Source organism: Dokdonia sp. Asnod1-B02, from assembly GCF_045063955.1.
In the GTDB taxonomy this organism is placed as follows: Bacteria; Bacteroidota; Bacteroidia; order Flavobacteriales; family Flavobacteriaceae; genus Dokdonia.
Map to the genome: position 1 here is coordinate 2,935,631 of NZ_JBEFNW010000002.1, position 57,671 is coordinate 2,993,301.

Annotated in this window: 48 protein-coding genes (2 of these 48 running past the window's edge); 23 read left to right on the forward strand and 25 right to left on the reverse strand. The window is 34.9% G+C overall.

What is annotated here, in order from left to right:
• The 3 genes from ACJJVU_RS13105 to ACJJVU_RS13115 form a co-directional block, all read left to right on the forward strand.
• On the forward strand, window positions 1–4,584 hold the 3' portion of the coding sequence (locus ACJJVU_RS13105) for a choice-of-anchor D domain-containing protein (protein ID WP_405226276.1). It extends 1,998 nt beyond the left edge of the window; only the last 4,584 of its 6,582 coding nucleotides appear in the window; its start codon lies beyond the left edge, outside the window; it ends in the stop codon at window positions 4,582–4,584.
• 177 nt (window positions 4,585–4,761) lie between these two features.
• Window positions 4,762–5,661 (forward strand): DUF6503 family protein, encoded by a 900-nt coding sequence (locus tag ACJJVU_RS13110; protein ID WP_405226278.1) that lies wholly within the window; start codon window positions 4,762–4,764, stop codon window positions 5,659–5,661.
• 198 nt (window positions 5,662–5,859) lie between these two features.
• Window positions 5,860–7,266: a glycosyltransferase gene (locus ACJJVU_RS13115; RefSeq protein WP_405226281.1), complete on the forward strand. Its 1,407-nt coding sequence runs from the start codon at window positions 5,860–5,862 to the stop codon at window positions 7,264–7,266.
• Between the two features lie 97 nt (window positions 7,267–7,363).
• Here the strand turns inward: ACJJVU_RS13115 and ilvA are convergent, their stop codons facing one another.
• From ilvA to ilvD, 5 genes are all read right to left on the reverse strand, one after another.
• On the reverse strand, window positions 7,364–8,629 hold the full coding sequence (gene ilvA / locus ACJJVU_RS13120; RefSeq protein ID WP_405226284.1) for a threonine ammonia-lyase: 1,266 nt from the start codon (window positions 8,627–8,629) through the stop codon (window positions 7,364–7,366).
• A gap of 80 nt (window positions 8,630–8,709) precedes the next feature.
• Window positions 8,710–10,182, reverse strand: coding sequence for a ketol-acid reductoisomerase (gene ilvC, locus ACJJVU_RS13125; RefSeq protein WP_405226286.1), 1,473 nt, complete (start codon window positions 10,180–10,182; stop codon window positions 8,710–8,712).
• An 86-nt stretch (window positions 10,183–10,268) separates the two neighbouring features.
• Complete coding sequence (gene ilvN / locus ACJJVU_RS13130; protein ID WP_405226289.1) at window positions 10,269–10,826, reverse strand: acetolactate synthase small subunit; 558 nt, start codon at window positions 10,824–10,826, stop codon at window positions 10,269–10,271.
• Window positions 10,827–10,901: 75 nt separating this feature from the next.
• Entirely contained in the window at window positions 10,902–12,626 is a 1,725-nt protein-coding gene (gene ilvB / locus ACJJVU_RS13135) for a biosynthetic-type acetolactate synthase large subunit (RefSeq protein ID WP_405226292.1), read from the reverse strand.
• A gap of 129 nt (window positions 12,627–12,755) precedes the next feature.
• A complete protein-coding gene (gene ilvD, locus ACJJVU_RS13140) occupies window positions 12,756–14,435 on the reverse strand; it encodes a dihydroxy-acid dehydratase (protein ID WP_405226295.1) in 1,680 nt (559 codons plus the stop codon).
• A gap of 337 nt (window positions 14,436–14,772) precedes the next feature.
• Between ilvD and ACJJVU_RS13145 the strand changes: the two genes are divergently transcribed.
• Both ACJJVU_RS13145 and ACJJVU_RS13150 read left to right on the forward strand, forming a co-directional pair.
• Complete coding sequence (locus ACJJVU_RS13145; RefSeq protein WP_405226298.1) at window positions 14,773–16,146, forward strand: aldehyde dehydrogenase; 1,374 nt, start codon at window positions 14,773–14,775, stop codon at window positions 16,144–16,146.
• Window positions 16,147–16,250: 104 nt separating this feature from the next.
• Window positions 16,251–16,556 carry a hypothetical protein gene (locus ACJJVU_RS13150; protein WP_339847104.1) on the forward strand — a complete coding sequence of 102 codons (306 nt, stop codon included), beginning with the start codon at window positions 16,251–16,253 and terminating at the stop codon, window positions 16,554–16,556.
• Here the strand turns inward: ACJJVU_RS13150 and ACJJVU_RS13155 are convergent.
• The 6 genes from ACJJVU_RS13155 to ACJJVU_RS13180 form a co-directional block, all read right to left on the reverse strand.
• Window positions 16,539–17,402 carry a biotin-dependent carboxyltransferase family protein gene (locus ACJJVU_RS13155; RefSeq protein ID WP_405226301.1) on the reverse strand — a complete coding sequence of 288 codons (864 nt, stop codon included), beginning with the start codon at window positions 17,400–17,402 and terminating at the stop codon, window positions 16,539–16,541. The two genes, ACJJVU_RS13150 and ACJJVU_RS13155, sit on opposite strands and share 18 nt — an antisense overlap.
• Entirely contained in the window at window positions 17,399–18,091 is a 693-nt protein-coding gene (gene pxpB / locus ACJJVU_RS13160) for a 5-oxoprolinase subunit PxpB (RefSeq protein ID WP_405226304.1), read from the reverse strand. Before pxpB ends, ACJJVU_RS13155 begins: the two co-directional genes overlap by 4 nt.
• Window positions 18,091–18,822, reverse strand: coding sequence for a 5-oxoprolinase subunit PxpA (gene pxpA / locus ACJJVU_RS13165; RefSeq protein ID WP_405226307.1), 732 nt, complete (start codon window positions 18,820–18,822; stop codon window positions 18,091–18,093). Before pxpA ends, pxpB begins: the two co-directional genes overlap by 1 nt.
• Complete coding sequence (locus tag ACJJVU_RS13170; protein ID WP_405226310.1) at window positions 18,819–20,042, reverse strand: Nramp family divalent metal transporter; 1,224 nt, start codon at window positions 20,040–20,042, stop codon at window positions 18,819–18,821. The genes pxpA and ACJJVU_RS13170 overlap by 4 nt, the downstream gene beginning before the upstream one ends.
• 71 nt (window positions 20,043–20,113) lie before the next feature.
• On the reverse strand, window positions 20,114–21,649 hold the full coding sequence (locus ACJJVU_RS13175; protein WP_405226313.1) for a PAS domain-containing sensor histidine kinase: 1,536 nt from the start codon (window positions 21,647–21,649) through the stop codon (window positions 20,114–20,116).
• 164 nt (window positions 21,650–21,813) lie between these two features.
• Window positions 21,814–23,331 carry a YifB family Mg chelatase-like AAA ATPase gene (locus ACJJVU_RS13180; RefSeq protein WP_405226316.1) on the reverse strand — a complete coding sequence of 506 codons (1,518 nt, stop codon included), beginning with the start codon at window positions 23,329–23,331 and terminating at the stop codon, window positions 21,814–21,816.
• Window positions 23,332–23,369: 38 nt separating this feature from the next.
• On the opposite strand from ACJJVU_RS13180, the gene ACJJVU_RS13185 reads away from it, so the two are divergent.
• Together ACJJVU_RS13185 and ACJJVU_RS13190 are read left to right on the forward strand one after the other, a co-directional pair.
• Window positions 23,370–25,112 (forward strand): recombinase family protein, encoded by a 1,743-nt coding sequence (locus tag ACJJVU_RS13185; RefSeq protein ID WP_405226319.1) that lies wholly within the window; start codon window positions 23,370–23,372, stop codon window positions 25,110–25,112.
• 107 nt (window positions 25,113–25,219) lie between these two features.
• Window positions 25,220–26,122 carry a hypothetical protein gene (locus ACJJVU_RS13190; RefSeq protein ID WP_405226322.1) on the forward strand — a complete coding sequence of 301 codons (903 nt, stop codon included), beginning with the start codon at window positions 25,220–25,222 and terminating at the stop codon, window positions 26,120–26,122.
• A 468-nt stretch (window positions 26,123–26,590) separates the two neighbouring features.
• Here ACJJVU_RS13190 and ACJJVU_RS13195 read toward each other — a convergent pair whose 3' ends face one another.
• The gene (locus ACJJVU_RS13195; protein ID WP_405226325.1) at window positions 26,591–26,833 is read right to left on the reverse strand and encodes a hypothetical protein; all 243 of its coding nucleotides are present in this window, start codon (window positions 26,831–26,833) and stop codon (window positions 26,591–26,593) included.
• 320 nt (window positions 26,834–27,153) lie between these two features.
• Between ACJJVU_RS13195 and ACJJVU_RS13200 the strand changes: the two genes are divergently transcribed.
• The 6 genes from ACJJVU_RS13200 (at window position 27,154) to ACJJVU_RS13225 (ending at window position 30,660) form a co-directional block, all read left to right on the forward strand.
• Window positions 27,154–27,537: a hypothetical protein gene (locus tag ACJJVU_RS13200; RefSeq protein ID WP_405226328.1), complete on the forward strand. Its 384-nt coding sequence runs from the start codon at window positions 27,154–27,156 to the stop codon at window positions 27,535–27,537.
• 61 nt (window positions 27,538–27,598) lie between these two features.
• Window positions 27,599–27,895, forward strand: coding sequence for a hypothetical protein (locus ACJJVU_RS13205; protein ID WP_405226331.1), 297 nt, complete (start codon window positions 27,599–27,601; stop codon window positions 27,893–27,895).
• 240 nt (window positions 27,896–28,135) lie between these two features.
• On the forward strand, window positions 28,136–28,588 hold the full coding sequence (locus ACJJVU_RS13210) for a hypothetical protein (protein ID WP_405226333.1): 453 nt from the start codon (window positions 28,136–28,138) through the stop codon (window positions 28,586–28,588).
• A 408-nt stretch (window positions 28,589–28,996) separates the two neighbouring features.
• Window positions 28,997–29,323 (forward strand): hypothetical protein, encoded by a 327-nt coding sequence (locus ACJJVU_RS13215; RefSeq protein WP_405226336.1) that lies wholly within the window; start codon window positions 28,997–28,999, stop codon window positions 29,321–29,323.
• Window positions 29,324–29,343: 20 nt separating this feature from the next.
• Window positions 29,344–29,916 carry a hypothetical protein gene (locus ACJJVU_RS13220; RefSeq protein WP_405226338.1) on the forward strand — a complete coding sequence of 191 codons (573 nt, stop codon included), beginning with the start codon at window positions 29,344–29,346 and terminating at the stop codon, window positions 29,914–29,916.
• Between the two features lie 498 nt (window positions 29,917–30,414).
• Entirely contained in the window at window positions 30,415–30,660 is a 246-nt protein-coding gene (locus ACJJVU_RS13225; RefSeq protein WP_405226341.1) for a hypothetical protein, read from the forward strand.
• A gap of 555 nt (window positions 30,661–31,215) precedes the next feature.
• On the opposite strand, the gene ACJJVU_RS13230 is transcribed toward ACJJVU_RS13225, so the two are convergent.
• The gene (locus ACJJVU_RS13230; protein ID WP_405226344.1) at window positions 31,216–32,172 is read right to left on the reverse strand and encodes a hypothetical protein; all 957 of its coding nucleotides are present in this window, start codon (window positions 32,170–32,172) and stop codon (window positions 31,216–31,218) included.
• 596 nt (window positions 32,173–32,768) lie between these two features.
• On the reverse strand, window positions 32,769–33,014 hold the full coding sequence (locus ACJJVU_RS13235; protein WP_405226347.1) for a helix-turn-helix domain-containing protein: 246 nt from the start codon (window positions 33,012–33,014) through the stop codon (window positions 32,769–32,771).
• A gap of 192 nt (window positions 33,015–33,206) precedes the next feature.
• Between ACJJVU_RS13235 and ACJJVU_RS13240 the strand changes: the two genes are divergently transcribed.
• Both ACJJVU_RS13240 and ACJJVU_RS13245 read left to right on the forward strand, forming a co-directional pair.
• Window positions 33,207–33,632 carry a hypothetical protein gene (locus tag ACJJVU_RS13240; RefSeq protein ID WP_405226350.1) on the forward strand — a complete coding sequence of 142 codons (426 nt, stop codon included), beginning with the start codon at window positions 33,207–33,209 and terminating at the stop codon, window positions 33,630–33,632.
• A 5-nt stretch (window positions 33,633–33,637) separates the two neighbouring features.
• On the forward strand, window positions 33,638–34,246 hold the full coding sequence (locus ACJJVU_RS13245; RefSeq protein WP_405226353.1) for an SHOCT domain-containing protein: 609 nt from the start codon (window positions 33,638–33,640) through the stop codon (window positions 34,244–34,246).
• Between the two features lie 9 nt (window positions 34,247–34,255).
• Here the strand turns inward: ACJJVU_RS13245 and ACJJVU_RS13250 are convergent, their stop codons facing one another.
• Window positions 34,256–34,819: a tyrosine-type recombinase/integrase gene (locus ACJJVU_RS13250; RefSeq protein WP_405226356.1), complete on the reverse strand. Its 564-nt coding sequence runs from the start codon at window positions 34,817–34,819 to the stop codon at window positions 34,256–34,258.
• Between the two features lie 297 nt (window positions 34,820–35,116).
• Here ACJJVU_RS13250 and ACJJVU_RS13255 point away from each other — a divergent pair, with 297 nt between their 5' ends.
• The 3 genes from ACJJVU_RS13255 (at window position 35,117) to ACJJVU_RS13265 (ending at window position 41,301) form a co-directional block, all read left to right on the forward strand.
• Window positions 35,117–37,012: a hypothetical protein gene (locus ACJJVU_RS13255; RefSeq protein ID WP_405226359.1), complete on the forward strand. Its 1,896-nt coding sequence runs from the start codon at window positions 35,117–35,119 to the stop codon at window positions 37,010–37,012.
• Window positions 37,013–37,025: 13 nt separating this feature from the next.
• Window positions 37,026–41,015, forward strand: coding sequence for a hypothetical protein (locus ACJJVU_RS13260; RefSeq protein ID WP_405226362.1), 3,990 nt, complete (start codon window positions 37,026–37,028; stop codon window positions 41,013–41,015).
• A gap of 85 nt (window positions 41,016–41,100) precedes the next feature.
• Window positions 41,101–41,301 (forward strand): hypothetical protein, encoded by a 201-nt coding sequence (locus ACJJVU_RS13265; RefSeq protein ID WP_405226365.1) that lies wholly within the window; start codon window positions 41,101–41,103, stop codon window positions 41,299–41,301.
• A 194-nt stretch (window positions 41,302–41,495) separates the two neighbouring features.
• On the opposite strand, the gene ACJJVU_RS13270 is transcribed toward ACJJVU_RS13265, so the two are convergent.
• The 3 genes from ACJJVU_RS13270 to ACJJVU_RS13280 form a co-directional block, all read right to left on the reverse strand.
• Window positions 41,496–41,975, reverse strand: coding sequence for a helix-turn-helix domain-containing protein (locus tag ACJJVU_RS13270; RefSeq protein WP_405226367.1), 480 nt, complete (start codon window positions 41,973–41,975; stop codon window positions 41,496–41,498).
• A 192-nt stretch (window positions 41,976–42,167) separates the two neighbouring features.
• A complete protein-coding gene (locus ACJJVU_RS13275; RefSeq protein WP_405226370.1) occupies window positions 42,168–42,464 on the reverse strand; it encodes a DNA-binding protein in 297 nt (98 codons plus the stop codon).
• An 82-nt stretch (window positions 42,465–42,546) separates the two neighbouring features.
• Window positions 42,547–43,536 carry a hypothetical protein gene (locus tag ACJJVU_RS13280; RefSeq protein WP_405226373.1) on the reverse strand — a complete coding sequence of 330 codons (990 nt, stop codon included), beginning with the start codon at window positions 43,534–43,536 and terminating at the stop codon, window positions 42,547–42,549.
• Between the two features lie 340 nt (window positions 43,537–43,876).
• Here ACJJVU_RS13280 and ACJJVU_RS13285 point away from each other — a divergent pair, with 340 nt between their 5' ends.
• The 3 genes from ACJJVU_RS13285 to ACJJVU_RS13295 all read left to right on the forward strand — a co-directional run bounded on the left by ACJJVU_RS13285 (window position 43,877) and on the right by ACJJVU_RS13295 (window position 45,960).
• On the forward strand, window positions 43,877–44,014 hold the full coding sequence (locus tag ACJJVU_RS13285) for a hypothetical protein (protein ID WP_405226376.1): 138 nt from the start codon (window positions 43,877–43,879) through the stop codon (window positions 44,012–44,014).
• A gap of 211 nt (window positions 44,015–44,225) precedes the next feature.
• On the forward strand, window positions 44,226–45,746 hold the full coding sequence (locus ACJJVU_RS13290; protein ID WP_405226379.1) for a DNA/RNA helicase domain-containing protein: 1,521 nt from the start codon (window positions 44,226–44,228) through the stop codon (window positions 45,744–45,746).
• Window positions 45,747–45,777: 31 nt separating this feature from the next.
• Window positions 45,778–45,960: a hypothetical protein gene (locus ACJJVU_RS13295; RefSeq protein WP_405226382.1), complete on the forward strand. Its 183-nt coding sequence runs from the start codon at window positions 45,778–45,780 to the stop codon at window positions 45,958–45,960.
• 635 nt (window positions 45,961–46,595) lie between these two features.
• Here ACJJVU_RS13295 and ACJJVU_RS13300 read toward each other — a convergent pair.
• Genes ACJJVU_RS13300 through ACJJVU_RS13315 form a run of 4 tightly spaced genes read right to left on the reverse strand, consistent with a single transcriptional unit; the run spans window position 46,596 to window position 51,982 of the window.
• Window positions 46,596–48,473: a CocE/NonD family hydrolase gene (locus tag ACJJVU_RS13300; RefSeq protein WP_405226385.1), complete on the reverse strand. Its 1,878-nt coding sequence runs from the start codon at window positions 48,471–48,473 to the stop codon at window positions 46,596–46,598.
• Window positions 48,474–50,486, reverse strand: a complete 2,013-nt coding sequence (locus ACJJVU_RS13305; protein ID WP_405226388.1) for a cytochrome c biogenesis protein CcdA — start codon at window positions 50,484–50,486, stop codon at window positions 48,474–48,476.
• Complete coding sequence (gene tilS / locus ACJJVU_RS13310; protein WP_405226391.1) at window positions 50,483–51,790, reverse strand: tRNA lysidine(34) synthetase TilS; 1,308 nt, start codon at window positions 51,788–51,790, stop codon at window positions 50,483–50,485. The genes ACJJVU_RS13305 and tilS overlap by 4 nt, the downstream gene beginning before the upstream one ends.
• Before the next feature lie 9 nt (window positions 51,791–51,799).
• Window positions 51,800–51,982, reverse strand: coding sequence for a CAL67264 family membrane protein (locus ACJJVU_RS13315; protein ID WP_013749842.1), 183 nt, complete (start codon window positions 51,980–51,982; stop codon window positions 51,800–51,802).
• A gap of 161 nt (window positions 51,983–52,143) precedes the next feature.
• Between ACJJVU_RS13315 and ACJJVU_RS13320 the strand changes: the two genes are divergently transcribed.
• The gene (locus ACJJVU_RS13320; protein ID WP_298326239.1) at window positions 52,144–53,772 is read left to right on the forward strand and encodes an acyl-CoA carboxylase subunit beta; all 1,629 of its coding nucleotides are present in this window, start codon (window positions 52,144–52,146) and stop codon (window positions 53,770–53,772) included.
• 125 nt (window positions 53,773–53,897) lie between these two features.
• Here the strand turns inward: ACJJVU_RS13320 and ACJJVU_RS13325 are convergent, their stop codons facing one another.
• Window positions 53,898–55,289, reverse strand: a complete 1,392-nt coding sequence (locus ACJJVU_RS13325; RefSeq protein WP_405226395.1) for an alanine/glycine:cation symporter family protein — start codon at window positions 55,287–55,289, stop codon at window positions 53,898–53,900.
• Window positions 55,290–55,395: 106 nt separating this feature from the next.
• Here ACJJVU_RS13325 and ACJJVU_RS13330 point away from each other — a divergent pair, with 106 nt between their 5' ends.
• On the forward strand, window positions 55,396–56,475 hold the full coding sequence (locus ACJJVU_RS13330; RefSeq protein ID WP_405226398.1) for a DNA topoisomerase IB: 1,080 nt from the start codon (window positions 55,396–55,398) through the stop codon (window positions 56,473–56,475).
• A gap of 83 nt (window positions 56,476–56,558) precedes the next feature.
• Here the strand turns inward: ACJJVU_RS13330 and ACJJVU_RS13335 are convergent, their stop codons facing one another.
• Window positions 56,559–57,506 carry a phosphoribosylaminoimidazolesuccinocarboxamide synthase gene (locus ACJJVU_RS13335; protein WP_405226401.1) on the reverse strand — a complete coding sequence of 316 codons (948 nt, stop codon included), beginning with the start codon at window positions 57,504–57,506 and terminating at the stop codon, window positions 56,559–56,561.
• Between the two features lie 105 nt (window positions 57,507–57,611).
• On the reverse strand, window positions 57,612–57,671 hold the 3' portion of the coding sequence (locus ACJJVU_RS13340) for a PhoH family protein (protein ID WP_108878186.1). 897 nt of this gene lie beyond the right edge of the window; 60 of the gene's 957 nt are visible here — the last part of the coding sequence; the start codon falls outside the window, past its right edge; it ends in the stop codon at window positions 57,612–57,614.

Here is a 57,671-nt window from a genome sequence, read left to right on the forward strand (position 1 = left end):
TGGAGATACGGATCAAATAACGTAGAAGCAGGGGCTGAAGGCGACTATTGGTATACAGATAATTATAATAATTATGCAAATAATACCAGAACTTACGTAACAAGTCCTCCTATATCGCTGAGTGGTTACTCAAATGTTCGTTTTCTATTAGATATGAGAATTAATACTAATGCAGACCCTGATGACGGTATGCAAGTACAATATCGTCTTAATGGAGCAGGTGCATGGAGTCCATTAGGTGACAATACAGATACATCAAACTGGTATAATGATGCCGAGGTTCGTGCTATAGGAATAAATCAAAATGGCTGGTCAGGTGATAATGCATCAGATCCTGTTGCTGGAAGATCAGATTTCACGCAACAATTTGTTGATCTACCTAGTAACACAATTGGACAATCCATTGAGTTTCGTATCTACTTTGCATCAGACGCTGGAACTACAGATGATGGGGCAAATTTTGACAATGTATTTTTGATTGGCACTCAGAATAATCCTGATCCAGATCCAGTAATTGCACCAGGAGCTGTTACTCCTAATATGAGTTTATGGCTTAAAGCAAACGACATCGACGCAGTGTCAAGTGGTGATTTACTTAATGTATGGCAAGACAGAGCTCGTGATAATGATGCATTTACTGCAGAGCTCGCACCACCAACATATCATAACAGTGCAGCAATAAATGCTAATTACAACCCTCTAGTAGAGTTCGAAACAACCGCTAATCAAGTTTTAAAAGGTAAAGGTGGATTTGACACATCAGATTATTGGGTGGTGTTACGAACACCCCAACTTAATGAATCTGGTGTAATAGAGGGCGTACTATCTGGGCGTGTAGAAAGAGGTGCATTTGCAAATGATGGAACTGGCTTATGGGTTAATCCAGGTTCTGAAAGATTCAACAATCAAGATAACCTCGTAAGTCATATGATAGGAGCAACTCCTCAAAATACATCTGCCGCAGATGGTAGTAATTATGGAAGAGCTTATGTAAGTACTGCAGATGAAATGAATAGCGAACTTATCATACTAAATGTGAAAGCAAGTAGTGACGGACTTACCAGTGAAATTTACAAAAACGGTGTTCGTATTGACAATTATACTGGAACATATTCTGTAAGTGGTAACGACATGCCATACTCAGAAGTAACAAATAGCCAGTTCAATTTAGGAGTAGGAAGAATTACGCTAGTAGGTCATGCTTTCCAATCATTTTTTGAAGGGCAAATCACAGAATTTATTAGTTATAGATTACCAAATTCGCTATTCGACCAAAAGCGAATCCAATCATACTTAGCCATTAAAAATGGTATTACACTTCACTCTGTTACAAGTGACCCTACTAACGATGATGCAAATCCTGGTAATGAAAATTACGTAGATAGCGCTGGAAATATTATTTGGAACACAGTAAATAATAGTGGTTTTACACATGATATTGCAGGTATAGGAAGAGATGATGCAAGTGGTTTAAATCAAAAGCAGTCAATCTCGAGCCATATTGATGGAGCGATTACAATGGGAATCGAAACTATTTACGATACAAATAGCGATCACATTAATTCTGCTTCAGCGACTATAGATGACAAAAACTTTTTAATCTGGGGTAACAACAATGCTTCTCTTTCTGCAGCCTCACCTATCGCCGTTGATATGAGTTTAAACATTCCAGGATTATCCACAAATGTGAATTTTATCTCTATAAATCGTACTTGGAAAGTTGTAGAAACTGGTAATTTAAGTACTGTAAAAGTATCTTTAGAAGAATCCCTATTGTCAGCAACAATTACCCCTCCGGGAAATTTCTTTATGTTTATTTCAGACTCTCCTACGTTTGACCCAACGTCAGACTACCGCATAATGACATCTAACGGTACAAAGCTAGAAACTACATACGACTTTGCAGGTGAAAAATACATCACATTCGGTTACGCTCCAGAATATATCTATGAGCGATCAATCACCTTTGATGGTACAAGAGATTATATGGATGCAGATGATGTTGCAGATCTTACTGGGCCTTTCACTATATCGACTTGGGTAAAACGAGGAGCAAATGCAAATAATAGCGATATTATTTCAAAAAGAAATATTGGTCCATATACAGAAGGATATGCACTTCTACTTAACAATGCTAGGAGACCCCGCATTGTATGGAAAAATGCAGCAGGCACTACTGAAGCTTTAAATTCTTCTATTGTACTTCCTCAAGATGAATGGCACCACATTGCTGTGATATATGATGGAAATAGAGCAACCTTCTATATTGATGGTATAGAAGATACCTCCGCTGTGCGCAATGCTCCGGTAAGTTCTAATCAACACTTTCTAGTAGCTGCTGCAAACTACCAGAGTCCTACAAGGTTCTTTGATGGAACTATTGATGAGGTAAGAGTATGGAATCAAGCGTTATCACAAGAACAACTACAATTCATCATGAATCAGGAAATAGAGAAATTTACCGATGACTCTGTTAATGGTAAAATCATCCCTCAAAATATCTCTAAAAACGAAGTAGCTTCCATTCCTTGGACAGATTTAGAAATGTATTTACCTATGAATAAATACACTTTCACAAACGTTAAAGATGAATCTGATAATAATTATGTAGCAGCTATTAAAAATCTTCAAACGGTAGATTTCCAAACGGCACCCCTACCTTATGTTTCTACTGCCGATGGAGTTTGGGCAAACACAAACACATGGACTAACGGGGCTACACAAGCACTCCCAGGAGCGCCATCACTAGTTGATGGAACGCAAACCATTGATTGGAATATTGTTCAAACAGCTCACAATGTTTCTACGGCCTCAAATAACACGGTTCTAGCACTTGATGTAAATACAGCCGAGTTAACTATAGGAAATGATAGTAAGATAGAAGTATCTCACTATTTAAGATTAGACGGTGTGATGGATCTTGTAGGAGAGTCACAATTAATTCAGACAGAAAATAGTGACTTAGCAGCTACTAGTGCTGGAAGGTTAGAAAGAGATCAGCAAGGTACTTCAGATACGTATTCATATAATATTTGGTCATCACCTGTAGGCCCTATTAATATTACAGATATAAACGAACCACACACTGTTGCTTCTATCATGAATGACGGTACAGATGAAAACAACCCACAGTCATTGAACTTTAGTACTGGCTATAATGGAGCTCCTTCTACACCAAAGACTGTGAGTGCTTATTGGCTATTTACCTATAGAAATAACCCTGCAGACACCTACAGTGCTTATGAACAAATAGGGCCTTATGGATCGTTAGAAACAGGTGACGGCTTCACTATGAAAGGACCAGGTAGTGGCGGAATCACAGATCCTCAAAACTATGTGTTTATAGGTAAGCCTAACAATGGTACAGATGCAGTATCTATTGACAAATTAATAAATGCAGGTAATGACTTCATGATGGGTAACCCTTTCCCTTCTGCTCTTGATGCAAATAAATTTATTAATGATAATCCACACTTAACTGGGACATTATCATTCTGGGAGCACTGGGGTGGAGGTAATCACTTCTTAGCAGACTATGAGGCAGGATATGCACTCTATACTTTAAGTGGAGGCACACCGGCAGTAAGTCACCCTGCTCAAAATACAAGCGGTGTAGGTACTAAAACTCCTACACAATTTATAGCCGTAGGTCAAGGGTTCTTTGTAAGAGCAGCGGCTACTGGAACAACTAATTTTAATAATACACAGCGTGTCTTTGCAAAAGAAGCATCTTCTGGTTCGTTTTTCTTTAATGGTGAAACAACACAATCAGAAAATGCCCTTAACGCAGAGGATGATATTGTACAACATGAGGACCTAAGAGAAAAATTTAGAATAGGTTTTGATTCTCCTAGCGCTTATCACAGACAGCTCTTAATGACTATTGATGAGAATACAACTTTTGGGTATGATAGAGCTTATGACGCCGTTATAGATAACCATCCACAAGAAGATATGATGTGGTTGCTAGATGATGAGAAAGCCATAATTTTAGGAGTGCCTGCTATTGAGAATGACAGAAAGTTTCCTCTACGTATAGGATTACCTATGGATGGTGAAATCTCTATTGGCGTGGATGCTCTTGAAAATATAAATACAGAAAACACTACTGTTTATGTTTTTGACGCTTTACTAGACACCTACACAGATATCACTACAGATGAGAAATTTACCTTAACGCTAGAGGCTGGCACCTATTTAGAAAGATTTTATATCGTTTTTGAAAGAACAGCAGAAGCTGAAGAGGAGACGGAGGATACCACAGAAGACACTAACGAACAAGAAGAAAATAATCAAGATGTCGAAGTGGTAGAAGTAGAAATACTTGATGAAACTGAGGAGTCAGATAACTTAAGTGTTTACTTCAACAGCCAGTCGCATAATATTGTAATTAATAAACGAGTAGATTATGATGTTAAGTCCGTACAGCTGTTCACTATGCTAGGACAACTTATTAAAGAATGGACACCAGATACCGAAACTTCAAGAATAGAGTTACCGGTACAAGATGTAAGCACAGGTGCTTATATTCTAAAAATGCAAAAACCACAAACTACATATACTCAAAAATTAATTATTCACTAACATTGCCCCAAATCGCAACGTTGACAAAACCTCCTTCATTAAGGAGGTTTTTGTTTTTTATACGCTTTCGCGAAAGCGTACTACAACACTTTAAATTTTAAGAAAATACTAACATACTTCGCTGTAAGTTTAGTCAGCTTTGCATGACTTTAGATGATTAATAACCTAACCATAATTATGAAATATACATTTCTTACTATAGCAGCCAGTGCACTGCTTACGATTACATCTTGCAAACAAGAAAACACAACTGCTACGCCTGTACCAGAAGTAGCTACTGTAAATGAGAACCTTGCAAAGGTTGAAACTTCATGGATCACCGAGCGTGTGGCCAAAACTGAAAAAAGACTAAATAGTACTGAGGCTGGAAAGATTGTTTGGCAATCTATGGAGGCTCATGGTGGATTGCAACGATTTTTTGAAAACGGACCACTTTCCTTTCGTTTTGATTATGTTCCATTAGATGGAAGTACTCGTCGCTATACAGATGAGACACTAGACACGTGGAATAATAAAGCAGTACACTGGAATCCAGAAGATACGACGCAGCGTTTTGGATGGGATGGAGAAAAAGCTTGGAAACAAGTAACAGACTCAACAGCATTTCCTTTTGACATGCGCTTCTGGGCACTTACTCCATATTACCTTGCAGGCTCACCTTTTATCTTAGACGGTGAAGGAGTTAACCTTGAAAAACTAGAGGATAAAAAGTTTAAGAATAAAAATTACGACGTCGTTAAAATTACCTTTAGTGAAGGTACTGGAGACGCTCCAGATGATTATTATATTATCTACGTAGGTAAGGAAGACCATAAAGTTGCTGTTGTACGTTACATCGTGTCATACCCTAAATATTTCCCTAATGGCGGCGCTGCTCCAGAAAAACTTATGGAAGTTCAAGGAACAACAATTGTAAACGGTATTGAACTCCCTACAGGTTTCCACACGCACTGGTTAACAAAAGATGAAGAAGCTGGAGAGCATATTACTAATATTACGATAGACAACATCCGCTTTAATCCAGAAGTTGAAAAAAGCTACTTTAACATTCCTGAAGGCGCAACAATTATTGAATAATTACTTACGCTTTCGCGAAAGCGAACTTATAACTAAAGCCAACTCGTTACTGCGAGTTGGCTTTTTTCTTTAACATAAAACCAATTAATAATTGTTAAGAAACCTAACTTCTTGTTAAAGTGACCTCATCAAAAATCCAAATCACTTCCCCGTCCGTAAAACTACCTCAACTTGATATAGAACCTTGATTCAAAAAATATGGACACTAACAACAACCTTCCAGAAGAATTAGCATCAACTGCTAGCAAGAAACATTCAATTGCAAAAAAAATAGCTGTAAATCCATGGGGAACCACGGTTCTCATTACAACTTTCTTACTGCTAGTGATATCTGCATATATCGCATACATGCTGCGATACGATTTTTCACAACTTGATTTTGAACGTAAAAGCACCGTGTTTGGCTATGCATTTATGACAGTTGCATCAGTTTTTCTAGCCTACAAAAGTGCCTTCTTTTTATATACTCTCTATAACTATTTCCGTTACAAACCTGTAGCGTCTGTTACAGATGCAGAGTTGCCTACTGTAACTGTGATTGTACCTGCTTATAATGAAGGAAAACAAGTATATGCAACACTGCAAAGTCTTGCTGCTAGTGATTATCCCGTAGAAAAAATCCAACTATTATCTATAGATGATGGAAGTCAAGATGACACATGGCACTGGATGAAAGTGGCTAAAAAAGAATTAGGAAACCGTGTTTCTATATGCCAACAGCCTAAAAACATGGGCAAACGTCACGCATTATATCGTGGTTTTCACGAAGGATCTGGTGAAGTTTTTATCACCGTAGACAGTGATTCTATTGTTACTCCAGACACGCTTCGTAATTTAGTAAGTCCATTTGTCAATAATGAAGATTGTGGTGCCGTAGCAGGTAACATAAGAGTATTAAATAATGAGAAAGCATTATTACCAAAAATGCTTGACGTAAGTTTTGTATTAAGTTTTGAGTTTGTACGATCTGCAGAGAGTAATCTTAACTCTGTATTATGTACTCCTGGCGCACTAGCTGCCTATAGAAGAGATGCTGTTTTTGCATGTCTAGAAGAATGGATTGATCAAACCTTTATGGGAAAACCATCAGACATAGGTGAGGATCGCGCGATGACTAATATGATTCTTAGCCAAGGTAAACACGTACTTTTCCAGAAAAATGCATTTGCTTATACTAATGTCCCAGAAAACTACAAAGGCCTTTATAAAATGTTCATTAGATGGGGAAGAAGTAACGTACGTGAGAATATTGCAATGGCAAAATATGTGTTTACAGACTTTAGAAAAGAATCAAAAGCAGGTACACGATTACTATTTATTAGTCAGTCACTAGAGATTATCATGACCTATCCTTTCCTCGCTTTTATGTTATTTTTCATAGCGACTCACCCGGTATTATTCTTAACATCTACGCTAGTAAGTATTTTGATATTATCAACGTTCCCTGCCTTATTCTATGGTAAAAAATACAATATTGCCGAGTCATTTTATGCATACTCATACAGTTTACTCTATACCTTTGGCTTGTTCTGGATCACTCCATACGCCATCGCAACAGCGGGTAAAAGTGGGTGGTTAACACGTAGTTTACCACAAGTAGCATAACCGCTAGACATACATAAGAAAAGCTCAAATTCATGATATGAATTTGAGCTTTTTGCTTTATACGGTTTGATATGCTTTCGCGAAAATGTGATTACACTCAAACAAGCAGTTGAAATAACTCTGGTTTATCATTGAGATACTCACCATAAAATTTACGCGCACGCATTCTATCGAGAAGCGGCTGTAAATCTTTTGAAGATTTTATTTCAAGACCTACAATTGCGGGACCTTGTTCCCTACTCGTCTTTTTTGAATATTCAAAATAGGTAATATCATCTGTAGGTCCAAGTATCTCAGCCACAAACTCTTTTAAAGCTCCCGCTCGCTGCGGAAACTTCACAATAAAATAATGCTTTAATCCTTGATGTAACAAAGCACGCTCCTTGATTTCGGCGGTACGGGTGATATCGTTATTACTTCCGCTTACGATACAAGCGATATTTTTACCTTTTATTTCTTCAGCAAATTGATCTAATACGGCAAGCGTCATTGCACCTGCAGGTTCTGCTACTATAGCATCTCTGTTATATAAATCGAGAATGGTTTGGCATATCTTACCTTCAGAAACGGTAACTACCCTATCTACAAACTGCTGAGCAATTGCAAAGTTGCGATCGCCTACTCGTTGTACTGCTGCACCATCAACAAATTTATCAATCTCATCTAGCGTAGTATTTTCCTTTTGAGAGAGCGAAGTGAGCATCGCAGGAGCTCCTGCAGGTTCTACTCCAATAATCTTTGTTTTAGGTGATAGATGATGAAAAACACTAGACAATCCAGCTATCAATCCTCCTCCACCTACTGGAACAAAAACATAATCTAGCGGCTGCTCAGACTGCGTTAAAATCTCTAAGCCTACAGTCGCCTGGCCCTCTATTATTTTTTCGTCATCAAAGGGATGTACAAACGTTTTCCCTTCTATGGTGCACACATCACTCGCTCGTGCAAAGGCATCATCAAAGGTGTCACCTTCTAACACTACAGTAATCCACTCTCCACCAAACATTTCTACTTGCTCCACCTTTTGATTAGGTGTAGTAGAAGGCATAAAAATGGTGCCATGAATACTTAAACGCGAGCATGACAACGCTACGCCCTGAGCATGATTACCAGCACTAGCGCATACGATGCCTACTTCTTTTTGTTTATCTGTAAGCGTGCTTATCTTATTATAAGCGCCTCGTATTTTGTAACTGCGAACTTGCTGTAAGTCTTCACGCTTCAAAAAAACTTCTGCATCAAACTTGGTTGAGTATGTAAAGCTGCGCATAAATGGTGTTTTTATGGCAACCTTCTTTACTCTATTTGCTGCATCAGTAATTGACTTTAACGTGGGAATAAATATTGTTGTTGCTACTGCCATTTACACATAGTATCCATACTTGTTATTTTGAAATTTATTACACCCTAACCTTTTACAGATTAATGATGCGCCTCTTCTGTTTAGGCTGTTTTCACTTTCTTCATTGCAACCATAGCTCTTCGTAGTGTAGCTCCTATTTCCTCAACAGGATGATTGCGTATTGCATCATTTACGGCAATAAGTTCTTGATTATCTACATCATTTTCTTTCGCGAAAGCGGAACCTATAATATTTGTATCCACAGTCTTCATAAAGTCAGTTAACAAAGGCTTACAGGCATGGTCAAATAAATAGCAACCGTACTCTGCCGTATCAGATATAATACGATTCATCTCAAAAAGCTTCTTTCTAGCAATCGTATTTGCGATAAGTGGCGTTTCATGTAGTGACTCATAATACGCACTTTCTTCTATAATTCCTGCAGCGGTCATAGTTTCGAAAGCGAGCTCCACTCCTGCTTTCACCATGGCTACCATGAGTACTCCGTGATCAAAATACTCTTGCTCCGTAATCTCTTCGGTAGTGATTTCTTGTTTTTCAAAAGCAGTTTCTCCAGTGGCAGCTCTCCATTTGTGAAGATTCTTATCATCTGCAGCCCAGTCTTCCATCATAGTTTTTGAAAAATGTCCAGAAATAATATCATCCATATGCTTTTCAAATAGCGGACGCATAATTTCTTTTAATTCCTCGGCTAGTTGGAAAGCTTTAATCTTAGACGGATTATTGAGACGATCCATCATCGTTGTAATTCCGCCATGTTTTAAGGCTTCTGTAATGGTTTCCCAGCCATACTGGATTAGTTTTCCAGCATATGCAGGGTCAATCCCTTTCTCTACCATTTTATCAAAACAGAGTATGGATCCCGTTTGTAACACTCCACAAAGTATGGTTTGCTCACCCATAAGATCAGACTTCACTTCCGCCACAAAAGAAGACTCTAGAACGCCTGCTCTGTGTCCTCCTGTCGCTGCTGCATAGGCTTTTGCTTGCGCTAGCCCCTTACCTTCTGGATCATTATTAGGGTGTACTGCAATTAAGGTAGGTACTCCAAAACCTCTTTTATATTCTTCTCTTACCTCAGACCCTGGACACTTAGGTGCCACCATGATTACCGTTAGATCTTCACGTACTTGCATTCCTTCTTCTACAATATTAAAACCGTGAGAATAAGCGAGCGTAGCTCCCTTTTTCATTAATGGCATTACTGCTTTTACTACAGAGGTATGCTGCTTATCTGGTGTAAGATTCAACACTAAATCTGCAGTAGGAATAAGTTCTTCATACGTACCTACTGTAAATCCATTATCTGTTGCATTCTTAAAAGACTGACGCTTTTCTGTAATTGCACCTTCACGTAATGCGTATGAAATATCACAACCGCTATCACGCATGTTAAGCCCCTGATTAAGACCTTGCGCACCGCAACCTACAATCACAATCTTCTTGCCTTCTATAGCAGCTATTCCATCTTGGAATTCGCTAGCATCCATAAAACGGCATTTCCCTAGTTGTGCCAGTTGATCTCTAAGTGGCAATGTGTTGAAGTAGTTCATTCTAATTAATTTTCGGTAAAGACGGTGGTTAGAAATACGTCTTTACAATGATTAGTTATTGTTTTTTAGACTCTGTATTTGAGGTGTTACGCTTTCGCGAAAGCGGCATCCTGCTCATTCCTTATTTGTTGCAATAATGAAGAGATAGGCATCTCTGTCTTAGTAACTGCAATTCTACCCGAACGAGTAAACTGCATAATACCAAAGGGTTTTAACTCGCGGTGTACCAAATCAATCTCAGACCTGCGCCCTGACTTTTCTAGCACAAAGAAGTCTCTATTTACAGTGACTATGCGCGCATGGCTATCCTTAATAATATTCTGAATTTGAGGCTCTTCAAAAAGCAACTCAGATTTAATTTTAAAAAGTGCACTTTCTGTAAAAATGGTCTCCTCATCGGTATGATAAAAAGCTTTGATAACTTCAACCTGGCGTTCTATCTGACCTTTGATTTTCTCCATTTGATGTTCTGTAATATTTACCACTAGTGTAAATTTAAAAACATCATCTATCTCACTTTCTGAGGCAGAGAGACTCTCAATATTAATCTTACGACGTTGAAATATAGCAGAGATCCTATTGAGTAACCCAATGTTATTCTCACTGTAAATTGTTACCGTATATGTTGTTATTTGCTCACTCATAGATGTTGAGTTTAAGTACTAATTATTTTATTGTAGCAAAACCTTTTAGGCTGTTCTATATAATCAATGATATTCTTATGCTAAGCGTATATCTGATACTGATGCTCCTGTAGGAATCATAGGGAATACATTGTCCTCTTTTTCTACCATTACTTCTAGAAAGAAACTATTCTTTGAAGCAATCATACGAGTAATAGCATCTTCTAGTGTGCTTCTGTCAGTGACTTTCTGAGCTTCAATATCATAAGCCTCTGCTATCTTACAGAAGTTGGGGTTCTTCATCTCTGTGCTGGCATAACGCTTATCAAAAAACAGTTGCTGCCACTGGCGCACCATTCCTAAAAATTCATTATTGAGCACTACAATCTTTACTGCAGCTCCGGTTTGAAAAATAGTGCCAAGCTCTTGTATGGTCATCTGGTAACCACCATCACCTATAATCGCTACTACTTCGCGATCTGGCGCTCCCATCTTAGCTCCTATTGCTGCTGGAAGGGCAAAGCCCATCGTCCCTAGACCTCCAGAAGTGATATTACTTTTAGATTTTTTGAAGTTTGCATAACGACAAGCAATCATCTGGTGTTGTCCCACATCGCTTACAATAATGGCCTCACCATTTGTTTTAGTATTGATAAGCTCTATGACCTCTCCCATAGTTAATCCTTCCTTTGTAGGGTGAATGTCGTTCTTTATTACTTTATCAAATTCTATGTTGTAATGGTCTTTAAATTTTTGATGCCACGCAGTATGTTCTTTCTTTTCTATCAGCGGCAATATTCTTTCTAGGGTCTCTTTAGAGTTGCCTAATACAGGTATATCTGCTTTTACGTTTTTATTAACCTCAGCTGGATCTATTTCAAAATGGATCACTTTAGCTTGCTTTGCATAACTTTCTAGATTGCCCGTCACTCGATCATCAAAACGCATCCCAATTGCTATCAACACATCGCATTGATTAGTAAGTACATTAGGTCCATAGTTACCATGCATCCCCACCATACCCACATTAAGCGGATGATTTGTAGGGATTGCCGAAACTCCAAGGATTGTCCACGCAGCTGGGATACCAGATTTTTCAACAAAGGCTTTAAAGGCCTCTTCTGCTTCACCAAGAATAACACCTTGCCCCCATACAATCATGGGTTGTTTTGCATTATTAATAGCCTCTGCAGCTGCTTGTAATTGTTCTTCCTTTACTTCTGGAACTGGCACATAACTACGTATGTGCTCGCATTTTTCATAAGAAAATTCAAATTCTTCAAACTGGGCATCCTTTGTTATATCAATTAATACGGGCCCTGGTCTTCCAGAACGCGCTATATAAAAAGCTTTTGCCAGTACTTCTGGTATTTCCTTAGCACTTGTAATTTGATGATTCCACTTTGTAACAGGTGTAGAAATCCCTATAATATCTGTCTCTTGAAAAGCATCACTTCCTAGAAGATTTGAACCTACTTGCCCAGTAATACAAACCATAGGTGTGCTATCTATCTGGGCATCTGCAATACCTGTTATTAGGTTTGTGGCTCCTGGTCCTGAAGTCGCAATAGCAACTCCAACTTTTCCAGTTGCTCTCGCAAATCCTTGTGCAGCATGCGTCGCACCTTGCTCATGACGTGTGAGTACGTGATGTATCTTATCTTGATGTATATGCAACTGATCGTAAAATGGCATGATCGCCCCTCCGGGATATCCATAAATTAAATCTGCTCCCTCAGCCAGTAAACAGTGAATTAATGCCTCGCTACCGCTCATCGTGGTAGTTGTCTTTGCTGGATTATGTATGGTTTTTGTCTCCATATACAGGTATTTATGTGGCATTATTTTTAAACGTGCCCTTGTTTATTATCTTCTTAAAGCTGTAAACTCTTTCAGTGTCCTTTGTACAATACAAAAGGAAAAACTCGCAGGTAATTCCTTGTTATTGTCTTAAAACTCATCAGTAACACAGCCCTCACTTGCAGAGGAAACCATTCTTGCATATTTGTAGAGCGATCCTCTTTGTACTTTAAGTGGAGGAGCAATCCAGTTTGCTTTACGGCTTGCAAGTTCTTCCTCACTTATTTCCATATTTATAGTGTTCTTTTCTGCGTCAATAACAATGATGTCTCCATCATTTATAAGCGCAATACCACCACCTGTCTGTGCTTCTGGAGTAATATGTCCCACTACAAAACCATGTGTTCCACCAGAAAAGCGTCCATCGGTAATAAGTGCTACGTCTTTACCAAGTCCTGCGCCCATGATTGCTGCTGTAGGTTTCAGCATTTCTGGCATTCCTGGACCACCTTGCGGCCCTTCATATCGTATTACTACAACATCTCCTTTCTTCACCTTACCTGCACCTATTCCTGCGTTTGCCTCATACTCACCATTAAATACACGTGCGCTTCCGCGAAAATGTAACCCTTCCTTCCCAGTAATCTTTGCAACCGAACCTTCGCTTGCTATATTTCCATACAGTATACGGATGTGCCCTGTAGCCTTGATAGGATTCTCTACGGTATGAATTACATCTTGATGTGCTTTTAGATGATCTACCTCTGCTAGGTTTTCTGCAATAGTTTTACCTGTTACCGTCATGCAGTCTCCATGAAGCATCCCTTGATCGAGCATATATTTTAACACTCCAGGAACACCACCTACGTTGTGAAGGTCTTCCATTAAGTATTTTCCAGAAGGTTTTAAATCTGCTAGAAATGGAGTCGTATCGCTTATTTTTTGAAAATCTTCTAATTTAAAATCGATTTGTGCTGCTTTTGCGATTGCAAGAAAATGCAATACTGCATTTGTAGATCCGCCTAAAACAGTTACTAATTTTACTGCGTTTTCTAATGACTTACGCGTCACAATATCTGAGGGCTTAATATCTTTTTCTATCAAGTTTCTCAAAGCAGCTCCTACTCTAGCGCATTCTGCTGTTTTATTTGGAGAAACTGCTGGGTTTGAACTTGTATATGGCAAGCTCATTCCTAAGGCTTCTATAGCAGAAGCCATTGTATTTGCAGTATACATACCGCCACATGCTCCAGCTCCTGGACACGCTTTTTTTACTACTGTCTTAAATTCTTTCTCGCTTATGGTTCCTGCAACTTTCTCTCCCCAAGCTTCAAAGGCAGATACCACATCTAGCTTCTTATCTTCATGACAGCCCGGTGCGATAGTTCCTCCATAAACAAGTATGGATGGTCTATCTAAGCGTAGCTGTGCCATTAAAGCTCCAGGCATATTTTTATCACATCCCACAACTGTAATAAGCGCGTCATAAGACATTGCTTGTACTACCGTCTCCATGGAGTCGGCTATGATGTCACGAGAAGGTAGAGAGTATCGCATACCAGGAGTTCCCATCGATATACCATCACTTACACCTATTGTATTGTAAATCAAACCTACTAAATCAGATGTCTGTACACCCTTTTTAATATCGACAGCTAGCTTATTTAAATGCATATTACATGGATTACCTTCGTAACCTGTACTAGCAATACCTACAAGTGGTTTTTTAAAATCTTCGTCTGTGAGACCTATTGCGTGAAGCATGGCCTGAGCTGCTGGTTGCGTAGGGTCTTGAGTGACCGCTTTGCTGTATTTATTAAGTTCCTTCAAAAGTATAGTGTGTTTGGAATGGTTAAAATTATTATTCTAATATCAACTAGGGCGTTTATAATAATAAAGCTGCCGATAACCAACTTAGCATATATACACTTAAAGCGCTGAATTACAAATATTTAATTAAATTAAAAACATACTTCTACAAGAATATACCGACTTATTTAATAGAGAAACAGTGTTATATAATTCATACTTAACAAATTAAAAAGAACTCAATACTTCACCTTTTAAGTTAATAGCAATATCCTTAGGCAACACTTTATATTAAATCTTTCAGAAAATCACCAAGGCTCCCTTAATAAGTCCCTATTTTTGGTAAAAACACACTGCCGTGACTATTCCTCAACTACTAGAGACACAAAGAGATTATTTTGCAACTGGACAAACTAAGAGTATTGCTTTTAGAAAAGATTGTTTGGTACGCTTTCGCGAAAGCATAAAAAACCACGAGCAAGAAATTATCAATGCCCTCACTGCCGATTTTAAAAAACCAGCTTTTGAAAGTGTGGCTACAGAAGTGAGTATTGTCATGATGGAACTCAATAAAGCCATTAAAGAAATCTGGAAATGGCAGATGCCAAAAAAAGTTTCTTCATCGCTTTTAAATTTCCCGTCCAGTGATAAAATCATGTATGAACCTTATGGCACTACGCTCATAATTTCCCCGTGGAATTATCCTTTCCAGCTTGCCGTAGGACCAATAGTGGGCGCAATAGCAGCTGGTAATACCGTTGTGTTAAAACCTAGCGAACTCACTCCTAAAACATCAGAACTATTAGCTAAGATCATTGCCGAAGTTTTTGATAATGGCCATGTAGCAGTTATTCAAGGAGCTAAGGAGGTTGCGCAAGAATTACTAGCACAACGATGGGATTATATATTCTTTACAGGAAGCGTTCCCGTGGGTAAAATAGTATACAAAGCAGCTGCAGAGCATCTCACTCCGGTAACTCTTGAGCTGGGAGGAAAAAGCCCTTGCATCGTTGATCAATCTGCGAAAATACAACTAGCAGCAAAGCGAATTGTGTGGGGTAAATTTGTAAATGCTGGACAGACGTGTATCGCTCCAGATTATATCCTCGCGCATACTTCTATAAAAGATAAGTTGCTCACCGCACTAGATGTGGAAATCACAAATGCTTATGGTGCAGATCCTGCAATATCTCCAGATTTTGCAAGAATCATTAGTAAGAAAAACTTTGATAGACTTTCAGGTATGCTGGAAAATGCCACGGTATTTAAAGGCGGAAATACTAATAAGGATGCACTTTATATTGCCCCTACGGTGCTTGATAATGTTACTGTAAAAGACAAAGCAATGCAGGATGAAATTTTTGGCCCAATTCTTCCTGTACTCACTTATGAAAACAAAGAGGACATCTCAAGAATTATAAATTCTATGGAGAAACCACTGAGCGCTTACGTTTTTTCTGAAAAGCGATCTTTTAAAAAATGGTTTAATGATAGCTTTTCTTTTGGTGGAGGTGCTATGAATGATACGCTTGTTCATTTTGTAAATGATAAGTTACCATTTGGCGGAGTAGGCCACTCAGGAATAGGAAGCTATCATGGCAAGAAATCTTTTTACACCTTTAGTCATGCAAAGGCAATTGTAAGTCGTGGTACATGGATAGATGTACCCATGCGTTATGCTCCTTACAAAGGGAAAATAGGTGTACTCAAGAGGTTTATGAACTGGTTGTAGTATTTTACCTATAACAATAAAATAAGGGCATTTACCCCTACTAGAATAATCACTTCCCTAGTACTTTTACGTATGTTCAATTTTCCCCCCACAATAATATTCTTATGGGAAGACCAACTAAAACCGAACGTTTAAAAGAAGCCAGACCAATTATTATGCAATCAACCCTAATTTTTTGCAAACTGAATTTACAAAAAATCTATGCCCGCAGTCGTCGCCTTGAACTTACTCACTGGAATGAAGATCAAGACTATGCAGATTACATCAACAACCTGTGGACAACAATGATGAAGCACGATGCTATTAAAAAAGATGCTTTAAAACTTGACGAAATGTTAGGCACAGGGGACGTTGTGCAATTATTAAGTGATATTGTCATGGAGCATAGAAAATCAAGTAACGTTCAATAAAAACTGACTACCCTGTTGCATTTGCGCCAGTTTATTAAGATCACTGTCTACTACTTGTAACACTCGAGGATAACCTCCTGTAGTCTGACAGTCATTCATTAAAATAATTAATTTTCCAGAAGGTGTGAGCTGCACCGTTCCTGGTATAACGGGACTTGTATATATACTTTTTAGCGCGTTTGGTAATATCTCAACAAGTTGTATTGCCATCCTGTTCCATAGATTTGAAACCGTAAATACATGATTTCTTAATTGTTGTTGCTGGTTATAAGTGAGTTTTGAAAACTCAGGACCCGTATACACATTAATAGTAACTATAGATGAATTAACTACCCCAGATTGTGATTGCATCTTGAGATGTGCATTTTTTGACGCACCATATCTCGAGATACCTAAAGGTAGCTCCATCCCTACGGTGAGCTTTCCTTGTGGTGTGAGCGGGTAATACCAGCTTTTACTACCCAGTATATTTTGAGAATCTAGTCCTCCTGCAAATGCGAGATAGCTTCTAGATCCTCCGCTTATTTTAGACATTTTCAATACTTGTTTGGCTTTCGCCAAAACAGGAACGCCTTCCATTACCTGAGCCCCATCTAGCGTAGCTCCTGCATTGCTACCAGTAATTACAAAGTTGACATCATGATTGAATACTATAGTAGGTCCCAATAAAGTACACTCTAGCATTGCTGCACCAGGTGTATTATTGAGAATAGCATTTGCAATCATAAAAGACTGTTTATCCATAGCACCACTTTGTGGAACTCCTAGATGTGCGTAGCCTGCTCTACCATGATCTTGGACAGTTGTATAAAATCCTGGGTGCAGTATGGAAATAGAAGGTTTCATAAATTATTAGACATTGCTATCTTCTCAAAATTAGCCTCATTAATGGCATAAAATTTAATCACATCACCTGCCTTAAATAGGCCGGGTTTTGCTTTTGTCGCGTCAAATAACGAAATAGGAGTTCTCCCTATTACGTGCCAACCACCAGGACTATCTTGAGGATAAATACCAGTTTGCGTTCCTCCTATAGCTACACTTCCCTTTGCTATTGATTGCGATGGAACAGATTTTCTATCAAGATGTAATCTAGCATCAAGATTTTCTAAATATGGGAAACCCGGAAGAAATCCTAAAAAGTAGATAGGATACTCTCTACTTGTATGAATCTCTATAATCTCAGGTATTGTGCATTTTACTTGGGATGCATATTCCTCTAGATCTGGAGCATACTTGCTACTATAACAAACAGGGATTTGATGTACGACGCTATTATAATCATCGTTAGACACTAGAACATTAAGCGCTGCTGAGACTTGACTAATTAAAGATGCTATGTTCGTACTTGCAGAAATACAATCTTTAACCAGCAACTCATTATAAGTGTGCACTACCTCAGCATTAAGCAGTTTTGACAAATCTGCTTTTTTAATGAGCAACCAATTCAAAAGATCTTTAGACGGAGCACTATCTATTTGAACTAACAATGAATAGTCTCCTAACCTACTAATATGAAAATCATACTGACACATCACTTTATTAAAATATTCTCTTGAGCAAATGCTTGGTGAATTTCTTTTACAATCTGTAATGAATTTTCTGTATCGCCGTGAACGCAAAGTGTATCTACGTCGAAAGGAAGTGTAAGATTGTTGATTGTTTTTAATTGGCGCTGCTTTACCATTCGTAATACGTGAGGTAAGACTGCATTATGAGATGTTAATACCGCATCTGGTGAACTACGAGATACTAGTGAGTAATCATCATTATAATTTCTATCTGCAAAACCTTCTATGCTTATAGCTAGTTTTGAAACAGCTAGCGATGCGATTACAGAATTATTAGGTACGTAGAGCACAAGACGGTCATCTATCTCAAGTATGGTATCTATAATGAGATGAGCTATTTCTTCATTTTTGGCAGCTTCGTTATATAACGCACCATGTGGTTTTACGTGATGTACGTGTTGTCCACTTTTTGCTGCTAGGTTAATAAGAAGTTTAATTTGAGAAGTTATTGACTCTTTTAAAAGTTCATGAGAAATAGTCATTGCCTCACGACCAAAATTCTTGCGATCTGGGTAACTGGGATGAGCACCAATTTTCACATTAGATATTTTCGCGAAAGCGAGAACTTCCAGCATCGTTGCAATATCTCCCGCATGACCACCGCAAGCGATGTTACAAGAGCTCAAATACGGCATTAACTGAGCCTCGTTCCCTACACCTTCACCTACATCGCTATTGAGATCTATATACATCATAATAGTCCAAATACTTTTAAGATAGTGCGCGCACCTAATACAAAAACGATTAACCAAATAACGATTGAAATTCCATTTTGAAGTGATGAGTTTACATAATTACCTAGTACTTCGCGTTTATTTACTATCCAGATTAAATAACCTGCAATTATGGGTAATAACACACCATTTGCTACTTGTGCAAACTGAATAATCTCTACAGGGCTGTACCCTATAGATGAAAAAATGATACCAAGTATAAGTATTGTAAGCCAGACTGCTCTAAACTTCACAGATTTGAGATCTCGTTCCCAACCTAAACAACCTTGCACAACATATGCTGCTGCAAGAGGTGCTGTGATAGCAGAGGTTAAGCCTGCCGCTCCTAATCCTAGACCAATAAAATACCGCGCATAATCTCCAAAAAGTGGTTCTAAACTCTGAGCAAGGTCGGCTGCATTTTTTATCTCGCTTCCTTGTATGGCTGCTGCACAAATGATGATCGCCATGCTAACCAAACCTCCTAAAATTACTGCAACAATAGTGTCACGACGTGCAGCTGGTAAATCTGATTCATTACGCCACTTCTCACTAACTAATGAGGCATGTAAAAATAAATTATAAGGAACTACCGTAGTACCTACCAGTGCAACTATGGTGAGTAAGCTACCATCTGGAAAAGATGGAATAAAACTACCTTTTAAAACAGCTAGTATATCTGGCTTTGTCACAAATGCCGTCGTTACAAAAGCTATACTCATGATAATAACAAGTGTGACCAGTATGCGCTCTAGCACTTTATAATTGCCAATAAATAGGATGATGCTAGCGAGGATTCCTAGCACTAAAGACCAACTATTAATATCCAAAGTACCTAAGCTTAATGAGCTCGAAAAACCGAGTGCTTCTATACCTAGAACGCCTCCGCTTATATTACCTGCCTCATATGCTGCATTGCCTATCGCTATAGCGCTAAGCATTAAGATAACGGCAAAGGTTTGTGTAAATTTATTTGATAATGAATCTCTTATGACGCCAGCTAGTCCTTTACCAGATACAAGACCTATGCGAGCTGCCATTTCTTGTAACACTATGGTAGCTATAATGGATAATACCATAGCCCATAGTAGTGTAAACCCATAGGTAGTCCCAGTAATTGTACATACAGTGACTGTTCCCGGGCCTATAAAGGCGGCAGCTACTAGTACACCAGGACCTGATAATTTGAATTTATTATTCATCTATTGCACTCAATATATTATGATTATCTATATAATAACCACAAAGTACGGAGAACACCTGATATAATAACCTACGGTAATTTATTTTTAAAAAGTACGCTAAAGATAGACCCCTCGCCTTTTACACTAGATACACTTATCTCATCACCCATGTCTTCTATCTGGTTTTTGGTCATAAATAAGCCTAACCCTTTTGCATCTTCATTGCGGTGAAATGTTTTATAGAGCCCAAATAGTTTACCTCCATTGGCATTAAGATCAAGACCTAATCCATTATCCTCTACAGATAATAATAGATCGCTTATAGATATCATCTCTGCATTAATAGTAACGATAGACTGCCTATTATTATCACTATACTTAACCGCATTTGATATTAGGTTAAACAAAATACTTTCTAAATATGCAGCATTATAAGTAATCTGGATATCATTAGGAATATCACAGATTACAATAATATCCTTCTCACTTATTTGAGCTTGAAGTGTATTTATTGTTTTATCTATATATTCTCTCAAGAGAATAAGTTTGGGCTTGTCTGATAAGTTTCTATTTGAAGAAGCTATATCATTAAGATTACTAATGGTACCACTTAAACCATCTGAGATATCATTGAGGTAAGGAGCTAGCTCTTTCTTCTCTTCTGGACTCTCGGCATCATCTATGAGCTGCAGAATACTTTTTAGATTTCCTGCATGTGTTCTCAAATTATGAGATACGATGAGTGCAAAGTTTTTGAGACGTCCATTATGGCTCTCTATAAGTCTATTTTTACTTACAACACCTTCTTCAAACTCCTTCATCGCAGTAATATCAACATGAGTTCCTATCATGCGAGATGGTTTTCCTTTCTCATCCCACTCAACAGCTTTGCCTTTATCTTGAATCCATTTATAAGTACCACTTGAAGAAAATATACGGTGCTGTCCAGAGTAGTATTTTGTACGCCCCTCAAAGTATGCATTCATATCATCAAAGTACATTTGCTTATCATCTGGGTGAACTTTATCTGTCCATGTACTATCACTAAGCAAAAGTCTATCTCTAGGAATCTCTAAAAATTCTAATGACTTATCTGAGTAGTAAACTTCGTCATTTTCAATATCCCAATCCCAAACTCCTATTTCTGATCCTTCGAGAGCAAACTCAAATCGATCTTTAACTCTGAGCAGTTCTAACTGAGTATTTTTCATCTCAGTTATATCTGTTGCATAGCCATGCCAGCTTATTACATTCTCAGAAAGCTTTTCTGGTGTAGCATGTATTTTTACCCATCCGTGAGCCCCTGATGGTAAAAGAAATCTAAATTGCTGAATCCAAGGATTAGAGGTTTGCATAGATTCATAAATAGCGTCTAGAACTAATTTTCTATCATCTACATATATCAAATCAGATATTACATGTGCATTGTCTTGGAGGTATTCTAGGGTAAGTCCGTATAGTGATTCTGCATTTTGTGTGATAAAAGGAAACGAATATGTTTTAGAAATCTTGTCAAACTGAATTCTAAAGAAAAAACCCTCTACTTGATCTAAGAATTTTTTTAAACTATCAAGGCTAACCGCATCTTGAGAGGTATGATCTAGAGATTTTTTTTGTGATATCATAGTAAGGGGGTGCTATCATGTTAAACAAAGATATTATTAAAAAAAAACGGACACTCTTACTGTTATCACAAATTAAAAAAATTCTAAAAAATATCGACAAAATACAGTATTCGTCGATAAAGTGTAAAAATATACAATTTATAAATTAACTTATTATGAAAATATTAACCTAACCAACCATCTCGATCTAAGCTTCTATATTGTATTGCCTCAGATATATGAGTGCCTGTCACAATCTCAGCACCTTCAAGATCTGCTATGGTTCTTGACACTTTCAAAATACGATCATAAGCCCTGGCAGATAGATTTAAACGTTCCATCGCAATTTTTAATAGCTCTTTTGAAGCTTCGTCAAGTGCACAATATTTTCTTATTTGCTTCACATTCATCTGAGCGTTATAGTTGGTTTTTACGCTTTCGCGAAAGCGTTCTACCTGCAATTCTCTCGCTGCTGTAACACGTTTGCGTATATCAACACTTGACTCTGCCTTCGTCTCATCACTAAGCTTTTCAAAAGGAACAGGAGTCACTTCTATATGAATATCAATACGATCTAAAAGTGGCCCTGATATTTTACTTAAATAGCGCTGCATCTCTGCTGGACTGCTCGTAACCGGAGCGTTAGGATCATTAAAATAGCCTCCAGGACTAGGATTCATACTCGCTACGAGCATAAAACTAGAAGGATAAGTAACCGTAAATCGCGCTCTGGATATAGTAACTTCTCTATCTTCGAGTGGCTGTCTCATCACTTCTAATACCGAACGCTTAAATTCTGGCAATTCATCTAGGAATAAAACACCATTATGAGATAAAGATATCTCACCAGGTTGAGGGTAAGCACCACCACCCACAAGAGCCACATCACTTATAGTATGATGCGGACTTCTAAAAGGTCGCTCAGACATAAGACCTTGATGCTCCTTAACTCGCCCTACTACAGAATGAATCTTAGTGGTTTCAAGAGCTTCTCTAAGGGACATAGGAGGTAAAATACTTGGCAGTCTTTTACTAAGCATGGTTTTACCAGATCCTGGTGGCCCTATGAGTATGATATTATGACCTCCTGCAGCTGCAATTTCCATACAGCGCTTAATAGATTCTTGACCTTTTACATCTGCAAAGTCAAACTCTGGATGCTCTAGGTTTTTATAAAACTCTGCTCTAGTATCTATAACTGTAGGCTCGAGAGGTGTTCCTTTATCAAAAAAGGCAATTACTTCACTTATGTTTTCTACACCATATACATCAAGTCCATCTACAATCGCTGCTTCTTTTGCATTTTGGGCTGGTAAAATAAAGCCTTTATACCCTTCTTCGCGTGCTTTTATTGCAATAGGCAAAGCTCCCTTTATAGGCTGTAGACCTCCATCGAGAGAAAGTTCTCCCATAAGGATATACTTCTCCACCTCATCTCCTTTAATTTGTTCGGTGGCGATAAGTATACCTGTAGCAAGAGGTAAATCATATGCAGATCCTTCTTTGCGTAAGTCTGCTGGAGACATATTAAGAATAAGTTTCTTCCCTGGTATTTTATAACCATTGTTTTGTAATGCTGCTGCAATACGATAGCTGCTTTCCTTAATTGCATTATCCGGTAGCCCTACTAAGTGGTAGCCTACTCCCTTATCTACATTTACCTCTATTGTAATTGCATGTAATGTGCTAATAATATAATTCACTTATATTTGAAACTGTCAAACAATTTATAACATTCCAAATGAGTACACTAGCAATTTTCACAAGATTATCAAAGGATGATGAAGATTCAAATTCAATTGACAACCAATTAAGAGAAGGTAAGCAATTTGCAAAAGCAAATGGTTTTGAAAAAACAATACATTATAATGAAGGTGAGGGTGTTTCTGGTTCACTTGATATAGATTTAAGAACAGAATTAAATACACTCATTAAAGATATTATAAGCGGTGATATTACATCTGTTTGGTTTCGTGACCAGAATAGACTTGCAAGAAATAACCACACCTATACTTCATTTGTCAGAATTATTAAGAGATATAATACAGATGTTTATTACGGTGAAAAACTAATTGACCTTACAAACCCATCAGAATCTTTAATGGGTGGTGTCAAATCCTTATTTGATGCTCACAAAAATGAACTTCAATCCTACCAAACCAAAAGAGCATTAGCAGATAATGCAAAAGATGGGAAATTTAATGGTGTAGCAAATTACGGCTACTATAAAAAAGATGGTAGGTATGTTATTGATGATGATGAAGCCGAAGTAGTAAGACGAATATTTAAGATGTCACTTGATGGAAAGGGTACCACTTCAATAGCCAAGACCTTAAATGAGGAAGGGATAAAAACTAGATATAATAAACTAGATTCTAAGGAAACTGTAAAGAGAGGTAGTGAAATTCTTAATAGAAAAGATTTCATCTGGCGACAAGCAACAATTTTAAATATTATAAAGACTACAACCTACAAAGGTCAAAAACTATTTAGGGGTAATTATTATGCTGTACCTGCAATAGTAAATGAGAAACTTTGGGATGACACCAATAAGAACCTAAAGAATAATAGGAACAATAGCGGTAAAAAAGTAGTACACCAATACATCTTAAAAAGTATCATCTTCTGCGCAAAATGTGGCAAACCTTTAAACGGTAAAATGACAAAGGCAAAAGATAAGCCTGTAAAACACCAATATTATAAATGTGCATCAGCAAGAAATAAAGGTGAAAGCTGCGGCAATAGAGCAATACGATTAGAAAACATTGAAACATTTATCATTAAGCATCTAAGAAACAGCAAAGACCTAGAGAATCACTTACTAGAATCAATTGCCGAGAGTGATACTCTTAAATTATTAAACAATCAACTTAATGAGCTTATAGAACAAAGACCACAAGTTGAAAAAGACAATAACTACCTGTATCGACTTATAAGAAACCCAGACCTTGAAAACGATGATAAACTAATCAATGATTATAATAGTAGTAAAAACAGATTAAAAGCTATTGATAATAGAATAAGTGACCTGAAATCAAAAATCGAGGTAGAAGAAAATACCAATAGAATAGAAGAATTAAAGGAATCACTATCAACTATAAAAATTCAAAATAATTTTCAAATAGTTAAGAAAGCTGTACAAGATATTATAGATAGAATTGAAGTAGCATTTATTCAAGTAAGTGAACAAAGAAGAAAAGGCTCTTATTATATAACAATAAACTATAAAGGATTCAAAACAGCTTCAACGTGGTATGCTAATAGAGACTCAAACCATTTCATTCAATCAAGTTATTACAGAACAGAAGCAACTAATAAAGAAGAGTTACAAGAAGATATAAATCTAACAATAGAACTATCTGGTGTTGACCCAACAAGCTTTGAAATGGTTGAAAAGTATGGAGAATTTAAAGGTCTTGAATCATCATCAACAGGACACGAAGCAATAGAAATTAAAGAGGATGATATAATAGAATTCTCTTAACTATATTTACAAAGCAGATTTTAAGACTTCATCGTTTTAAATTGTTTAACAACATGTCTGCATCGGGATAACTTAACAGTTATCCCATTTTTTTTTAAAATTAGATTATGTACAATAAAGAGCAGAGACAAGAAAATGATTTCCAAATTCCTAATAAGACTGCGGAAGAAAGTACAACAAACGAAGATTTACAGAATTCACTTAGTTGGATTAAGGATAACCTTACTTTAATTGCTGTCTCAGTAACCTTAGTTGGAGGTATATGGCAACTACTCGAATTATTATTATTGGGAATACCTTATGTAAGATTTTTTTCAGCTTCTCAACTACTTGCAGATGGTATTATAGTATTGCTTATTTCGTTAATTGGATTATTGGTGTATGGCTTTTCTTATACAATTGAAAAAATCGAAGTTGGTACTTGGAAAGGGGAATTAAATTGGATAGGAATGATAGTTTTAATTTTTCTTCATCTTCTATATTTATTCTTATGCTTTGATTTTATTTATCTAATTTTTCAAGAATTACTTGGTGAAAATCTACCTTTTAGATATCAGTATTACTATCTTTTTTTATTTATTGGTATCATTTCCATAAGAAATGTAATGGATAGCAGCTATAAGAAAATTAAGGATAATGAAGAAATTAAAACAGCGAAGGCAAATGCAAATAGAGTTATAAGCTGGTTGATAAAGAGATATGATTTTCTAGTAAATATTACTTACAATGCTGTAACAGTTTTCTTCTATGTTTTTTTAATCTCAATAACATTTTGGACTCATAACTACGTCTACCCTACCAATATGGAAAATACAAGGAAAGTAGAAGAATACCTTTGTAAAGAATATTTTCTTAGTCCAGAGGAATATACAATTGAGTATATGAATGATAAATTTATATTCATCAAAAACTCAGGCATTGTCAAAGAAGAATTAGAACTACTTAATAAAGATTATAAAACTTACCATTTTGATGTAATTGTATTAAAAGAGAATATTTTATTTGATTAGTTCTGGTAATGAATAATACTTTCTGAGATATGACGGGAAATAAAAATTTTGTAATTATAGATGAGAATAAAAAACATTGAACAAACAAAGAAATATATTATCGTAACTTTTGATAATAATGTTATAAGAACTATAAAGGATTGGAGAGCTTTAAAAAATTTTAAAGAAGAATATTCTAATGACCCATATTTTAAAAATATAAGTCCAATTGAAGTTATCAGAATTTGTACATTTTTCTAATACTCTTGTAGGGTATTTAAAAGGATTTATTAAAATAGAATAGCAAAGGAATAGCCCTCATGCCCACTATAGCTCCCCCTGCACCCCTCATTTTCTCTAGTTTCTTACATTTATCACAGATATCGCGATGTTTAAGGAGTGACTGCGTACAGTTAATCAGTTGCAATGTCTGATAGAGACAGCGTAGTTATAGCACCCTCTATTAACCCATAATTTATAGTGTGGGTTTTATTTCTTATCACTAGCAAACGTAATCAGTGCTAAAATCCCAATAAAAATCACGTAAGGAATCCAAATTTCAGCAGTATAGCTCAAATCAAACGGTGATTCATCATCGTAGTAAGACCAATCTAGTGCTATTGTATAGCAGAAAAGATAAAGTACTACCGTCGTAAATATAAGTAGGATAATCTTCTGAGCTTTATTTAGGTTACTGTAGTGTGTTTTTATCTTCTTAAATAATCTTTTCATTGATTAGGGTTTATTAATAATTTCAAATCTAAACAATCTTTCAAAAAAAAAGTAAAATCAATGTTCACTTATATAGTAAATGAACATTACACCTGTTTATAGAACCTCACAAGCATAATTTTTTATAAAAGTTCAATTATAACCATATTAGCATGTAAATGAACATCATATTCATCTTGTCGAACAATTTAAAACAATAACAAGATGGATTACTTTAACAACATTCAATATTTAAACGAAGCAAATACACTTTTAAGAAACTTTGCTTTCAACTTCACCCAGATGCATCTAACTACGATTCACAATCTGAGTTTGTAGCAATGAAAGCTGAATTTGAAAGATTAAACAATAACCTTAAATTCAATACAGGATTTGATGCTGATAAAGATTTTAACGCTGATACTTTCTATAACATCGTAAGATTGTTTGATAATATCACAGATATTAAAATCTCATTCGTTGGTAGCTTCATTTGGTTAGAAGATATTACTTACGGTGCAATGTATCAACAAAAGGATTTAATCAAAGCAATTGATATTATAGATTATAATACTGCTAGATGGGCAGGTAAAAAGAAATCTTGGTATTTCTCACCTACTGATTACTCACAGAAGGGTAAATCTGGTAAGACTTTAGAACAACTTAAAAGTAAGTTTAATAGTACTGAATTTAGAACATCTTCAACTGCTAAAATATCAGCTTAATAATATAATAACTACAACACCCCTGTAAGCTTATTGCAGGGGTTTTAATAACTTTACAACAATGACAGGTTCAACATATATAGATTTCGATAAAGCAACTGCAAAAGGTCGTAAACTCATTAGAAATGGTGACAACCCAAACTTTGGACTACTTATAATTTGCGGGATTAATCTAGGTCTAAGGATTGGTGATTTACTTACCCTCACCTTTGAACAATTAAAACAAGATGAATTTACCATTACAGAAGAAAAGACAGGTAAGAAAAGAACGCTTCAAGTAAATGATAATATCAAATTCATATTGCCCCATTTTAAGCATCCAGATAGCTTTAAATGTTTTCGCAGTCAAAAGGGTTGAACTTATAGTTCACAACACGTTAATAGGCTTTTAAAGGAGTATTTTAATAAAGATACAACCTCACATTCCCTAAGAAAATCCTTTGGTAGAAGGGTCTGGGATAATAATAATAATAATAAGAGTGATGAAGCAATAATGTATTTGAGTGAGATATTTAATCATTCCAATTCAGCTATAACGCGAAAGTATCTAGGGATAAGACAAGAAGAAATTAAGAATATATATTTAAATCTATAAGGAATGAATAAAGATTATTTCCACATATCAAGAATTGAAAATAAGGATAGTATTATAAAGAACGGGCTGAATGCTACAGATGGTAAAATCTTCTTATTTGATAATATACTTCAATCTAGGAATATTGCATTCAATCAATTGTTTATTGATGAATATTCATTCTTTAGGGTATCATCAAAGGGGTTTAAATCTAAGGTCAAAGAAGATAATGTTGCTGAATTAGGTACTGAGCATCAATTCTATTTGGAACAAGAGAATATAGCACCAGAATATATTGAATTTAGTAGTGACCAGAAATTTAATATTTACGATTACTTAGAAGAAGTTGATTATCCAAGATATAAGAATCTAGGTTATAGTGATGAACAATATATTGGAATTATTAGTTTAGATAAAGGACGTATTGAGAGATATAATGAGGTGAACGGTACAAACCATCCTTATACGGGAAACTAGATTTATAATGGATGCAGAAATATATATACTAAGTGAATGACCCGTTTGGAGCGTGCAAATCTTTGTATAAAACTATATGAAGAAATGAAGCTTAGTCCAAAGGTAGTTAAGACCATTTATGACTTAGAAAAAGAGATTAAGGAGAAGAAACGAAAGTTGCGTTATGGTGGTAATAAGGATAAGATAATCTACTCGTTTTAGAGGTTTAAATATAAGGATATTAAGGTGTGTTGGATTATGCATTCTTATAAGGTTTTTGATACTATATTTAATACTTCAACGATTGATGCAGGTTACACAGAATTTATTAGGGTTATGCCATCGAAAGCGACTGTCTTATACACTCAACACTTATTAGATAGATATAACGAGAGAGTACATAATAATAAGTTTGGAACACACAGAGAAATGATTGTTCACCTAACAATCAATAACCACGTTAAAGGAACAATGGCAATGGATAAATATGGAGTTGATGAAATTGTACAGCGTATTAAGGAAGGTTTCCTATTGGGTAAATTTCAAGAAAAACATATTACCTTCAATACTTTTTATGATAATGAAGAAACAAAGGATAGTGAGAACAAAACTATTACAAGGGAATATTACAAGACTAAGAATAGTTTGAGTGAATTAGAAATGAGAGATTTTGACGAACTCCAACACGATTATGTAACGGGTAAGATATCGGTTACTGAGTTTCACTTTAAGAGGAAAGAAAAAGGTTTTTTATAACATTAATAAATAATTGATATGTGAGTAACGGAGTAATTATAATGGATGAAATTAAGGACTATTCTATTAAAGAATTAGATTCATTTAAAGGAGCCATTGATAAATTGATAGAATCTAAAAGGATATACTTTTATAGTTTAAAAGAAAATGATAAAAGGACGGTCAAATTAGGTATGCTAAACCAAATGTATCATCAGATTCTAAGTGGTATATATCCCGAAAAGAATAGAATCGTTGATTGGTTTAGCTTACAAGCTGAACATGCTAAACATTGGTTAAATGACGAACACCAATCAGCAAGAACACAAACAGATATTTTTAATCAAGGAATCACTGATGATGCAGCTAAAAAGTTTAAGCTTAATTCTGATTGGAAAAACAGAGATAAGGAGATTCAAACTTATTTAGGTAAGAAGTTTTTTGAAGGTAATTATTCTGGAAAGACTTACGAAGAATTAGAATCCTATTATGGTACTTGGGATGATATAAAAGATGAGGTCATTAAAGGAGATAATTTCTTGGAGCATCCTTACGAAAGAATCGGTGTTAGGTTGATGGCACTAAGAGAAAATTCGAAATCGCTACAATATTAGACAGCTAAATATTCAATTTCCCATAAAACCCTTGCAATTTAGTTTGTGAGGGTTTTTACTGTCTACCAATAATTGGATGATACTTTAATCTCAGCTGATATTCTATTTGCACAAAACCAACTTCCATAATTTTAACAGATATATTGAAAATGCCGTCACAAATTGAGAATCCTTAAATGCTAGATTACATTTGTTTAGAATGAAAGTTGTTAACACTCGTAATCATCTGTTTTGATAGCTATTAATACATATAAACACATAAAATTTTGCAACACTTACAAAGATGATATGTATACGTGTAAAAACAGATATAAGAAAAAAAATTAGTGCTTAAGTGGTGTTAATTAAATACTACTCTTGAGGGGTATAAGTAAGTTTAGAATCCTAAATATTGCAGAAAACACTATAAGAAAATTGGTGATTACCAATTGTCACAGTCAAATCAAAATAGCTTTTGTAGCTTGCTGATAGTGGTGATAAATCGGTGGTAAAAAGTATGTGCTTAATAAAGTTAAAGATGCTTTAGATATTGCGATAATAAAGAAAGAAGTTATGAAAGAAGTTATTGATATAGTTAGTGGAGCAGGTAGTTTTGTAATTGTGTTAATGAGTGGGCTATTTGGTTTCCTATTGGTTGTCCTCCTTATTTTAATTTGTCTCAACGAGAAAAAAAGAGAATCGGTAGTAAGGCAATTTGTATTGATAATTAATGCTCTTAGAGGTAAGAGCAAAACAGAACCATAAAGGAAATATTTTATGGTTTTTGTATTCTCAATTATAATTTCTAAATTTACAGAACTTATTGAAGTATGAGAACGACAATAAAGTAGCACAGACGAAATAATGTCATCAAGCGGTCATTAGTGGCTCTTGAATTATAAGGTAAAGTAGTTTAAAACGAAGTTCTATTAAATTAGAATGATTAAAGAAGTACGTCGCTCTCATCATTAGAAGTCATTTATTCCTAAGGGATAAGAATAGATGGTAAGGGTTCTAAATCTTCAATCAGACTTATTGTATTACATTTTGGTAATACAATCGTACTTTTTTATTTAACGCGTTTTAGAATTATTTTAATCTTATTTGACCTTTTATGGCTTTTGACACTCAAGTTATCTTTGATAACCTTTCAACCTTTGGAACTGCTTTAGTTTCTTTTACATTTTCCTTTTTTAAATTTATTAGCTTCATTTTTACTGTACTTCTTATTTGTAATAAGGGTGACACAGAAAAAACAATTAATCAGTTAGTTAAATTGATAGTAGCACTAAAGACTAAAAACAGTACTTAATTACTCGTCTAGCGAAGTTTGGAAATAGTTTTTATTTTATGGTCATAATTAGCGACTGTTCTATTTTCACTTTCAGTCATTGGGAGGAGTCTTGGCATATTACCTTTGTAACTATTTATTAAAACTAACTTTAATTTTTCTATTTCATTTATAGTTTTTTCCTTAAGCTCATCTAAAACCTGTCTAAAGGTAATACCTGTTTTAAATGATTCCATATCATCTATAACAACATCATCTGTAAGGAAAGAATCACGCTTAATTAATGGCAATCCATTAATCCATAAGAAAAAATCTAGACCAATAGCGGTAGGCGTTAATCCATCTTCATTATAGGGTATACCATCTCTAGTACTATTATTAGCGATTAAGCGTTCATTAATTAATGTTGTTATTATTTTCTCATAATTAATTGAGAAACGCTCTCTATCCATAGAAGTCAAGCCCAGTTTTTGCTGAATATATAATTCATCAAATTGTATCGGAAGTACTTTATCTTTTTTTATAAGATTTCTCTCGCTTACTGAATGAATACTTTCGTAGTAGTCGTCTCTATTAATCTGATTGTAAATGGTAATTTTTTCTTTAAGTGACTTATAAAATAAGTAATGAAACTTAATTTGGTAAACCGATAATCTTTCAAGTAAGTTTAAATAGTATATACCAGAATCATCAGTTCCCTCATCCGTTCTTGACGATGCTAAAATACCTGCATAATAGTCTTGGTTAAGTTCATCAGCAGCCCAGCTACCTTCATTAATAACTTTTGCAATTATTTTAGGTGGAACAGATTTACCATCATCAACATCTTCTATCTTCTCTCGCGCTTTGGTAAATATTTGAAATAAATTTCCTTCACGAGCCTTATTAATAGCTAAACCTTTCACATATTTATAACCATCTCCAACTACAGACTTTAACAAAGTTTGAGCAACCATTCCAGCCAATACTGATTCACTTTCTATCATTAAGCATCTATTAAATTTCTAATATCAACACTTTTAAGTTCCGTGGATATACACTCCCCATTAATTAGACTTATATCTGAATGGTCTTCATACTGAGTAATTGAGACTATATGGTTAACGTTTATTCTAACTTCACATTCGTTGAGAGCGTCTACTAAAATTAATTTTGGCATATCCTTATATTTTATTTATACCGAAGTTAAATAAATCCACCTTAACAAATAAACACCAAGGGTTACTTAATGACACTTCTCTAATATTTGAATATTAATTAACCACTATTCAAGTTCATTAGGGCTTGTTTAAAGGCTTCATTCTTTTGAAGTACACCAATTGCTATATTATAGATTTGTGTTATTCTTTCCATGGTTAAACTGCTACACTGACCTATTTCACATAGTTCATATTCTTATACATATTAAGCCCCATATATTTTATAACCACATCAACATAAAAGAAGTAAAACACTCCCAGATTATTTGATAACAGAAAATCACTTTACTTATCATTTTATATGTTGAGGATAATTCACTCAATCATCTTTCAGAAGATGGATTAACCGAAATTTCTGAAATACTCGTGCAAAGAATTATCAGTTAATTAATCTTAAAATCAATAAGTTCAGAAGGTGTTATCTCAAAAGCATCCGCAATTCTTTTGAGCATACCTATTTTCATTTCTTGCTTACCTAGTTCGTATTTCCTTAGGTTTTGAGCGTCAATGTTAGCTTTATATGCAATTTCCTCAATACTCAAATCTTTTGATTTTCTCAGTGCTCTTAAGTGTTTTCCAAGTTCTAAACAAAATTCAGATGGTTGAGTAATTCGCTGTTTTTTAGCCATACTCAAAAGTCTAAACAACCTATTGGAAAAGACCAATTGTAAACAACGGGTTGTTTACAACCTATATTTTAATATATTTGATTTAAAACTTAAAATATTATGTTTAAAAATGCAATTACTCTCTTAACTATAACTCTTTTATTAAGTTCTTGTGATAACTCAAAAATATTAACCGATTTGAATCAAAATCAAATGACAACAATATTGTCTAAGTTTGATATCAAGGAAGAAACAGATATTAGTTACACGTATGATGCAGGAACGAAAAATACATCATTAAATATCAATGGAGATAATACATTTGAATACACGTATGAAGAAATCTATAAGGGGTCACGTACCTCATTAGTATACATTATTGGTAAGATGGAATTTAAAGGTGGTGTAGAGGTCGTTTTTGAAAAAGGAAGTGAAATACTTCAACAAAAAATTGAGTTTATAGGTAAGGATAGAGATTCACAACAAAGAGAATTTAGGGCAACGCTTATACAGTTTAAAAACTCTAGTGGATATAAAAACGAACTATTTTTCTCTGGAGAAAGTAAGACTTATAAAATGAATAAAAATTCAAGCTCGGATAATTTAAAATTACCTTCACAAATTTTTGATTTTAATTAATATCTATGAATAAAATTGAACGTCTAAAAGAATTAAACGATTTACTAAAATCGGGGGTAATTTCAGAATCAGAATTTAATACTTTGAAAATTGAGGTTATTAAAGATGAGAATACAAGTATTGATAAGGATTCGTTTGTTTCAAACAAACAAAAAATAAATTTCAAATCTTTTCACAACAGCTCAAATGAAATTATAACTGCTCCCGATATTGAATTTTTAGATTTTAAAAATATCTCTGGTGATGACCTTTCAAAAATAAAACCCTTTTTAGAACTAAAACAAATATACGCTCCTTCTGAAATGACGGCAGATGAAATTAGTCTATTCAGTTCAAATTTTTCTGAGATGGAAACCAATGAAATTATATCTAGGAGACCTGGTTTAAATTACACCACAAACGCTAGAGTGTGTCTATTTACTTCCATTGGAGTTTTAGTCCTCGTTATATTCAATCCCCTTTTAATTTTTATCTGCGGTTTTTTAATGGTAGGTGTTGGAATTGCAGGAATTGGAGTACTAAATAAAGGTAACGCGACAAATATGGATAAAAATATTATTTATTTATCTTTTGCTTTGATAGCAGTATCAATAGCAATATTCAAATTCTCTTAAAGGAATCACTTATAAACTCATATAGATGTCATCTAATTCTTCTTGTCTGATACCTAAGTATCTTTTAGTAATGGCTGGGGAGGAATGATTAAACAGGTCTGACAGATATAATAGTGCTTTGTCTGTTTCATTGTTGTTAAGATAAACTTGACGTCCAAACGTCTTTCTTAATGAGTGTGTTGAAATCGATAATTTTTTGGAACCGAAAAACTCTTTGATTTTTCGATTCACGTATTGTGTGCTATAAACTGTGTTTTGATTTGATGTGAAGATATGACCATCGTGATTTTCTACTCTCGTTTTTAGAATTTCAAATGCAACTTTGATATTGTCGTTAATTCTGATTATGCGCTTTTTGTTGGTTTTCTTTTCTAATAGCGAAATTGAGTCACCATCTAAATCATTAAACTTTAGTGAAAGCAGGTCTGAAATACGTAATCCCGAATTGATACCTAAAACAACCAGAAAACCTAGTTTATAGTTTTTATCACCCTTTATGAGTTTGACCGCTTTATTAAGCGTGGTATCAAAATTTAAATAATCACTTGTAGTAACTGAACCCTTAACACTCATATCTCAAATATTTACAATTCAAAGATAACCAATATGAGTTTCACTTTTGTAAATTTTAAATTAAAAGTGAAACTAAATTAATCAATAAATGACTCATTTATAATTAAATATCTGATTACTAGTTATTTATGAAAATAAAAAAGTTTCACTTCTAGTAATAGTGAAACTTTTATCTAAGTTTTAATTTCTTAGATAATTTTTTTGCATTTTTAAGAAATAAAACAAGCCTACCTGTCTGCAACCGTAATTGTTATCGTATTTTAATATTGAGTAACTTAATATTATATAAGTTTGGCTATGTCCTTCCCTGAAATAAATTCAAAGTTTTTTCTTATTGTCAACTATGAAAAACCTTTATTGACTGCTATTGTTTCTAGTTATGTTAATTCAAAAGATTTTTATGTTCCGACATTTAGTTATGCTGAGGTTACTGCAAGTGTGCAGGACTTTAATGACAAAAAATTAGCTGATGGAGAAATTGACGAACATTATACTAGTAGGGTTAGGTCTAATGCATTTAACATAAAAGTACATAACGCACTGAAACGATTAAATGGATGCGAATATTTACTTATTGTAGGTCTGACAGAAAATCAAATAAGCTATTTAGATTTTTTAGATGATTATAATTCTGTTTACATAGATAGCGTAGAAGAAGTAGACCTGATTTTAAAGCATATAGTTGAAAAATCAGATTATATTTCTTGTAAGACTGATGAGATTTTTGATGCTCTATATATTGCAATAGAGAATAATCTAATGCTTCAAATTGATGAGGAAAGTGAAATTGTGATTACTGATGACAATACCAAAGATGGGTTAATAGTTGTGGAAAAAGTCAATAATTCCAATTTGCCTTTAGCTATTAGTTATGCAACAGCTATTAATGCTAATTTGAAAATAGTAGATTCAATTGACACTGATAAATCAGTAATTACAGGACTTATACAAAAATGGAAAGAAAAGGCATCTGAGGGAATAGAAAATCAAAATGCTTTCAATGATTTAAGTGCATTATTATACCCATCTATTGAGCATATTGATTTTTTAAAATACAAATACGCAACTTTCTTCACTACAGGGGCACCCTATGGGCTAATTCTTAAAAATCAAATTCCTATTTCTCATGTCAATCTTCAACTGTCTCCTGATTTCTTTCTTTTTAATAATATTCAATTAGATAGTTTTTCTGAAAGCCCAAGTGCAGTAGTGTTTTCTCCACTAGAATTCCAAGATGAAGAAACAGATTCTGTGGTTGAATATTTAGAAAATAAAAACTTATTTGTTAAGCCGTTGGTTGGTGAAAATGCTACGGTTTTTAATCTTGACAATCATATTAAAGAGTATCCATATAGTATCCTTCATATTTGTAGTCATGGTGGTGAAATTGAAGGTTCAAGAATAACAGAGACTTTTAAAGATAGGGACGGTGTCCAACATTCTGTTGTATATGATGAAGTAGCTACTTTCGCTATATCACCTTATCAAGACCGACACCCTGTAACTGTAAAAAGTTTTTTTAGAACTTTCGATGGCTATATCTGGAGAAGCAAGGAGCTTAAAGCTATAGAATATCCACAATATGTTTTCTCAGACATGACCAATCATCTTAGAAAAAAGAAGGACAAGGATAGAAGTAAAAGAGTAATGGTAGGTGGTTCTTGTTATATTAAGTGTCATGTATCGCATTCTCAAGCTTTGTTTCGCCATTTAGCTTCAGGACATTCACCATTTATATTTAATAATACCTGTTGGTCTTGGACTAATATCTCTGAGTCTTTCCTTGCAGTAGGGGCAAAAGGTTATGTAGGTACACTATGGGCTATAAATAATAGTACTGCTAAATTATCTGCTGAGTTTTTTTATGAAGAAATATTCGAAGGAACAATCCTAGAAGCATTTCATAAGATGCATCAAAAAACTGTCGGCACAAAAGATGAAAACATATATTGTTTTTGGGGACTTCACTTTAGTAAATTGAAATCAGGTGTCAATAAAGAATTTAGCAGAAAAATGGTATGGTTAAAAATGAATAGGTCGTTACAGATATGGAAGGATAAGCTCAAAGAAACAACAAGAGAAGAGCTGATAAGAAATATTAATGAATTTATCGATTGGAACGCTAGAGAACAAATAAAAGACTTTAAAAATGAAATAACAGAAATGTATTTAGGAGATAAAGGAATTAAATAAAGAAGAACAAAATATGAGTGCAATTTCTGCATTAAAAGGTTACAGAACACAATTTTTATATTCTTTATATAGAATTCTTAAAGATTATGACAAAAACTATACATTCAAGCCAGAAGGGCTTTATGAGGATTTAGATATAGTTGATGAAAAGGGGAATTATATAGAAATTATACAGGTTAAAAATAAATCTGAAACATTAGTTTTTACTGATTTGTTTTCTAAGAAGGATTCGTTTTTTAAAAGAGCAAACAAACTTTTAGAGAGTCAAAACAAAGCTATCTTGAAACTTGTTTCATTTGGACATGTTAGTAACGAACTAACTGAAAAATCTGTATTATCAAAAAAGTTACATAAAAAAGGGTTTGATTCAATTAAAATAGACAGAATATTAAAGAATTATCATGCTCCTGAAATTGTAGATGAGGAGACTTTACATAAAGAAATTATAAAATTACTTACAGATATTAGACCCTTCACAAATCCTTCTATTGCAATAGAACTATTAATTTTTTGGATTTATAAATCTGCTGAAGAGCAAAGAAAAATTGATGCTAAGAAAGTTATAGCAAGTTTAGATTCTATAGGAGTATTCTTAAATGAACAGAAATCATTTATAAATCAGTTTGGCAACACAATTTTACCATTTGATAATAGAACATTAAATGAAATTAACTGTTCTCAATTAGAAGAAGAATTTTATTACGGTGTATCGTCTAGATATGAACACATTCTATCAAATTTAGACATTAGCAGAACCAAAAAGCTATCTGCGATTGATAAAGCTTTTAAAGAAACTAATGTAGTATTTATTCATGGTGCTTCTGGGCAAGGAAAAAGTACTTTAGCCTATCGGTATATACACGATTTTTCAGAGAGTCACACCTCATATGAATTAAAACTATCTAATAATTATAATGAATCATATGAAACTATTAACAGTTTAAATGCTCTATGTAAAGAACTATTCTTTCCAGTATTAATATATATTGATATAAAACCCCAAGATGTCTATTGGAATGATTTACTTCAACAATTATCTACAAAAAAGAACCTTCAATTTTTGATTACTATTAGGCAAGAAGATTGGAATAGAGTTACTCTTGGTGCTGACTATAGTTTTAAAGACATAGAATTGACATTCGATAAAACTGAAGCTAGAATTATTTATGAAAGTTTATCGAAGTACAAAAGAGAGCTAAAGTTTACTGATTTTGAGGAATCATGGTTGAATTTTGGTGATGAAGGGCTTTTATTAGAATATGTTTACTTGATTAATCAAGGAGATACTTTAAAAGCCAGATTAGAAAGCCAGATTAATCGATTAGAGGAGGAGGAAAAAGTTAGTGAATTAGAAACATTACGTTTTGTATGTTTATCTGATTCCTATGGAGCTAAAATTAATTACAAAAAGCTCGTTGATTTTATTCGCATTAATAGGAGTCTATCAAGCCGAGTTGTTAAAAATCTTGAAAAAGAGTATCTCTTAAAGTTTACAGAAAATAAAGAGTTTTTAACGGGATTACATCCTATCCGTTCAGAACTTTTATGTGGTATTCTATTTAAAGATAATGATTACATAGATATCAAAGATTATGTAAACGATTCTATACCTCTATTGTATGAAGGTGACATACATGCTTATTTGCTAAATGGTTTCAATTTTGGATACGATGTTGAAGCTTTTTTGGAGATAGTCAAAGAATATAACTTTAAAAGTTGGATTGGAAATATTAATGTATTAAATGCTCTTCTTTGGAAAGGAGTAAGTGATTTTCTTTTTATAAAAAATAAAGAACCTTTTCAAACTCTATATGATGAGTTTGGTTCAATTTGGGCATTAGTGTTACCATATGATTATGCAAATGTAACGGGAGACGAAGAATTAATACTATCAAATATATTATCAGAAGATGTTAGTATTAGAATTAAAGAGATTAAAAATAGTATATCTCCTAAAGAAGATGTTTTTGAATATGTTTTAAGATGGATTAGTTCTAAAGATAATATTTCTTGTGAATTATGCGATAAGAAAGAATTCGTTGCCTTAGGAGAGTATTCTTTTTGGGTTGGTCATTTAAACCTTGAAACTAATATAGTTATTGATGAACACGAACTTCTAACTCTTTTTGATAGTGAAGTTTCTTTGAAAGATATTTCAGTTTTGTTATTGGGTCTTCAATCGATAAACTTTTCTACTGATTTTATTAATCATTACAGAAATTTATTCGTGTCAAGATTAATGGAAGAATACAGCATTGTTGATTTAATAGAGAGCAATGACAACCACATTTCTTGTAAATATATTATCGATTATTTAAAGTATGAATTTGAAGAAGAAAAAGAAAAAAATTATCTGCAAAATAAATCTACAGAAATCCTTGAGATTTTGAGAAACGCTTTTCCTGATAAAGATTCTTATTCTGTAAATGCAGTGAATAATTCTTTTTTGAATATTGAATTGCCTTATGACCCAAGTGATAAAAATATAAAGCATAATTTATTGCCTTTAAGCTATTTGGTTCAAATCAATGGTTTGATTAACAGTTTGTTTATTTATCAATTTCGACCTGATTCATGGGAGGAATACATATATAAAATAATTGAAAATAGAGAAAAATATAATTATGCATTAACCGAAGTAATCAGGGGGTTTCAAGAGTATTTTAGAAAGAAAGATTATAAGGCGTTTATAAAACCTTTAGAATTAGCAGAAATAGAGTTGAAGGATGTATATAGGATTAAGTTTCCTAAAAATATAGTTGATAAATGGGGATACGTTTCCGAAGGGGCTAATGAAAAATCTTTAAATGATAAAGAAAATTTATTAGTAAAAACGACTACAATAGCATCACTAAAGAACTACTTAAATTTTAATGAAATCAGTAGAGATTATTTTTCAAGTTTAGATAATACTTTTAATCAATTAGGAAGTAATATATTATCTGTATACAGACTTTATTCAGATGTTGAGGATTCAGAAGAGTATAACCCAAATGTTTTATATAGTAATATATCTGAGGCTTTAATTAAAGTTTCAAAATTTCAAAATGAATTTGAAAAACACTTTTCTAAATTTTGTTTATCGGAAAAATTGAATAAAATAGAAAATACAGAGAGCAGGACTCTTGAAACTTTATTTTATATCTGGAATCAATTTTACAACCAAGGAAAGCGAAAAATCAGCAGCAAGGTTTATACTAACGCTAGGAAAGAGTTCAGTAATATCAAAAATAATCTCAACAAGAGGTTTCTAAAAGAACGGAAAGAAATTTATGACTTAACAGGTATTCAGTTTAATGTTGAATTATCTGAAAAGACTAATAAGACCCTTATTATAACAGCTGAGATAATTTCGGAAACGTATTTCACTTCATTACTTTATGCCAGAGTATTTGTGCAAAACACTTTAGGAGCTAGTTATTTTAGTTCAAAGGGGGTAATAGTTAGAGATAATGTGAAATCCGTTATTTTCCTTCCATTGATTTACGGAAAACCAATTAATAAAAAGGTATTTGAGATTTATACACATAATTTAGATGAGGATTTTGATGGTGATGATTGGTATCGATTCTTTAGTGTCTTTGATGATATAAATAAAGAGTTAGTCGACTATTTAAATTTAGAATTTTGGAATACAGATAATGAAGATATTAGAAATTATGAAAAAGTTATGGGTGAGGTTTCTAATATCCAACAGTTCCAAAAGCAAATAGAGAAAGTAAATAATGAAGCAAAATATTTTAATTTTAACAATACAGGTGTTATAGCAAAATATGTAAGTAAGATTAAAGATTTTCTTGAAAATAGAAAAAGTGAAATCTCAAAATCTTGGCAATCAATTGGACATTTGGTAGACGATAAAGACTTTTTTAATGATGTTAATAGTCATATAATTAATTCTGACATTAATAATGTACACCCTGATATATCCGATATTCAAATGCGTTTATCTGAAGAATATAACTCTTTTGCTTATCTAGCTATAGAAGATGAAATGAAGTAATACTCTTATTTAGATTTTAAAAAGATATTTATTTCAATAGATACCTTTTTTATACACCCGCATATTTATAGTAAAACCAATTACTATGAAAAAGTATCAAACCTATTACACAGGAGTTGAGATAATGGAGCACTACCAGATTTCAGAAAGAACACTTCGTTACAGACTAGCTACACTTAAAAAGAAATACAAAGGTCAACATACCTTACTTTCCAAACAGAAACACATCTGGCGCATACATAACAGTATCTTAGAACATTTTGAATCCAAGCGTAAAAATTTATAGGTGACCTTACCTAGCATCACCGCTCTTACATAAGAGGCTTCTTAAAGCCTTGTTGCACGCCCTTAGAGTGCTAAAAAAAATTTCTATAGATTTTCTGCGTACGGGTAAACTCGACCTGCAAATGAGACTAAAACGGCTATAATGGTATCAATAAGGGTGTTTTGGGTATTCATACTTAGAGGGATTCACAAATACTAAAAAATTTTTCCGAAATGTTTCTCGATATATGGTTTTGATTTTACGTATTCTCTAATTACCTCATCCAAGACAAAAGTACATTGCGCCCATACTAAAAAATGTTCAAGGTCTTTAAACCTTTTAACGTCAACATTAATTTCCATAAGTATTTCAATTGGTATGTAATTAAAAAGATTTTCCACAAAAAGTAAACGGTTTCTTTTTGGTCGTCCGCCTTCTGGTCGTTTAGGGTATGTATAACCTTTATTTAATAATGGATTTAATTTTGTAATTGCGGTTTGGATTCGTTTTTCGCTACATCCAAACTCGTAACTTAATTGTTTGTTAGTCATATAAAAGTAACGTCCTGCCATCTGGAAGCTAATTATCTCTGATAAAATTAACTTCTGTAAATCGTTGAGGTTCTTATTTGCTTTTACTTTCTTATAAATTTTTGTAAACTGGTGGTCGTAATTTTTGTTCTTATCTGTTGGCATACTGCTTTTCTTAATAGTTATTGCTTATTCTGTACATATCAAGTTTGATACTTACTAGTTGGACTACCTCAAAACAACTCTGTATTATACTATATAAGTTACTAGACTAACTTATTACTAGATAAAAAGAATTATTAATAGGTTTTCCCTTCGGGGTATATGAAACTTAGATTTTAAAAAATCTTATCTCAACTAGAAGGATTGAAGATTTTCATATAAAATCTTATATATTTTCTTAACAGGATATAGGTACGCATCACCAATCGTAGTAAATGGTATGTAACCATTATTTCTATATTTGATAATAGTATTTTGAGATATACCAAACAGTAACTTAAAGTCTTTGTTACGATAGTACTCTTTTACTGGATTTGAGCTTGTTTTATCCAGTTTAGTTTCAAGTTGGGACAACTTGTCGTGTAGTGGTAAGAAAAGCTTTCTAAGCTCTCCAAATGGTATAATTGAAACCTTTGATTCTTCTGTCATCATAATATGTTTTATTAATTATTATGATGCAAATTTTGATGTTTTATAAGGGTATAGCTAGGGATTCCCGAGCATTCCCTAAAAATTAGTCGGTGTTTTTAAGTACCTCAATACGGTTTTCTAGCTTCTCGATAAATTTTTCAATAAAGTCCAATTCTTTGTGAACGTGATTCTCAGAGTGTTTACCTACTTTAGTCCACTCCTTAGTGAATTTATCTATTTTTATAGGTTCATCTTTTTCAAAATAATACGTTTCACTTTCGTTGATAAAGTCTTTGATAGGTGTATCTGATTTGTTTTGATTGACATTGCCAATTATATAATCGTAATCATATAAAAATTTAAAGATATATGCTAGTTCGTACTTTCTGCCTTTAAAAAATAACTTACCCTTCTTTTTTATGGTTTCTTGCCCAACACTAAAATCATCACCCTCAAACTTTGATAATTTGTTAATCAGGTTTAATATATTTTGAAATTTTTGGTGAAGTGAGTTGAGCAAGTAAGCGTGTAACTGAATTATATAAACTAAATGCGCTTTAGCATAAACAAGTTGTAAATCTGCATTTTGTACATTATGTACTGTAAATAAAATATCGTCAAGTTCTTCTTGTGATTTACCAGAAACCTCGTCATAGCTTAAATTATAAAATGAACCAACTATTTGTATAATATACTCGTGTCGGTCATCTTTGTCTATCTCTGGAACAGGTAACCATAACTCCAAGCTATTTTTTTTTGGAGGGTTCTGAGGATATTCTAAGCTAATACCCCAACCCTGTTTTTGATAATCTATGTCTTTTAAGTCATCAATTCTTAACGTGCCTAGTTCTTTAACTTTCTTTTTCAGAGTATCACAAATTCCTCGAGTATAAAGAATGTGTTTTGCATTATCAAAGTCAATTACCTTATCAATTTTTTTGTCAATTTTGGCTACTACCTTTTCAAAGTATGAACGTTGGATTTCGTTAACCCAATAACCGTTGTATGTAAAATTTTCTATTGAAGCATTATATGTTACATCAAGTTTGATAGAGTTTTCAATAAGTGCGTCGATTTCTGATAGTTTTCTCATATTAGATAAATGGGATTAGCCTATAAAGGTAAAAACTAAGTGAGTTTTTATCTTAGTTTATCCATATCCTTTTTTATGCTAGAGTCTAAACTTTAACAAATGCTATTAGCCTTTCGAATATTGCTATTTAGCACATTGTACACAATCAGAAATTTATGGTACGTGGATAAAAAGCATGGACACTCACACTTAATATTTAACGGCTTCATTCGATATGACTGATGGGACGAAACAAGCAGGTAACTTTCCAGAATATATCTTAAAAATTGCTAGACGAAGGCTTGTTAAACTGATTGAGTAATAGTAGTTTTATAATTCATTTTTCCTAACTCATAATTAAATGAAAGATTACAAAGTAGTAAAGTCTCACTCAATAGAGATTTTAGAAAGTAGTGTAAAGCACAACCGTAATAATGGATGGAGTTTACAAGGTGGAGTAAGTAGCTTTAAAGAACAACGTCAACGCCAATACATTTAGGCAATGGTAAAGTAACAATTAAGCCCCTTGGATAAGTTCTAAGGGGCTTTTAGTTATATTAGAATATGGACGAAGAAGACTGGCATTACCGCAACAGATACCCTCGATTTTGGATAATGCATTCAAAATTAGGTAGAATGATATTGAGAGTTCTTGTATTTATAGCTATAACCTTTATTATTATTACGAAACTTATAGAATACTACAGTAAATGAAATTAATGAAAGCCACCAACTTAGTATCTCTAATACAAGCTAAAGAGAGTTTACCAGATGAATCATTTAAAGCTTATATAGCTTATCAAAATATAATAATCGATGAAGATGAGTTTGTCGAGTTGGAACAACTAACAAGGGATTTATACTCAATAAATGGAGACCCTGTAATATTTGAAAACTTTTTCATCGGGTTTGTTATACCTCAAATCAGTAAAGAATTTGACCTTTTGAGATTTGGAAAGACTCATATAATAAACATCGAATTAAAAAGAAAGTATACCGATAAAGTTGCTCATCAGTTGCAAAGGAATAAGTATTATCTCGATTTTTTATCTGATGAGGTATATAATTTCACCTACGTAGCAGATACTAAAACTATTTATTCATTAGGTGATGATGGAAAGCTTTATACTATCTCTTTAACAGAGTTTGTTGAATTCTTAGAAAATAAAAAAAGTATAATTGTACAGAATATAGAAGAAAAATTTAATCCATCAGATTATTTGGTTTCACCATTCAATTCTACAGAAGCATTCGTAAATGGTAAATATTTTCTCACTAATCAACAAGATAATATTAAGGTAGACATATTGAAAGATGTTGCAAAAAAAGGTTCTTCATTTAATTCAATTTGTGGTAAAGCAGGAACGGGAAAAACCTTAGTGACTTATGACATAGTCAAAGATTTACAAGATGATAAGGAAAAGGTTATTGTCATTCATTGCGGTAACTTAAATGTGGGCCAATATGAACTAAATAATGACTATTCTTGGGAAATTGTTGGTATCAGAGATTTACATAATATAGATTTTAAATCTTACAAATTAGTCGTTATCGATGAAACGCAAAGAATAAAACCTTTTCAACTTAGTTACATAATTAGTCAAATTCAAGAACAAAAGAGTAATTGTATTTTCTCTTATGATATTAACCAATGTCTAAGTATTTTAGAACTTAAATATCGTACTGACGAGACTATTCAAGAATTAGTTCCACACAAACCATTTAATCTTACTGAGAAAATTAGAACTAATTCAGGAATTGCATCATTTATCAGGTCGTTGTTTGATAAAACTAAACCCTTTAAAAATATTGATAGGTCTAATATAGAGTTGAATTATTTTTCCACCTACCATAATGCTAAGTGGTTCATTCAGTCTATACAAAATGATGGATGGGAGATGATAAATTATACTCCAGATGGAAAGAAAAAACACCCTTATCAAGATTTTGAGCTTAATTCTGTAAAAAATGCACACGGAGTAATAGGACAAGAATTTGATAAAGTTGTTGCTGTTATTGATACTAACTTTCAATACACCCATAATTTGTTATCTATTAAAGGTTACGGTACTAGAGCACCATTTTACCATCCTGTTAAGATGTTGTTTCAAATAATGACTAGAACAAGGCGCAAGCTGTCTGTGGTGGTCATTAATAACCCTCAAATAATGGCTAGATGTCTTGAAATTCTTGGTGAAGAAAAAAAAGTTCTTGTTGAGGGCGTAGAATGAACTAAATTTGAGTAGAACTGAACTTAATATAATGGCAAAATTTATCAAAGTCAAAGCAGAGAACAATACAATGTATTACATCAACACGTCACATATTGTTAATGTTGTAGAAGTAAGAGAAAAGGAGCTTATGATAAATTTTATAAATAAAGACCAAATTTCAGTTAAGCAACGTTTTAAAAAATTGATTCAAGCAATAGATAGTGCTAAATAGAATAATTTAAAACTTTAACATTTGCTCTTAACCTTCGTCTTATAGCTATTCATAGTATTTGGTACAACATATACTAAAACAATTGTAATTGTAGTAGCATCTACCCCAAAAACAGCACTTCCATAAACCTTAGTTAGCATCTAATCAATTGTTTGCATAAATATAGAGAATACTCTCGTAATCAACACCTACAATTTTAATAAGCTGTATTAGGGGCAAACACCCCTACAGCATCTTGCAAAATCATCCTACTTTTACAATAAATAATGGGATTCTTAATCCATTATAAAAAAAACTATACACAACAAGTCATATTAAGAATATCATAATATAGTAGACATTATTTAGGGGTGAAAGGCATCTCTGCACTCGCAGAGGTGCTTTTCTTTTTAAATCATTAAAAATTAACTTTTTACCGAGAAAAGTTATCGCTAACTAGAAAATGTAGGTTATATTTGGCGCACCTAAGAGATTAGGGGACTGTGAGCTATTCATTTAGCTATCATGAATTTAGGGGTGAAAGGCATCCCTGCTTTGCAGGGGTGTTTTTCTTTTTACAACTATTCTTATACAAAAAAGCCTGAGAAATGAATTTCTCAGGCTTTTTTGATTATAGTGATTATTGATTCGTACTCTTACTTGGTAAGAATATTAAATTCAATTTTTGAAGAGTGGAATACACTATGTGTTTGTTTAGTGAAATCTTCTTCTTTTGCTTCAAAAATATTATCCACATACGTTTGCGGATTTAAATCTATAAGAGGAAACCATGTGCTTTGTATTTGTACTTGCAATTTGTGTCCCTTTTTAAATGTATGAAGCACGTCTTGTAGCTTCACAAAAACCTCATCTTTCTCTCCTGCAACAAATGGCTGAGGGCGTTCAAAGCTTTTTCTAAAACGACCGCGCATTACCTCACTACGTACCATCTGGTGATATCCTGCCATCTCTACACCTTCTTCTGTTTCTTGAGTATTAGGAACATCGTCTGGGTATACATCTATGATTTTTACAATCCAATCTGCAGAAGTTCCTGTAGTGGCTACATTAAGTTTTGCCATGATATCTCCTACTAGCGTCAAATCATCATCAAGCACCGGTGTTTCATATACCAATACATCTTCTCTTTGCGCAGCAAAACGTTGGTCATCAGACATATATTTACGTGGTGTAAATACCATCTTTTTACCCTCTGCATACGGAACAGGATTTACTGGGTCACTCACAAACTTCTCAGCATCGTATTTACTAGAAGCGCTTCCAGTAAGTGCATTATCTTTTCCTAAGAAGAATGACGCCGGCATTGCCTTTTTAGGTGGCCATTGCTCAAAAGAGTTCCACTCTTTACTTCCTGAATCAAACACATGTGCTTCTGGCAATCCTGTAGCTCCGTCTTTATCACCACCTTTTAAGAAGTGATTAAAGAATTTTGTCTCAATATCTCTTTGAAAATAATCTGAAATATTATCACCAAAATATACATTACCCACTGCTTGTCTCGGCTTATTACGAGCCCAGTCTCCATGACTCCAAGGTCCAAAAACAACAGTATTATAGTTATTACTACGCTTCTCTATATTTTTATAAGTTTCCCAAGGTCCATATAAGTCTTCGGCATCGTAAAGTCCGCCAACAACCATCACTGCAGGTTCTATATTTTCTAAGTGCTGGATAATACCTCTTGATTTCCAAAACTCATCGTAGTTAGGATGTTCCTTTAATTGCGTCCAGAACTCATTAGTCTCATCGTAATACTTATCCAAGTTTGATAAAGGTCCCGTTTTTAAGAAAAAGTCAAACTGGTCATCGCTATTTAACTCTGGAAAATCATACCAAGACTCTGTAGTAGGTGCATCTTTCTGGTAACCAAAAACTGCAGTTGCTCTCCAGTAGCTTAACAAATAAGCTCCGTTATGATGAAAATCATCAAAAAAGAAATCGCCTATACATGCTTGTGGAGATGCCGCTTTTAAAGCTGGGTGACCACTTAACAAAGAATAAGTTGCATAAAATCCAGGGTAAGAAATTCCCCATGTTCCTACGTTTCCGTTATTATTCTCTACGTTATTTACTAACCATTCTATCGTATCATAGGTATCACTCGCTTCATCTATTTGAGTTCCTGTTTTATTAGGAATAAATGCTCGCATGTTATCATACTTACCTTCACTCATCCAGCGACCACGCACATCTTGATATACGATAATATTACCCTCCTGCATTAAATAAGCATTAGGAGCTATCGCCGTACGCATTTGCCCTTCACCATAAGGTTTAGAACTATATGGCGTGCGCTGCATTAAAATAGGATACGATTTTGAGGTATCCTTTGGCGAGTAAATGGTTGTATGAAGGTGAACTCCATCTCTCATTTTGATGCGCACTTCTTGTTTATTATAATGTTCAGAAACTTGATAGGTGGTATCTAAGATAGTTTCTCGTGATTGTGCAGATGACGCTTTCGCGAAAGCAAAAAAGCATACTATACAAAGTAGTTTAAAGGTGTAATTCATTTATTGATTATTAAAGGTTGTGATGGCAGTTTTAAGCCAGTTTTCATACTTTTTTGCATCAGGAGTGTAAGCAATAGGCTTGTTTAGTGGTTTTTCATCATGATCCAGCATTACATAATATGGTGCTGCGACAAGATTATAACGTTCTATCTGGAAGTTACTCCACTTGTTACCTACTGTTTTAATGCGACGTCCTGAAGCGCTTACTCCCTGCTCGGCTTCTGGAAGCTCTTCTTGAGAGTCTCCGTATAAAGATATCAAAACAACATCATTCTTTAAGATATTTAACACGCCCGGTTTAGACCACACTAGCTCTTCCATACGACGACAGTTTACACAAGCTTTTCCAGTAAAATCTAGCAGTACAGGTTTGCTCTCTTTACGGGCATACTCCATACCTGCTTCATAATCTGTAAAGGATAACAATCCGTGAGGTCCTATCTCTGCATTTTCTGGAAACTCTGCAGTACTATTAGAGAGTGTAGGTTGCCCTCCTATTCCATAAGGCGACTCGCTATAATTCATAGGCGGTGGGAAACCACTTATAAGTTTAAGTGGCGCACCCCATAATCCAGGAATGAGATATAAAATGAAAGCTGTAGTCATTATACCAAGTAGTAATCTGCCCACAGAGATATTCTTTACTTCGGTGTCATGTGATAGTTGGATTTTACCAAATAAATACAATGCTAGTCCTACCATAATTGCAATGAGCAATACTAAAAACACCTCGCGCTCTAGGTAATGACCATCAATTACCAAATCTGCATTTGATAAAAACTTAAGTGCTAGTCCAAGCTCCAAAAATCCTAAAACTACTTTTACTGTGTTAAGCCATCCGCCAGATTTTGGCAAACTATTTAACCACCCTGGAAACATTGCAAATAATGCAAATGGCAGCGCTATCGCAGTAGAGAAACCAAGCATACTTATAACTGGGGTAATACCGCCTTCTGTAATAGATTGTACTAGTGCAACGCCTACTATAGGACCCGTACAGCTAAAGGAAACGATAGCTAGTGCAAGCGCCATAAAAAATATTCCTGCAAATCCTCCACGATCTGCTTTGCTGTCTATCTTATTTGCCCATTTTTGAGGAAGCATAATCTCAAAGGCTCCGAAAAATGAAACGGCAAATACTACTAGTAATATAAAGAACACTAGATTAAAAGTAACACTAGTAGAGACCTCAACAATAGCTGTGGCTCCAAAAACACCAGTTACTGTAAGCCCTAGTACTACATATATAATAATGATAGATATACCGTAAATGATAGCATTACGTATACCGGCAGCTCTAGACTTACTTTGTTTTGTAAAGTAGCTCACCGTCATAGGGATCATAGGGAACACACAGGGTGTGAAAAGTGCTGCTAGACCTCCTAGAAAAGAGAGAAAAAATGTAGCCCACAAACCTTTGTTAGTAGGTCCATTATCATCTATCACACCTTCCTCTTCTTCCTCTCCTTTATCTTTTTGTGCAGGCGTTGCTCCATAACTTTCAAACTCATTATAGTCTGTAAAAGCTTTGACTTTACCCGTTTTGAGGTTATGAGCAATATAAAAGTCTTGTGGAATACATACTTCTTTGCATACCTGATAGTTTATAACCGACTTGACAATGGTAATATTCTTATCTGTTAGCGTAATAGGCATAGATAGCTTAGGGCGCTGTCCTGCATATTTAATTACATTTTCTTCAAAAATCTCATCATAAGCGGTTTTGGTCTCGCTCTCTCGTGCAAATTTCTCACGAGTAACACCTGCATCCTTTTGTAAAAACTCAAAGTTAAAAGGAATTCCAGCTGGAGTTTCTTGAGCATATATATACCACCCATCTTCTACAGTGGCTTGGTAATGCAAGACATACTCAGTGTCTGAAACTTTCTCTACAGATCCTTCCCAGGCTACGGGATCAAGTGTTACTTGAGTGATGCCAAATCCTTGTGCGGCCACTCCACTTACTATAAATAATAGTAGAGAAGTTGCTATAATGAATGCTTTACGCGTCATACGATTGTAAATTTTATTGTTTTTTGTGTAGTATCTACTACTTTAAAACGGTCGTCTGCTCTGTGGCCTATCACCCATATTACAGCATTATCACTGCATAAAAGCCAGACCTTTTCCTTTGCTATCAAAGATAACTTTTCATCTTTGAAATACTTACTCAACTTCTTCTTTCCCTTCATCCCATAAGGATAAAAATAATCACCATCTTGCCATTTTCTAATGGTGAGTGGATAGGTAAGATGCGCTGCATCTACTACAATCTCTTGTTTAGATAAACTAGTCACAACAGCTCCTTCTTCAAGAGACAGCATTCCAAAATCTCCTTTAATACGTTCCTCTCCTTGCTGCCATTGATAAGAACGTGTTGCTTCCTCTTTAATTACAGAAATAATCAAGTTATCTCTATCTTTTAATAAGCGATGCGTACTCGACGTAACCTCTTTTCCAGATTGCGCTTGTGGCAACTTATAAATATCATCCCAAGCGGTAAACCCATAAGGAGATAATAACTGATACAACACGGCTTCTGGTTCTGGATGACGTGCTAGTTCAACTAGATCTATGACTTCATCACTGTTAGAAACAGTCATAAACTGTTGTCGTAACTGCGCTGTATAAACTTTCAGTAAACGTTCACTTTGTTTTAAATGCTCCTGCGTGTGCTGTAACCCTTTGAGAATATTGGGTTGAGCTTCTTCTAGATTTGGTATTGCATGGTGGCGTAAATGATTGCGCACATAATTATCTGTTGCATTACTGCTATCTTCTCGCCATTGCAAATCCTCTTTTAAAGCATAATTTTTTAGTTGCTTTCGCGAAAATTTGAGCAAAGGGCGCACAATCTCTCCATTTACCACAGGAATTCCTGTAAGTCCTTTTATACCTGTACCACGACCCAAATTAATGAGAAATGTCTCCAAATCGTCATTGAGATGATGAGCAGTTAAGATGTAGTCAAAACCTTCGGCGACCGAAAGTTCTTTGAACCACTGATAACGAAGTTCTCTTGCTGCTATCTGGGTTGATGTCTTGGATGTTTTCGCGTAAGCGGAAGTATAAAAACTTTTTATGTAAACAGGAATGTTATGGAGCTTGCAGTAGCTCGCCACAAAATCTTGATCACCATCACTCTCTGCAGCTCTTAAATTAAAGTTGCAGTGTGCTACGCTCACATCAAGCCCTGCCTGACGACATAGCAATAATAAGAGCATACTATCGAGCCCACCACTTACAGTGACGAGTATTTTACTATCAAGAAGAAATGGTAAATCTTGTGCGATATGGTGCTTAAAATCCTCAAGCATCCTTACACATTATACGCGACCCTTAAGGGCATTAAATACCCAGGCAATGGCAAAAAACCCAATACCTACAGATGCAAAACCCCAGCCGGCTACATCGGTATATCTAAAAACGCCTAGAGCAATAAGTCCTAAGCCTACTAAAATCATAATAAATGTGGCCCAAGCCAGAACGGTATTTTTATTCATACCCATAGTTTTATTTTTAGGGAAAATCTTTTGTAATAAGACAAGCTACAAATATCGGTTATTTATTGGAATTTGGGTAGCTGGTAATTTTTACAATTCTCATTTCAAGCTTGTGCTACAATACTTACCTTTATAGACAGAAAAACATTCAAGCACACACACATTTTATGGATTTAAAATTCAATAAAAACGAAGATCATAATAAGCTACTTCTTTCAGAAATGCGCACACGCCTAGGGCAAGTAAAACTAGGTGGTGGCCAGAAAAGAATAGATAAGCATAAAGCAAAAGGTAAAATGACGGCGCGCGAGCGCATTAATTACCTTGTAGATAATCCAGATAAATGTATCGAGATTGCTGCCTTTGCAGGTGATGGTATGTATGAAGAACATGGCGGTTGCCCTTCTGGGGGGGTGGTTGTAAAAATAGGTCACGTATCTGGAAAGCAGTGCCTCATTGTTGCAAACGATGCTACTGTAAAAGCAGGAGCTTGGTTTCCTATCACAGGAAAGAAAAACCTACGTGCACAAGAAATCGCTATGGAAAATAAGCTGCCTATTATCTACCTTGTAGATAGTGCGGGTGTTTATCTCCCTATGCAGGATGAGATTTTCCCGGACAAGGAGCACTTTGGACGCATCTTCCGTAATAATGCGGTGATGAGCAGTATGGGTATTACACAGATTTCTGCTGTAATGGGAAGTTGTGTTGCCGGTGGTGCATACTTACCTATTATGAGTGACGAAGCTCTTATAGTAGATAAAACTGGAAGTATTTTTCTAGCTGGAAGTTACCTTGTAAAAGCTGCAATAGGTGAGTCTATAGACAATGAGACTTTAGGCGGAGCAACTACGCATTGTGAAATCTCTGGCGTTACAGATTATAAATCTAAAGACGATAAAGACGCACTAGATACCATTAAGAAAATAATGAGTAAGATAGGCGATTATACAAAGGCTGGTTATAACCGCATAGAATCTGCAAAACCTGCAAAAGACCCAGAAGAACTTTTCGGACTATTACCTGCTTCTCGTGCAGATCAATATGACATGCGTGACATTATTGATAGACTAGTAGATAACTCAGAGTTTGATGAGTATAAGGAAGGATACGGGCAAACAATCCTTACAGGATATGCTCGCATTAATGGATGGGCAGTAGGAATAGTTGCAAATCAGCGCAAGCTTGTAAAAACTAAAAAAGGTGAAATGCAGTTTGGCGGAGTAATTTATTCCGACAGTGCAGATAAGGCTACACGCTTTATAGCCAACTGTAACCAGAAAAAAATACCGCTTGTATTCTTACAAGATGTTACTGGCTTTATGGTAGGTAGTAAAAGTGAGCACGGTGGTATTATTAAAGACGGAGCAAAAATGGTAAATGCCGTTTCAAACTCGGTTGTGCCTAAGTTTACTATTATTATAGGAAATTCTTACGGAGCAGGAAACTATGCAATGTGTGGTAAGGCTTATGACCCAAGGCTTATTGTAGCATGGCCTAGTGCAGAGCTTGCAGTAATGTCTGGTAATAGTGCTGCAAAAGTATTACTACAGATAGAAACTGCTTCGCTCAAAAAGCAAGGAAAAGAAATTACACCAGAGGTAGAAAAAGAACTTTTTGACCGCATTAAGTCTCGTTATGATGATCAAGTATCACCATACTACGCAGCGTCAAGAATCTGGACAGACGGCATCATAGACCCACGAGATACTCGTAAATGGATCTCTATGGGTATCGAAGCCGCAGACCACGCTCCTATCGAGAAGCCTTTTAATCTTGGGGTGATCCAAGTGTAATTGAACAGAACGATATTAGATAGAAAAAGCTAGGTCATTTAATTTAATAAATGACCTAGCTTTTTTTATGTCTTACAGTATTAGTTCATCAGTTGGCCAACTTTAAAAAATAACGATCAATATTTCTATCCTTTTAAAGCTTTAAAATACCTTCTCGCTTCCTTCATCACCCTTGGTGCGAGATACAAGGTTGCAATCATTGTTGGTATTGCCATGATGGCAAAAAATCCGTCTATCAAATTAATCATCATACTAAGTGATGTAGTCGCTCCTATCAAGATACTTGCGATATAAGCGATGTTATAATACTTCTTGTTGTGCGCTCCAAAAAGGAAACTCAAGCACTTCGTCCCGTAGTAACTATATGAGAAAAGCGATGAGATACTAAACACGGCGATGCACAATAATAATATGTATTTACCTGCGGGTGATAACGCTTTCGCAAAAGCGGAAGCCGTAAGCGTAACTCCATTTGCATCGCTCGTTTGCCATACATCTGTCACTAAAATTGCAAGCGCCGTAAGAGTACACACCACGATGGTATCGATTGCTGGACCGAGCATTGCTACGAGTCCTTCACGTATAGGTTCTGCTGTTTTTGCAGCTCCATGCGCCATTGGTGCTGTACCTACTCCTGCCTCGTTTGAGAACGCTCCACGTTTTATACCCAGTAATATGAGACCACCTACAACGCCTCCTAGCAGTTTATCTCCCGTATAAAAATCGGCAGAAAAGGCGTCTGTAAAAATTAAACTAAAGTATTTAGGAACCACGTCAATATTTACAAATAAAATCGCCATCACCGCTACAAAATAGATGAGCACCATGGCTGGAACAAGTTTGGCAGCTGTTTTAGAAATACGATCTAAACCTCCTATTATTACAATCGAGGTAATTGCGACAAGCACAAGACCAATAATTAAATTCGAAGTAAAACCTACCTCAACACCCTGCGGAACGAGTAAAATATCATTTACCGCCTGTGTGAGTTGGTTTACATTAAAAACTGGCAATGCACCAACTAATCCTGCGATACTAAAGATTACGGCAAGTGGTTTCCATGCCTTCCCCATTCCTTCTGTAATAAAGTACATAGGTCCACCTTGTAATTTGCCTTCACTATCCTTACCACGATACATTACCGCTAGAGAGCCTGTAAAAAATTTAGTTCCCATCCCTACTATTGCGCTCATCCACATCCAGAATACAGCACCTGGACCACCTATTGCAATTGCAACAGCAACACCGGCGATGTTACCCATGCCTACGGTTGCACTAAGTGCAGTAGTGAGTGCTTGAAAGTGTGTGATCTCTCCTTCGTCGTTTTCTCCATCATATTTCCCTCGCAGTACTGCAACAGCATGACCTAGATATCTAAATGGTAAAAACCTCGAATAGATGAGCAAAAACAGACCGCCACCTATAAGTAAGCATACGAGCGGGATTCCCCACATAGCGCTAGAAAAATCTGCTATAAGTTCATTAGCCTGATCGTAAAATGATGGTTGTGCTTGCATACAAGATCTATTTATATGGTGAAGTAACAAAAATTAAGAGCAGTTTACCAAAACGTTCACATATATTTTTGAACAGGCATTTGTTTTCGTCACTAAATTTACTGCTATGACACTCACCGCCAGCCAAATCGAGAACATACTCAGAAACCCAGAGGAAACTGCAGCCGCAGCAAATCTCATTTACGTCTCTGATGCAGACCTCAACATAAGAAGGAAAAAGAAGAAGAAAAACTTTCATTATTACTTTAATGATAAACCTCTTGAGGACGCGAAGGAGCTAGATCGCATCAATAATCTCGTAATACCGCCTAACTGGGAGAAAGTGCGCATTGCATATCCTCCTAACGGACATTTACAAGTGGTAGGACGAGATGCTAAAAACAGAAAAGTATACCGCTATCACGACCTGTGGTCAAAAATTAGAAACCAAACTAAGTTTTATAAATTGGCAAATTTTGGAAATGCATTACCAAAGTTACGAGAGCGCATAGACCAAGACTTAGACGCTCCAGATATGTCTAAACGTAAAGTACTAGCACTCGTGCTTAGACTTATGGAAGAAACCCACATACGTATAGGTAACGATTACTACGCAAAGCGTAATAAAACCTACGGTCTCTCTACCTTGCGCACCCGACACGTGACGACTACCAAGGAAAAAATCCGCTTTGAGTTTGTGGGTAAAAAAGGTAAAAAGCACAACATTACCCTACGCAACAAGAAACTCGCAAAACTTGTAAACCGTTGTGAGGAAATACCTGGCTGGGAGTTATTTCAATTTTATGATGCAAATGGCGAAAAGCACCGCGTAGATAGCACGATGGTAAACGATTACATGCACGAGCTAAGTGGTGACTTATTTTCGGCAAAAGATTTTAGAACTTGGGGAGCTACAAAAACTTTTTTTGAAACCGTGCATGATCTAGGCTACACAGAAGACGAAAAAGAAAATAAATCTAACGTACTAAAAGGTTTTGATGCAGCTGCAGAAGCTCTAGGAAATACACGTAATGTATGTCGAAAGTACTACGTGCATCCTCAAATAGTAGATGCCTATGAGTCTGGATCTATCGTCGCTGAGTTTAAAAAGGTAGATGCTCATCAAGGTGCAAGACCATTTTTTACAGAAACTGAGGAGGTATTACTGCAAATGATTTCAAAGTTTGAATTAGATTTTAGTAAGTGATATAAGTACGCTTTCGCGAAAGCGTAACACAAAAAAAGCCCCTTCGTAACGAAAGGGCTTTTAGTTTTTAGAGTGCTATGCTGTTATTTTGCAAGGTATGCAAGCACGTTTTTCTCTATACGATCAAGAATATTTGAAGTGTCCGCTTTCGCGAAAGCGTCACCTGTAATATTCTCATATAATTCGATATATCTTTCTGATACGGTCTCTATGTACTCATTTGTCATCTCTGGAACCGTCTGACCTTCTAGACCTTGAAAATCATTTGAGATAAGCCACTGTCTCACAAACTCTTTTGAAAGTTGTTTCTGTGCCTCTCCGCTAGCCTGGCGCTCTTCATAACCTTCTGCATAGAAGTAACGAGAGGAATCTGGTGTGTGTATCTCATCTATGAGAACAATCTCACCATCTGCTGTTTTTCCAAATTCATACTTTGTATCTACTAGGATAAGCCCTCTAGATGCTGCTATCTCACTTCCTCTTTGAAAAAGCTTGCGCGTATAATCTTCTAGCACTAAGTAATCCTCTTCTGAAACGATGTTCTTTTTAATAATATCTTCTCTTGAGATATCCTCATCGTGATCACCCATCTCTGCCTTAGTCGCTGGTGTAATAATAGGCGCTGGAAATGCATCATTTTCTTTCATCCCTTCTGGCATTGCAACACCACAAAGAACTCTGCGTCCCGCCTTATACTCACGTGCAGCATGACCAGACATGTATCCACGTATCACCATCTCCACCTTAAAAGGTTCACATCGCTTTCCTACCGCAACATTAGGATCTGGAGTAGCCACAAGCCAGTTAGGTACAATATCCTCTGTATCGCGCATCATTTTTGTCGCAATCTGATTTAAGATTTGCCCTTTAAAAGGAATTCCTTTAGGCATTACCACATCAAAGGCACTAAGCCTATCTGTAGCCACCATTAATAATAAATCATTTTCTAAAGTATAGACCTCGCGGACTTTCCCCTTATAAATAGATTGCTGTCCTGGAAAATTGAAATTTGTATCTGTAATGGTATTCACTTCAAGTTGTCTTTACGTCTGCTATCTCTAGATAAACATTAACGTGGTTAGTAGTGTCAAAAGTAAAATTCTAAATGCTTAATCAAGCACTCTGCTTAATAAAAATTAATCATTTCTATTTTCTATCTCTCTATATGCTGCAATCATTTTCTTTACGAGAGGATG

Excerpts from the sequence above, each read along its gene's own strand:
- ACJJVU_RS13110 (WP_405226278.1), top strand. The coding sequence starts at position 4,762 with ATGAAATATACATTTCTTACTATAGCAGCCAGTGCACTGCTTACGATT.
- ACJJVU_RS13115 (WP_405226281.1), top strand. The coding sequence starts at position 5,860 with ATGGACACTAACAACAACCTTCCAGAAGAATTAGCATCAACTGCTAGC.
- ilvA (WP_405226284.1), bottom strand. The coding sequence starts at position 8,629 with ATGGCAGTAGCAACAACAATATTTATTCCCACGTTAAAGTCAATTACT.
- ilvC (WP_405226286.1), bottom strand. The coding sequence starts at position 10,182 with ATGAACTACTTCAACACATTGCCACTTAGAGATCAACTGGCACAACTA.
- ilvN (WP_405226289.1), bottom strand. The coding sequence starts at position 10,826 with ATGAGTGAGCAAATAACAACATATACGGTAACAATTTACAGTGAGAAT.
- ilvB (WP_405226292.1), bottom strand. The coding sequence starts at position 12,626 with ATGGAGACAAAAACCATACATAATCCAGCAAAGACAACTACCACGATG.
- ACJJVU_RS13150 (WP_339847104.1), top strand. The coding sequence starts at position 16,251 with ATGGGAAGACCAACTAAAACCGAACGTTTAAAAGAAGCCAGACCAATT.
- ACJJVU_RS13155 (WP_405226301.1), bottom strand. The coding sequence starts at position 17,402 with ATGAAACCTTCTATTTCCATACTGCACCCAGGATTTTATACAACTGTC.
- pxpB (WP_405226304.1), bottom strand. The coding sequence starts at position 18,091 with ATGTGTCAGTATGATTTTCATATTAGTAGGTTAGGAGACTATTCATTG.
- pxpA (WP_405226307.1), bottom strand. The coding sequence starts at position 18,822 with ATGATGTATATAGATCTCAATAGCGATGTAGGTGAAGGTGTAGGGAAC.
- ACJJVU_RS13170 (WP_405226310.1), bottom strand. The coding sequence starts at position 20,042 with ATGAATAATAAATTCAAATTATCAGGTCCTGGTGTACTAGTAGCTGCC.
- ACJJVU_RS13175 (WP_405226313.1), bottom strand. The coding sequence starts at position 21,649 with ATGATATCACAAAAAAAATCTCTAGATCATACCTCTCAAGATGCGGTT.
- ACJJVU_RS13185 (WP_405226319.1), top strand. The coding sequence starts at position 23,370 with ATGAGTACACTAGCAATTTTCACAAGATTATCAAAGGATGATGAAGAT.
- ACJJVU_RS13190 (WP_405226322.1), top strand. The coding sequence starts at position 25,220 with ATGTACAATAAAGAGCAGAGACAAGAAAATGATTTCCAAATTCCTAAT.
- ACJJVU_RS13195 (WP_405226325.1), bottom strand. The coding sequence starts at position 26,833 with ATGAAAAGATTATTTAAGAAGATAAAAACACACTACAGTAACCTAAAT.
- ACJJVU_RS13200 (WP_405226328.1), top strand. The coding sequence starts at position 27,154 with ATGAAAGCTGAATTTGAAAGATTAAACAATAACCTTAAATTCAATACA.
- ACJJVU_RS13205 (WP_405226331.1), top strand. The coding sequence starts at position 27,599 with ATGACAGGTTCAACATATATAGATTTCGATAAAGCAACTGCAAAAGGT.
- ACJJVU_RS13210 (WP_405226333.1), top strand. The coding sequence starts at position 28,136 with ATGAATAAAGATTATTTCCACATATCAAGAATTGAAAATAAGGATAGT.
- ACJJVU_RS13215 (WP_405226336.1), top strand. The coding sequence starts at position 28,997 with ATGATTGTTCACCTAACAATCAATAACCACGTTAAAGGAACAATGGCA.
- ACJJVU_RS13230 (WP_405226344.1), bottom strand. The coding sequence starts at position 32,172 with ATGATAGAAAGTGAATCAGTATTGGCTGGAATGGTTGCTCAAACTTTG.
- ACJJVU_RS13235 (WP_405226347.1), bottom strand. The coding sequence starts at position 33,014 with ATGGCTAAAAAACAGCGAATTACTCAACCATCTGAATTTTGTTTAGAA.
- ACJJVU_RS13240 (WP_405226350.1), top strand. The coding sequence starts at position 33,207 with ATGACAACAATATTGTCTAAGTTTGATATCAAGGAAGAAACAGATATT.
- ACJJVU_RS13245 (WP_405226353.1), top strand. The coding sequence starts at position 33,638 with ATGAATAAAATTGAACGTCTAAAAGAATTAAACGATTTACTAAAATCG.
- ACJJVU_RS13250 (WP_405226356.1), bottom strand. The coding sequence starts at position 34,819 with ATGAGTGTTAAGGGTTCAGTTACTACAAGTGATTATTTAAATTTTGAT.
- ACJJVU_RS13255 (WP_405226359.1), top strand. The coding sequence starts at position 35,117 with ATGTCCTTCCCTGAAATAAATTCAAAGTTTTTTCTTATTGTCAACTAT.
- ACJJVU_RS13260 (WP_405226362.1), top strand. The coding sequence starts at position 37,026 with ATGAGTGCAATTTCTGCATTAAAAGGTTACAGAACACAATTTTTATAT.
- ACJJVU_RS13265 (WP_405226365.1), top strand. The coding sequence starts at position 41,101 with ATGAAAAAGTATCAAACCTATTACACAGGAGTTGAGATAATGGAGCAC.
- ACJJVU_RS13270 (WP_405226367.1), bottom strand. The coding sequence starts at position 41,975 with ATGCCAACAGATAAGAACAAAAATTACGACCACCAGTTTACAAAAATT.
- ACJJVU_RS13275 (WP_405226370.1), bottom strand. The coding sequence starts at position 42,464 with ATGATGACAGAAGAATCAAAGGTTTCAATTATACCATTTGGAGAGCTT.
- ACJJVU_RS13280 (WP_405226373.1), bottom strand. The coding sequence starts at position 43,536 with ATGAGAAAACTATCAGAAATCGACGCACTTATTGAAAACTCTATCAAA.
- ACJJVU_RS13285 (WP_405226376.1), top strand. The coding sequence starts at position 43,877 with ATGAAAGATTACAAAGTAGTAAAGTCTCACTCAATAGAGATTTTAGAA.
- ACJJVU_RS13290 (WP_405226379.1), top strand. The coding sequence starts at position 44,226 with ATGAAATTAATGAAAGCCACCAACTTAGTATCTCTAATACAAGCTAAA.
- ACJJVU_RS13295 (WP_405226382.1), top strand. The coding sequence starts at position 45,778 with ATGGCAAAATTTATCAAAGTCAAAGCAGAGAACAATACAATGTATTAC.
- ACJJVU_RS13300 (WP_405226385.1), bottom strand. The coding sequence starts at position 48,473 with ATGAATTACACCTTTAAACTACTTTGTATAGTATGCTTTTTTGCTTTC.
- ACJJVU_RS13305 (WP_405226388.1), bottom strand. The coding sequence starts at position 50,486 with ATGACGCGTAAAGCATTCATTATAGCAACTTCTCTACTATTATTTATA.
- tilS (WP_405226391.1), bottom strand. The coding sequence starts at position 51,790 with ATGCTTGAGGATTTTAAGCACCATATCGCACAAGATTTACCATTTCTT.
- ACJJVU_RS13315 (WP_013749842.1), bottom strand. The coding sequence starts at position 51,982 with ATGGGTATGAATAAAAATACCGTTCTGGCTTGGGCCACATTTATTATG.
- ACJJVU_RS13320 (WP_298326239.1), top strand. The coding sequence starts at position 52,144 with ATGGATTTAAAATTCAATAAAAACGAAGATCATAATAAGCTACTTCTT.
- ACJJVU_RS13325 (WP_405226395.1), bottom strand. The coding sequence starts at position 55,289 with ATGCAAGCACAACCATCATTTTACGATCAGGCTAATGAACTTATAGCA.
- ACJJVU_RS13330 (WP_405226398.1), top strand. The coding sequence starts at position 55,396 with ATGACACTCACCGCCAGCCAAATCGAGAACATACTCAGAAACCCAGAG.